The organism is Terrihabitans aquatilis (assembly GCF_052542005.1).
In genome coordinates this window covers 166,862-222,129 of record NZ_JBOCUO010000001.1, presented here as the reverse complement: position 1 = coordinate 222,129, position 55,268 = coordinate 166,862, and the positions used below count along the sequence as shown (strand labels likewise).

Here is a 55,268-nt window from a genome sequence, read left to right as displayed (position 1 = left end):
GATCCTGTGAAGATCGAAGTCGCCAAGCCGTCGACCACGTCGGCGACGATTACTCAGAATCTGATTGCCACGTCCTCCGAGGCTTCGGAAAAGCGCAAGACGCTGCGCAACAGCATTCGCTCGGAAGCAGCCTTCAAGAACGCCATCGTGTTCTGCAACCGGAAGCGCGACATCTCGGTTCTTCACCGCTCCCTGCAAAAGCACGGCTTCAAAGCCGTCGCCCTGCATGGTGACATGGACCAGCGTGCCCGCATGCAGGCACTCGACCAGTTCAAGAGCGGCGAGGCGGAATTGCTTGTCGCCAGCGATGTCGCGGCGCGCGGGCTCGACATTCCGGCCGTGAGCCACGTCTTCAATTACGACGTTCCAATTCACGCGGAAGATTACGTGCACCGCATCGGCCGCACGGGCCGTGCGGGTCTCAAAGGCACGGCCATGACCCTGGTCGCTCCCTCCGACCGCCGCTATCTGGCCGCCATCGAGAAAAGCACGGCTCAAGACATCCAATGGGTGGGCGAGCCCCTTGCCGATGATGCCGTGGACGAGGCGCCCGCGCGTTCGCGGGGAGGCAGGAAGGACCGCGGCGGTAAATCCGCAAAATCCGACAAGCCGGAGAAAGCGCCACGCAAACGCGAGGATCGCGACGAGCCGAAGCGCCCGAAGGATGACGAACGCGCCGCCCGCCGGCCCAGTCCTTCAGAAGCGGAAGCACGTCCTCCCCGGCCCAAGTCGGAGCCTGTTCGCGCCGCGCGACCGAAGGACGACCGCCGTGGCCGACGTTCCGATGATCGGGAGGATGGACCGCCCGTCGTCGGTCTTGGCGATCATGTCCCGCAATTTCTGCTGCGTCCGGTGCGTATAAAATAAGGATGGATCAGATTTTTTCTTGCCACACGGCAAGGTTGCGCGATTACTTTAACCGCCGCTTAAATAGTCGAAATCCAGAGTCCTGTATGCCACGTCGCAACGCGGCGTCTGGGGACTTCGATGCCGCCAAAATCCGAGATCGAGCGCTCGCTGGGGTTCGCCGAGGCTGCCCTCAGCGTCCTGCGCCGTAATGGCGAGCTGGCCAGTCCGCGCAATTTTTCGGTTTGGTATCACTACACCGCAGGCACCTACCCTGAGCTGGTAATTGCCGTCGATAATCTGCTGGCGCGCCGCGGACATCTCTCCGAAGCCGATCACGAAGCCCTCCACCTCGCCCATATCATGACGCCGGGTTCGGGCTTCGAGGCTGTCGGAAGCAGCATCTACGAAGAGGCCGACCAGATCATCGCCATGATCGTCGCGGCTCGCAGCGCGGTCGCCGCCTATGCGGAAACGTTCGCCCGTCTCCAAAGGGGCGAAACCGGCCATTCCAGTCCGGAAGGCATGATCTCCGCAGCTCAGGAGCTCGACCAGATCCACGGCGCCATCGAACGGCGGCTGCGGGATTCCCGGATAAAGATCCTGCGCCTGCAGGAGGAGTGCGAAAGCCTCCGTCACGAAGCCCTGGTTGATCGGCAAACGCTGCTCTCGAGCCGTGGCTTCTTCGAAGCGGCCTTGTCCCGGATGATGGCGGAGGGGCGGCAGCTCGCTTTGCTCGTCACCGACATCGATCATTTCAAGAGTTTCAACGATCGTTACGGTCATCTCACCGGCGACGAAGTCCTGAAGCTTGTCGCCAGCACGGTGAAGAAAGCCGTACGCGACAGCGACATCGCGGCCCGGTATGGCGGAGAGGAGTTCGCGATCATCATGCCGGGCATCGCGCTCGACACTGCCGTGGAGATTGCCGACCGGTTGCGGCGGCTTGTCATGGAACGCGAGCTCATCGAACGGACCACGGGCAACAATCTCGGCCGTGTCACGATCTCAGTCGGGGTCGCCACCTTCCAGAGCGGCGACGATATGGCCAGCCTGGTCGAGCGGGCGGACAAATGCCTCTATGGCGCCAAGCACGCAGGCCGCAATCGGGTGGTCGGCGAAAACGACAAGGAAGCCCGCCGCGTGACGAGTCCGGCCGGCTAGAGGTCAGGCGGACGCCCGAGCCTCGGGCTTGGCAGGAACGATTTCGACAGATTCACCGCATCCGCAGGCCGATACCTGGTTCGGATTGTTGAACACGAAGCGCGAAGCCATCTTCTCGGTCACGTAATCCATTTCGGTGCCGAGGAGGAACAGCACGGCCTTTGGATCGATCAGAACGCGAACGCCCTTGTCCTCCACCACCTCATCGGCGGGTCCGGCGCTTGCGGCATAGTCCATCGTGTATTCCATGCCGGCGCAGCCGCCCTTTTTCACGCCCAGACGGAGGCCGGCGACGGGCGTTGGCGATCGTTCGATGATGCTGCGCACACGATTGGCGGCTCGGTCCGTCAGGCGCATGATCGGGAATGCCATCTGTCTTGTCCTCATCCTCTCGACCGGTTCAAGGCCGGCGGCGGGCATGGCATGTCGGCCCGCCGGCTGAATATGGGGACAAATCGTTGCCGTGCAAAGGCACCCTGATCAAAGGGAAGCCGCCTTACCCGGCACCAAGGGCACAAAACGTACGGGAATCAGGTCTGTCCGCACCATTCCGTGGCCGCTTTTCTCCACGCGCACCAATTTCTGGTCCTCCGGTGGCCCCACCGGCGCAAGCAGGATTCCGCCCTCTGCCAATTGCCCCAGCAAAGCTGGCGGAACGTCATGCCCGGCGGCCGTCACGATAATGCGGTCGAAGGGCGCCTGGTTCGGCCAGCCCGTCATGCCATCGGCGGCCATGGCGGTGACGTTGGCGATTCCGAGAGCCGCGAACCGCTGTTCGGCGGCAGCGACCAGGGTTCGATAGCGATCGATGGTGAAGACCCGCCTCGTCAAATGGGCGAGCACCGCAGTCTGGTAGCCGGACCCGGTTCCGATCTCCAGAACCTTGTGCCGCTCGGCCACTTCCAGATGCAGGGTCATGTAGGCGACGAGAAAAGGCTGATTGATCGTCTGCCCGCACTCGATCGGCAGCGTGCGATCGGCATAGGCATGTTCCTGCGCGTGGTCCGGCACAAACATTCGCCGGGGAACCGCCTCCATCGCACGGACGACGCGAGGGTCCCGGATTCCCGTCTGCCGCATCCGCAGGATCAGGCGAGCCCGGTCGCGGGCGCCCTCTTCCTCGTCCTGCGGGTCCACATCCGCCATGTCAGCCTCCGCTCATTCCCATCTTCCCGCCAGGCGATCCAGCATGGAATGATCGGTCATGTCGATCTTCAAAGGCGTAACGGAAATGCAGCGATCGGCAATGGCCCTGAGATCGGTGTCAGGTCCCGGGTCGCCGATCTCGTGGCCATAGACGATCCAGAAATAAGGGTTATGGCGGCCATCGAGGCGCCCCTCGACCTGGGCCTGCCATTGCGGGCGCTGCCCTTGGCGGGTTGCACGCACGCCCTCCACCTCGTCGGGACCGCAATTGGGAAAGTTGATGTTGACCAGCCCGCCCCTGGGAAGGCCCGCTTCGAGGATATCGGCAATCACGCGCGCGCCGTGCGCTTCGGCCGTGGCATAGCTCACGCGATCTCGATAGCCGGGTGGATAGGCCTGAGACAACGCAATGGCCGGCACGCCCAGAAGCGCGCCCTCTATGGCGCCGGCGACGGTTCCCGAATAGGTCACGTCCTCGCCGAGATTGTGCCCGCGATTGATCCCAGACAGCAGAAGATCAGGCGGATTACCGTCCAGCACGTGCCGCACGCCGAGAATCACGCAATCGGTCGGCGTGCCTTTCACCGCGAAGCGCTGCTCCCCCACCCGTCGCAGGCGCAAGGGATCGTTCAATGAGAGCGAATGAGCGACACCCGATTGATCATATTCCGGCGCCACGACCCACACATCATCGGAGAGCTGACGCGCGATATCCACCAGCGAATCGAGGCCCGGAGAATGGATTCCGTCGTCATTGGTGATCAGGATTCGCATCCCGCCTCTCCTCGAATGTCATGGGCTGGAGGTCAGGCCGGTTCGCCGATGCGCTCCAGCCCGGCCATGTAGGGCCGCAGGACCGCCGGCACGCTGATCGAACCGTCCTCGTTCTGGTAGTTTTCGAGCACCGCGACCAAAGCACGTCCAACCGCGACACCCGACCCGTTCAGCGTGTGAACAAAGCGCGTACCCTTCTCGCCCGCCGCACGATAGCGCGCGCTCATACGGCGCGCCTGGAAATCACCGCAGGTTGAACAGGACGAGATTTCCCGGAAGCTGCCCTGCCCCGGCAGCCAGACCTCTATGTCGTAGGTCTTCTGCGAGGCAAAACCCATGTCGCCCGTGCACAGCGTCATGACACGATAATGCAGATCGAGCGACTTAAGCACGGCCTCGGCGGCCGCAAGCATACGGGCATGCTCGTCAGCGGATTGTTCGGGCGTCGTGATGGAGACAAGCTCCACCTTGTTGAATTGATGCTGGCGAATGAGACCGCGCGTATCCCGGCCCGCTGCTCCCGCCTCCGCACGGAAACACGGTGTCAGCGCAGTGAACCGAAGCGGCAATTCGTCTTCGGAAAGAATGCTCTCGCGAACGAGATTTGTCAGCGGCACTTCGGCGGTGGGAATGAGCCAGCGTCCATCCACGATGGCTTCGGGCGCAGAGGAGCCGGCGGACGGCGCTAGGCTGCCGGTCCGGAACTGATCGTCCCGGAACTTCGGCAATTGCGCCGTTCCGAACATTACCTCGTCGCGCACCATCAGCGGCGGCTGCACTTCGGTATAGCCGTGCTCATTGGTGTGAATGTCGAGCATGAACTGACCGAGGGCGCGCTCAAGCCGGGCGATCTGGCCTTTGAGCACGACGAAACGTGCACCGGACAGCCGCGACGCCGTTTCGAAGTCCATGCCCGGAAGAGCGCCCTCGATCTCGAAATGCTGGCGCGGCGTGAAGCCCAGGCTCGGCGCGTCACCCTGCCGGCTGAACTCGACATTGTCGTGCTCGTCGGCGCCGACCGGGACATCCATCAAAGGAAGACTGGGGATCTCGGCCAACGCACGATCGAGATCGGCATCCAGACCTCGCAAACGCTCTTCGCCTTCGGAAAGGCCGTCCTTGAGTGCCGCAACCTCGTCAATCAAGGCCTGCGCCCTAGTCTCGTCCTTTGCCGCCTTGGCCTTGCCCACCTCCTTGGACGCAGCGTTCCGCCGTTCCTGCAGCGCCTGAAGTTCGCCGATCACGGCGCGGCGGGTTTCGTCCTGGGCAATCAGTTCAGAAACCAGACCCGCGACGTCGCCTTCCAGCATGCCGCGCGCCAGAAGGCGTTCGGAAAAGGCATCGGGATTATCGCGGATCCATCTGATGTCGTGCATGGCGAAGGAACGGCCCCGGCAAGAATGCGCGATCAGACCGGTGTGGATGCGCTCTCGGCGTTGCGCTTCTTCTCGACCATCTGAACCACAAGGATGGAGGCTTCGTAGAGCAGCAAAGTGGGCACCGCAAGCGCGATCTGGCTGATGACGTCGGGAGGCGTGAGGACGGCGGCTACGGCAAACACGATGACGATGGCGTATCTGCGCTTGTCGCGCAGCCATGCCGCATCGATGAATCCCGCACGCGCCAAAAGCGTAAGGATTACAGGCGTCTGGAAGCAAATCCCAAAAGCCAGAATCAAGGTCATGATGAGGGCTAGATACTCGCTCGTCCTGGGCAGCAGGCTGATCGCAGCATGACCGTCGCCGCCCCCCTGCTCCATGGACAGGAAGAACTTCATCGCGAGCGGCATCGCCGCGAAATAAACGAAACACGCACCCAGCAGGAACAGGATCGGCGTTGCGAAAAGGTAGGGATAAAAAGCCTGCCGTTCATTCTTGTACAGGCCGGGCGCTACGAACTTGTAGACCTGCACGGCAATGACTGGGAATGCGATGAACACCGCGCCAAACAAAGCGAGTTTGATCTGCGTGATCAGATACTCCTGGGGCGCTGTGTAAATTAGCTGAAGGCTCTTCGACGAACCTGCCGCCAATTCATACGGCCACAGCAGGATGTTGAAGATCTGATCGGCGAACGCGAAACAGATCACGAAGGCCAGGGTGATTGCGATAAGGGCGCGGATCAGGCGGGATCTGAGTTCGATCAGATGATCCATAAGAGGAGCACGCGAGGCGTCGACCTCATCTTCAAGCTCGGGAGCGCTCACGCCTTGTTCTCCAGAACCGCGTCAGAGGATGAGGTGGCCCTCTCATTGGTCGCCTTTGCAGGAGCCGGCTCAGGATCGAAGTGGATCTCGGCGGCGGGCGTGGACGGCACCGGCAAATCGGCTGGCCGAGGAGCCGCTACCTCAAGATCGTCCGCCGTGGCAGTAACGGCCTTATTCCGAGATGGCGGCGGTTCGTTGCCGCCTTCATGCGTCGGCGCGATGGCCGGTTGCGACGGCACCTCACCGCTCAGCGGGCCAGCGGTCGCCATGCCGGCGGCAGCTGTCGTGACATCTGCTTTCGGCTTGCCCTCGATCGCAGTGCGCATCTCGTCACGGATGGAATGAACGGGATTGCTGAAGCCACGCGCCGTGCGCTTCAGGTCGTTCAACTCCTGACGCAGCTCATCGAGCTCCGCCTCCTTCATGGCCTCGTTGACATGGCCCTGAAACTCGCTCGCCATGCGGCGAACCGCGCCCATCCACTTGCCTGCCTGCCGCAAGGCCGCAGGCAGGTCCTTCGGTCCGATGACAACGATCGCCACCACCGCGACCAGAAGCATCTCCGACCAGCCGATTTCGAACATAGGTGATACGCCTCAGCGGCCCGAAGGCCGGTCTGCCTTACGAATTGACTTCGGCGCGCTTCACGTTCGTCGGGGTGGGTTCGCCCGCGACCGGCTGATGCTCGATCGTACGGGTGGGCTGAGCCGGCGGAACCGGAGCGACGGCCACGTCCGTCTTGGCATCCTCGTCCTCGGCCATACCCTTCTTGAAGCTCTTGATGCCCTTCGCAACGTCGCCCATCAGATCCGAGATCTTGCCGCGTCCGAACAGCAGGATCACGAGCAGGGCAACCACCAGCCAGTGTGTGAGACTCATAACCGGATCCTCGCAAAGATGTTTCGGCGGCACCGTCAGCCGCGCTTTCTCGCGCTGAAACTAGGTTTGGCGAGACGGAAACACAAGCACTGCCGCAGGTCACTCCTACGTCAATTGCCTCATGGATCTATCCGTTTTTGTCCGTAATTGCCTCGTCGAGGGGGGTAAGGAAATCGAGAGCGTCGGGTTCAATCGGCTCTTCGTCCTCCTGCAACGCGGAATCGTCGGAAGGCGCGGGCACGTCAAAACCGTCTTTCACCCGGGCATCGAGCAGTCCCGCCGCCTTCAGCTCTTCCATTCCCGGGAGGTCGGAGATCATTTCCAGGCCAAAATGATCGAGGAATTCGGGTGTGGTTCCGAAGGTAACGGGCCGCCCCGGAGATTTGCGGCGGCCGCGCAGACGAATCCAGCCCGCCTCCAGCAGCACGTCCAGCGTGCCCTTGGCCACCGAAACACCCCGAACGGCCTCAATCTCCGAACGGGTGACCGGCTGATGATAGGCGATGATCGCTAATGTCTCCAACGCCGCACGGGAAAGCTTCCGCGTTTCGGCGGCATCCCGGCTCAGAAGCGGTGCCAGGTCCGCAGCGGTGCGGAAGGCGTAGCGCCCGTCTCGTATCACCAGGTTCACGCCGCGAACCGCATAGTGCTGGCCCAGCGCCGTCAACACGGCCGGGACGTCCGCGCCTTCGGGAAGCCGGTCCCTGATCGTCGGGACATCGAGCGGCTCGGCAGCTGCAAAAAGCAGGGCCTCGGCCATGCGCACGTGCTCGAAATTCACGGCGTCCGAGGCGGTTGCGCCCCTGAGGGTGTGAAGCCCGATCTCGGCCATCATGAGGTCTCGCGCGCACGGAGAAACAATCGTCCGAAAGGCTTTTCCTGCCGCAACGTGACCTGCCCTTCCTTGGCCAATTCCAGGCTGGCGCTGAAGCTTGATGCCAGCACGGTGCGCTTCTCTTCCGGCCGGTCGAGATAATAGGTCAGTAGCGCATCCAGCGCCGTCCAGTCCGCGATACCGCCGACCAGACGCTCCAGCGCGGCACGGGCTTCGGCAAGCGGCCAGACGGGTTGCCGGCGTATGATCACATGGCTCAGGGCCGCATTCGTGCGCTGCTGGGCGTAGGCGCTGAGCAAATCGTAGAGCGACGCCTCCCACAGTGTCTTGCGCGTCATCCGCACGCCTTCGGGCGCACCTCTGGCGAGGACATCACGGCCCAGGCGGTTCAACGCCTCCAGACCATTGGCGGCGGTGCGCATCGCTTCGAGCCGTCGAAGCCGGTGTGCCAAGGCGGCGGCCATGTCCTCCCCGCTCGGCTCGTCGGCCTTCGGAGAATCCGGCAGCAGCAACCGCGATTTCAGATAAGTAAGCCACGCCGCCATCACGAGGTAATCACCGGCGAGTTCAAGCCGGTAGCGGCGTGCCTCCTCGATGAAGGCGAGATATTGCTCTGCCAGGCGCGCGATGGAAATGCGCGCCAGATCCACCTTCTCGCGGCGCGCCAGATCCAACAGGAGATCGAGGGGTCCCTCGAAGGCGTCGAGGTCGACCACAAAGGCTGGCTCATCCCGTTCGGTCCGGCCGGCTTGGTCCCCCTGCTCGAAGTCCGTGCTGTCGGCCATGCCGCCGCTCCAATTTAGGCGGCATTCTAGCATTTATCGCCAGGTGTCGAAGCCTATCCTCAAGCCAGATGCGTCAGGCCAAGGTCGCCGGCAGCAGGCTGCGCACCATCGCGCGGGCCTCTTCAATATCGAACGCCTTCGGCTCTGCTATCCGCGCCATGGCCGCATCGCAGCGGCGCAGCGCACCGCCCGCGAGGATGGGCGATGACCCGGCCACGGCTTCCATTTCCGCCATCTCCCCATTGCAATGCAGCGCCAGGTCACAGCCGGCCGCGAAGCTGTCCTCGGTCCGGGAGGCCATCGTACCGCTCAACGCCTTCATCGACAGATCATCGCTCATCAGCGCGCCGTCAAAACCGATGAACCCTCGAATGACCTCATCCACGATACGCGGCGACAGCGTGGCCGGGCGGTCCTCGTCGAAAGCGGTGTAGAGGACGTGGGCGGTCATGGCCAACGGCATGTCATTGAGTGCACGAAACGGCTGAAAGTCGGATGCTTTCAGCTCTTCTGCAGACACGTCGACTCGTGGTAGCTCCTCGTGGCTGTCGGCCATCGCACGGCCATGGCCGGGAATGTGCTTTACGACGGGCAGGACGCCCCCCGCCAACAGACCCTCGCACACCGCGCGCCCGAGCTCGGCGACGTCGTCGGGCGCAGCGCCGTAGGAACGATCCCCGACAATCTGATGAGCGCCCTCGAAGCGCAGATCGAGAAGAGGCAGACAATCGCAGGTGAGACCAAGCAGGCGAAGCTCATGGGCGATCAGGCGCGCGCCCATCCGCGCCGCTTCGACGCCAGATACCGCGTCTTTCCGATATAGCTCCGCGTAGGAACCCGGCGGCGGATGACGCTCGGCCATGGGTGGACGAATGCGCTGCACACGTCCGCCCTCCTGATCGACGAGCACGAGAAGATCGCGTCCCACGGCATCTCGTGCGTCCGATGTCAGCCTGCGCACCTGTTCCGCATCGACGATGTTGCGGGAAAAGAGAATGATCCCCCACGGATCGGAATCCGCGAGGAAACGACGCTCATCTTCGTCGAGAGCTGGTCCGGCAAGACCGCAAATGAAGGCACGCTGGGTCATGTATTGCCTTAGAGCTGCGTCAAACGAGATTCAGCGCGACCTGGTCGGAACGCGCATTCCCGATCCAGGCAATTGCATTCAGTTCCGCTGGACGAGGCAGTCTCCACCGGCTGCTTTCAGATTATTGCAGAGATTGGCAGCATCGACCTGGCTCTGCGCTGCGATCCGCACCCGGTAGAACGTGCCGCGATCGGGCAGGTTCACGGCCGAGATGTTCGGCTGACGACCGCCCAGAATCGACGGGTAACGCCGCTGCATATTGGCGAACTCACGTTGCGCCATGGCCTCGGATGCCTGCGAGGTCAGCTGGACGCTAAACCCACCGGCGGATGCGGCCGGTGCCGACGAGGGCGCAAGGGAGGAGCGACGCTCCGTTGGGCGCTGCTGCGACGCAGGTATCGGAGGCGGCTGGAGGGCGCGCTTGCGGGTCGTCTTCTGGTTGGCCGGAATGGCAACACCACTTCCGGCGGAGGGCGCCGGCGCCGCAGCGGCCGGTGCTGCAGCAACCGGTGCCGCAGACGGCGCGATGGAGCTCGGCGCATTCTCATTTATCGCGGCCGGCGTGGCTACCCGGGCAAGATTGCCGGGACGCGCCATCGGCATGGGCACCAGCGCCGCATCACTCGGCGAAGCAGCGTTGTTCGCGCCCTCACTGGCCATGATGCCGAATTCAGACCCACGCTCCATGGACATACCGCCGGCGACCGGCCCTGTTCCCACGATCGGACCCGTATCTTCCGGCTCAGCGGCCGCTGCGGCAACTTCATCAGCTGGCGGCGCGGGATTGGCGACCGATCCATCCGGCCGGATCGCGATTGTACGCACCCGACGTGGCCCTGCCCCATTATCGATTGGCAGGGTTTCAGGACCGGACGGCGCATTCATCGCGTTATCGTCCGCGGATGGACCCGTGCTGAGAGGACGCTCGCCCGGCTCCTCGGCTCCGCCGACGACGTTACCGGACGCGTTAGGTTCAGTTCCAACCCGGTCATAGATCAGCTTGTTCTGCTGCGCCGTGTCGGACGCCCCTTCAGGCGTCGTCTTGTCGGGCTCGGAACGCGCTTCGATCATCGGGGGCGTACCCCCCGAGTCCGCGGCGTCGTTACCGCCTCCCAAGAACGTGTAGCCCAGAGCGCCGACACCGCCTAGCGCGACAAGACCCAACACGGCCATCAACGTCACGGTGCCGCCCCGACGGCGGCTGGGCAGATCTTCGGCATCTTCCGCCGGATAGTCATAACCATCCTGCGCGGCATACTGGCCGTACTGATTCACCCGTGCGTAATATTCCTCATCCGTTTCCGGCGTCTCGAACTCGTCGGCCTGAGAATAATTACGCGTGTCTGCCTGGCCGAAGAAATCCGCTTCGTCTTCCGCGTAATGATGCGGTTGATCGCGGCGCTCGGCATCATGATGCCCCGATCCATGCGAGATCCTCGGCTCCGGCCCCCGGCCGTGCTGAGGCTCATCGCCTTCCGAGACAAGGCGCGCGAGCTCAGCCAGCGGATCATCCTCGCTGGCCGGCTGTCGGCGGCCCGCCGAAATATTACGGAGGCTCTCGTAGTCAGAGCCGTAACGGCGCTGGTCGTTCATTCTCGTTCCCCGGAGCCAATCCTGCTAATGAAGAAACGCGGGCAGAATGTGGCAAATACAGGAGCCGCAGACGCGCCCGGTTTCAGCGCATTTCTTCGGGAGCCGAGACACCAAGAAGGTCCAGCCCCACGGAGAGCACCAGTGCCAGCGCCTGAACGAGCGCGAGCCTAGCGTTAGTCAATCCTGAATCATCAGGAATAATGAAACGTAAATGTGGGGAATCGTTGCCGCGGTTCCAGTGGCTGTGAAACTCCGACGCAAGATCGTGAAGGTAGAAGGCGATCCGATGGGGCTCATGCACGTGAGCCGCCGCTTCGATCATGCGGGGAAATTCGGCGATACGGCGGATCAACGCCAATTCACCGACATCCGTAAGGAGCGCGAGGTCTCCGCCCTGCCCATCGAAACCCGCCTCGGCCGCGTTGCGCAGCACGGAATGGGTCCGGGCGTGGGCGTATTGCACGTAGAATACCGGGTTTTCGCGCGATTGCTCCACGACCTTTGCAAAGTCGAAATCGAGCACCGCATCGTTCTTGCGAAACAGCATCATGAAACGCACCGCGTCCCGGCCCACTTCGTCGACCACATCGCGCAAAGTAACGAAATCGCCTGAACGCTTGGACATGCGCACCGGCTCGCCGGCCCGGAACAACCGCACCAATTGAACGAGCTTCACGTCCACATGCGCCGTTCCGCCTGAAAGCGCCGCACCGACGGCTTCCAGCCGCTTCACGTAGCCGCCGTGATCGGCGCCCAGCACATAGATCAGATCCTTGAAGCCGCGCTCCAGCTTGTCGCGCATATAGGCCACGTCCGACGCGAAATAGGTGAAGCTACCATCCGACTTCACAAGCGGCCGGTCGGTGTCGTCACCATGGTCGAGGGTGCGGAAAAGAGTCTGCTCGCGATCCTCCCAATCCTCAGGAAGCTGCCCCTTCGGCGGCGGCAGGCGGCCCTCGTAAACGAGGTCGCGCTCGCGCAGACTGGCCAGGGTGGAGGACACCTTGTCCTCGGGCACAGTCAGAGAGCGCTCGGAGAAGAACACGTCGTGACGAATGTTGAGCGCTTCGAGGTCTTCCCGGATCATCTCCAGCATGGATTCGATCGCGGCGGCGCGCACCAGCGGAAGCCATTCATCCTCCGATAGCTTCGCCAGCGCATCGCCATGGAGGTCGGCAAGCCCTTGTCCAACCGGCTTCAGATAATCGCCCGGATAAAGCCCCTCCGGAATGGTGCCGATCTCTTCGCCCAGCGCTTCGCGGTAACGCAGAAAAGCCGAACGGGCCAGAACGTCGACCTGCGCACCGGCATCGTTGACGTAATATTCCCGAACCACTTCGTGCCCAGCAAAGGCCAGAAGGTTCGACAGGGCGTCGCCGAAAACCGCGCCCCGGCAATGACCGACATGCATCGGACCGGTCGGATTAGCGGAAACATATTCCACGTTCACACTGCGGCCTGCACCGAGCGACGAAGCGCCATAACGCTTCCCTGCCTCAAGAGCACCGGCCAGAAGACGTGGCCATACTGCATTCGCAAGCCGCAGATTGATGAAGCCGGGACCTGCGATCTCAACGGATGCCACATCCGTATCGGCGCGCAGATGCTTCGCGATCTTCTCTGCCAGGTCACGCGGCTTCTGGCCGAGGTCCTTCGCAAGCACCAAAGCGGCATTCGTGGCGAGGTCACCGTGAGCGGGATCACGGGTTGGCTCGACTACGACCCGGGACAGGTCGGGTGCTTGGCCAACAACAGCTTCGACAGCCCCGCGCACACGTTCGGAAAAGACAGTAAAAATGTTCATGAACTGGCCCCGGAATTATTGCGCGCCTAACGCAAATCGGGGGTGGCGTCAAACAGTCGGCGGTGCTCTTGGATCGCGTAGCGGTCGGTCATGCCGGCTATGAAATCAGCCACCACACGGCTTTCATTGGTGCCGGCTATTCGCCATTCCTGCGGCATTTCGTGCGGATCAGCGCAATATCGGCCATGCAGGTCGCGCACGATGGCCTGTGCATCCGCCATCACCCGCTCCACGCGCGAGTGACGGTACATATGGGCGAACAGAAACGTCTTGATGTCCAGGTCCGCCGCAGAGATAGCCGGTGAAAACGCGATCATGGGCTCGGAAGCTGCGCGGACGGCCTGAGCACTCTTGGGCGCGTGGTGCCGTAGGCGGCGCGCGCCCTCATTGATCGCATCTTCTACGAAGCGTGTGATTACCCGACGGACAAGTTCATGGATCGTGCGCGACTCATCCAGGTGCGGCCAGAGGCAAGCGATCTCGTCCAGCAAGTCGCCCAGAAATGCCACACCACGGAGATCGTCCACTTTGAAGAGCCCGGCCCGCAGGCCATCATCCAAGTCGTGCGCATCGTAGGCGATATCGTCGGCGATGGCGGCCGCCTGAGCCTCCGCAGACGGCTGGCTCCACAGTTCAAGGTCCTGCTGCTCGGCATATATCTTGATGGCCGCGGGCAACTGCTCCGCATTTAGCGGAATGCCTTGGCGATCGGTCAAAGGTCCATTGTGCTTGACCAGACCTTCGAGCGTTTCCCAAGTCAGATTCAGTCCATCGAAAGCGGCGTATCGGCGCTCGAGACGTGTAACGATGCGGAGCGTCTGGGCATTGTGGTCGAACCCGCCCTCGCCTTCCATACAGGCATGGAGCGCGCGCTCTCCGGCGTGACCGAAGGGCGTGTGCCCCAGATCGTGCGCCAATGCCAAGGTCTCCGCGAGGTCCTCATCGAGCCCCAGGGAGCGCGCGATGGAGCGCGCGATCTGCGACACCTCCAGGGTGTGTGTGAGCCGTGTCCGATAGTGATCGCCCTCATGGTAGACGAAGACCTGGGTCTTATGTTTCAGGCGACGAAACGCCGACGAGTGCAAGATACGGTCACGGTCACGCTGGTAGTCGGTGCGGGTCGGACTTCCTGCTTCTGACAACAGGCGCCCGCGACTTAGTGCTGGATCAACGGCATAAGGTGCGCGAGGACGCAGCAAAAATTTGGGGTCCGGAATCACATCAATCTCCAGATTCTCCGGACAGGAAGGCCGCACGTCCTTTGTGGTCAAGCGCAAATTCTGTCATCCGGCGGCGTAGCGTCGCTGCCCGGACATGGCAGCAGGACTGTCCTCGCTCTTGTGTTCCGTACCATCGAACAGCACATAATCGACAAAACCGCAGGCTCCGCACGCCCGCGAGAGGTCAAACTGATGTCGGATATAACTAGTCTCAACCCCGTGAACGTTACTGATGGTGCTGCCCGCAGGATCGCCGAGATCCTGGAAAATGAACCGGCAGGAGCCATGCTGCGCGTAAGCGTGGAAGGGGGTGGCTGTTCGGGTTTTCGCTATGAGTTCGCCGTGGAACGCGTCAGACAGAACGAGGATCTCGCCATTCAGCGCGGCGGCATCATGGTTCTCATCGATGAGGTTTCTCTTGAATACCTCAAGGGATCGGAGATCGATTTTGTCGACGATCTGATCGGCGCCAGCTTCCAGATCCGGAACCCGAACGCCAGCTCGGGCTGTGGCTGCGGCACAAGCTTCGCTCTTTAGGGCGGGTTCTACCGAGAATTGCTCAAGGCGCCTTCCCCGTATTCGATGGCTTGTTTTCCAGCCGTGCGACCGGGGGGCGCCGACGCGATGGCATATACGGCAAGGACAATGAAGCTGACCGATGCAACGTGGAGCAAGTAACGCATTGCCGATTCTCCGGCGCCATCATTGATGAGAGCTCTATGTGCAGGGCCAAGATGGTTTCCGCACGGCCGGAAAATGGTTTTGCCACGGCAAGATATTGCCGTTTGTTAAGAAAAGGTCAGCGATCCATAGCCGCAAGCCAGGGATCGCTAACCGATTGCAGGAAATTAGTTTCAGTTGGTAACGTAGGGTCGGTGCAGTTGGACCTCCGGATTGAGGCGCACGCCGAAGCCAGGCTTGTCCAGCGCGCTTGCTTTCATGCGGCCGTCCACCGGAACAGGCTCATCCAGCAAAAGTGGCGTGAACATCGGCACGACCTGGTCAGGAACGGGATGCATCATCAAGAACTCGGCAAAGGGTGAGTTCTGCCGTGTAATGACAAAATGATAGCTATAAACCGATGAGCCGTGCGGCACGACCAGCGTGGAATGCGCGTCCGCAAGAGCCGAGATCTTTATGAGTTCGGTGACACCACCACACCAGCCTACATCCGGCTGGATAATGTCGCAGCAGCCCATCTCGAGCAGCAATTTAAAGCCCCAGCGAGTCGCCTCATGCTCACCTGTGGTGACAAGCATTCCCCTTGGGACGTTCTTGCGGAGCTCCGCATAGCCCCAATAATCGTCGGGCGAAAGACACTCCTCGATCCATTTCAGGCCATATTCATTGGCCGCATGGGCGAGCTTCGTAGCGTAGTTCAAGTCAAGGCTCATCCAGCAGTCGAACATCAGCCAGAAATCGTCACCGCAGCGCTCTCGCATGGTGGCAAGTTCCTCGATGTTCTTGCGAAATCCTTCTTCACCCTCTGCCGGCACATGATGCAAAGGCATCTTGCCACCGATAAATCCCATCTGCTTGGCGAGGTCAGGGCGTGCGCCGGTTGCGTAGAACTGAAGCTCGTCGCGTACCGGGCCTCCCAACAGGGCGTGCACGGGCTCTTTGCGCACCTTAGCAAGCAGGTCCCACAATGCCAAATCGACGCCCGAGATTGTGTTCAGCACCACGCCTTTGCGACCATAATATTGGGTGGCGAAATACATCTGGTCCCAGATCTTCTCAATCTCGGTGACCTTGCGCCCAATCAGGAAACGCGACAGGTGCTTCTCAACGATGAAGGCACCGATGTCGCCTGCCGTGGTGACAGCGAAACCTACCGTCCCGTCATCGGCCTCAATCTCAACGACGAGTGTTCCGAGTACGTTGATACCGAAGCTTTGGCGACTCTGCCGGTATTCTGGATATTTTCCCATCGGCGTGCCGATGTGATCGTCGATCCAATGACCCTTTCCCTGGTCGTGATAGTCCGCGCCGCCGCCGCGCACGGTAAAGGCACGAACGGCCTTGATCGTCGGCATGGTCATGTGAAGCTCCTGAAAAAGGTCTCCGCGGCCGCTCTTGCCGCGGAGAAGAGGTTTCAGCGTGTGCTCATGGCGGAGACTTCACCGCGCTTCTCTCGGCCGACGCCAGCGCCAAGCGCTAGAACCAGCAAGGCGCCAATGAACGTGGTACCCGCGAGCACATAGAGGCCGGCGGCCGGAGAGGCGAACGCGGTTTCCGCCCACGTCTTGACATTGGGAGCAATGAACCCGCCCACATTGCCCAGCGAGTTGATCAGCGCGATTCCGCCAGCTGCAGCCACTCCGCCCAGATAGCCCGTCGGCAATGTCCAGAAGATCGGCTGCACCGAGATGAAACCCGCAGCAGCAAAGCAAAGTGCGATCATCGACAGGAACGGCGACGTGGAGGCCACCGACGCGGCAATGCCGATGGCGCAGACAACGAGGATGCCTGCTGCGAACAGCCGCCGCTCCCCGGTACGATCCGACCAGCGCGGCAGGTAGTAGGTCGCCGCCATGGCGCAGAGCCACGGTATCGCCGTCACGAGGCCGACGGTGAAGCCGACATTTGTGCCCATCAATCCGGCGACCTGCGTCGGCAGATAGAACACCACGCCATACACGCTCATCTGGATGATCAGATAAATCAGCGAGAAATAGAGCACGCGAGGGTTCTTCATCACCGCCCAAGTGCTGTGTGGACCGTGCGCCTGCTTGGCCGCATCCTCAGCCTTCAGCGCCTGGTCAAGCGCCCCTTTCTCTTCCTGAGAGAGCCATTTGGCATCGGAAGGCTTGTTGTCGAGGTAGAAATAGGCCCAGACGCCCACGATCGAAGCCAGCAGCCCTTCAATCAGGAACATCCACTGCCAACCATGCAACTCGCCGAACCCGTCGAACTCAAGCAGCAATCCGGATAGCGGCGAGCCGAAAATAAAGGCAAGCGGCGCCCCGAAATAGAACAAACCCATGGCGCGGCCGCGGGCAAAAGACGGGAACCAATAGGTCAGGTACAAGATCACGCCTGGGAAAAATCCCGCCTCGGCGACACCCAGCAGAAAGCGCAGGACGTAAAAAGTCATCTCGTCGTGCGCGAACATCATGCCGGCGGATATCAATCCCCACGTCACCATGATGCGGGCCATCCAGATCTTGGCGCCGACCCGGTGCATGATCAGATTCGAGGGCACCTCGAAAAATGCATAACCAATGAAGAACACGCTGGCGCCAAAGGCGAACGCCGCGTTCGATATGCCCGTGTCTGCCTGAAAGGCAGCCTTGGCAAAGCCGACATTGGCCCGGTCGAGAAATGCCAGGACGTACATTAGAAGCAGGAACGGCAACAGCCGTCGCGTGACTTTGTCGATTGTCGATAAAAGTGTCGGTGTCTGCGCGACCATACTGGCGCCCTCCCAGGGGTTGATGGACATACGCCGCCGTTCGCCCGAGAAAGCCCGGGCGCGATCGGTCTTGGTTCTTGTTGGAGGTGTCGCCGGCGCGCCGGCGGCGCCTCAATAGACGGCCCGTCCGCCCGAAATGTCGAACACTGCGCCAGTCGAGAACGCGCAGTCCTCTGATGACAGCCACGCAATCAAAGCTGCGGCTTCATCGACCTGCAGGAAGCGGCTCATTGGGATCTTCGACAGCATGAAGTCGATATGCTCCTGCTTCATCTGATCGAAGATCTCGGTTTTCGCGGCCGCAGGGGTGATGCAGTTCACCAGAATGCCCGCTGTCGCGAGTTCCTTACCCAAGGACTTCGTTAGCCCGATCAGCCCGGCTTTCGATGCCGAATAATGCGAGGCATTTGGATTGCCCTCCTTGCCGGCGATAGACGCGACGTTGACGATGCGCCCCCATCCGTTCTTCAACAGCTCAGGAACGACGGCTTTGCAGGTAAGGAAGGGACCGATCAAATTAACGTCGATCACTCGACGCCAATTCTCTGCGTCAAGCTCCCAGAGCTTGCCGTTGCCACCTGTAATCCCGGCATTGTTCACGAGGATATCGATCTTGCCGTGCGCCTTCACGGCACCGGCCGTAGCTGCGACAACAGCCGCCTCATCGGTCAGCTCTACCACGTGGGTCGAAACCTGGCCCAAGCTCTGGAGTGCCGCCTTCGCCTCATCAAGCCGTGCGCCATCTACGTCCCACAGCGCGACCTTCGCACCGGACTTCAACATCCGCTCCGCCGCCGCGTAGCCGATGCCCCGGGCACCGCCTGTTATGATCGCAACACGACCGTTCAGATCGAGGTTGTTCACTACGGGATCCTCCTGTCAGGCCGCTGCGACGGTCTTTTGCTGCTGTTCGCCGAGCCCGGAAATCGCGAGGCGCATCGTCTGGCCGGCGGCAAGGTAGACCGGCGGTTTCTGGCCCAGGCCTACGCCTGGCGGCGTTCCGGTGGTGATGATGTCGCCGGGCTGGAGGCTCATGAACTGGCTGACGTAGCTGACGATGGTCGGCACGTCGAAGATCATGGTGCGGGTGCTGCCCTGCTGATAGCGCTTGCCATCCACGTCGAGCCACATATCAAGATTGTGCGGATCGGTGATCTCATCGGTCGTCACAAGCCAGGGGCCGATGGGGCCGAAGGTGTCGCAGCCTTTCCCCTTGTCCCATTGGCCACCGCGTTCCAACTGAAATCCGCGCTCGGAGACGTCGTTCACCACGCAATATCCGGCGACATGCTCATAGGCATTCTCCACCGTCACGTACTTGGCGGTCTTGCCGATCACGATGCCGAGTTCGACCTCCCAATCGGTCTTCTCCGAACCACGCGGAATTTCGACATCGTCGTAGGGACCGACAATGCAGCTGGTGGGCTTCATGAACAGAACCGGCTCATGGGGGATCGGCATTCCCGATTCTTCCGCATGATCGGTGTAGTTCAGTCCTACGCAAACGAACTTGCCGACCCCGCCGACGCAGGCGCCGATCCGTGGAGAACCTTCGACCACCGAGAGAGTGGCCGGGTCAGCCGCGCGGATACGCGCCAGTCCTTCCGGTGTCAGCGCCTCACCTGCGATGTCCGTAACGATGGACGAAAGATCCCGCATGATGCCGTGCGCATCGATCAATGCCGGCCGTTCACGGCCGATCTCGCCATAGCGAACCAGTTTCATCGAAAGATCGTGCTCCTCACCCGTGCTGATTTTTTCTTTCCCAAAGGCGTAGCTGGCCGCTCAATAACTGAGTAATGAAAACTTCTTCAATTGCCATTCCAAACCGTTATCGATTTCATGACACCTTCACCGTCCCTCACATTGCTCGTCGGTCGGTTACGGCTCAGGCATCTTCGACTGATCGAGGCGGTATCAAGGACCGGAAACCTTCACCGGGTGGCAATGGAGCTGAACATCACGCAGCCGGCAGCTACGAAGATCCTCCAAGACGCCGAGGCGATTTTAGGTGTGAGGTTGTTCGAGCGTCATCCAAGAGGAATGACCGCAAGTGACATAGGCGCGTTCGCAGCCGATTACGCCGCGCGGATCCTGCGTGAGACGGATAGCTTTGCTGAGAGCCTCGATAATCTGAAGGCGGGCGGATATGGGGCGCTTTCAATTGGTGCAATCATGGCGACCACCCCCGGCCTGCTGCCGCGCGCGATAGCCGAATTGAAGCGGAGGCGGCCGCTCATGACGATCCGGTTGCTCGCAGCCACCAGCGACATCCTTCTCGATGCCCTGGGGCGCAACGAAATCGCCTTGGCGATCGGCCGCTTCACGGATGCGCGCAACGCTGTCGCATTTGAAATAGAGCCACTGGCCGACGAAGAACTTTGTGTCTTCACTTCGAACGAGCACCCGCTGTCCCAGCACCGCACATTCGACCTGACGGATGTTGCCAGTCAGCAATGGGTGCTTCAGCCAAAAGGCAGTCCCATGCGCGATCTGATCGACCGGACCTTTGCGGAGCAGGGAATCGGCACGCTCAACAATCTGGTCGAAACCACCTCGATCTTTGCCACACTGCATCTCGTGCGCGACGCGGGGATGATTTCGTGCCTTCCGAAATCGATCCTGGACGAGAGCATGGCCCGAGGCGCGTTTCGACGGCTACCTATACAACTCAGCGGTCAACTCGGTCCTCTGGGAATCATCACACGGCGTGGCGAAAAACCAACCGCAACGATGAGCGACTTCATCGAGGTCCTTCGGTCGATCAGTGTTCGCAATGGCGCCGAGTCCCCAACCTCCCCTCTCGAACGCTAACAGCCTTGTCCGCACTTGCCGCCAACGAACGGACGGGTCACAAGATCAGCATGCGCATTGCCACTTGGAACATCAATTCGGTTCGTCTTCGTGTCGACAATCTCGTGCGGTGGCTCAACGAGGCGAAGCCCGATGTGGTCTGCCTTCAAGAGATCAAATGCCAGAACGAGCAGTTTCCTCGAGGCGCAATCGAGGACGCCGGCTATAATTGCGTCGTCCACGGGCAGAAATCCTGGAATGGCGTCGCCATTCTCTCGCGCCTGCCGATCGAGGACACCCATGTCGCTCTGCCAGGAGATTCCATCGATGAGCAATCGCGCTACATCGAAGCGGTGGTTTCCGTCGCAGGTGGCGTGGTTCGCGTCGCCTCCATCTATCTGCCGAACGGCAATCCTGTAGATACGGCGAAATATCCCTACAAGCTGGCTTGGATGGATCGCCTCATACGGCATGCCCGCAACCGGCTGCGGCTTGAGGAACCCCTCATTCTTGCCGGTGACTACAACGTTATTCCGGCGGCCGAAGACGTCCACAATCCAGCTTCATGGACAGAGGATGCTCTCTTTCGGCGGGAGACACGAGACAAGTTCAACGAGTTGCTCAATCTGGGCCTGACCGACGCCTTAAGAGCAACCACAGATGCGCCGGGCCTCTATTCATTCTGGGATTACCAAGCCGGTGCGTGGCAGCGCAATCTGGGCCTTCGCATCGACCATTTCCTGTTGTCGCCTCAGGCGACTGACAGGCTGGCGTCTGTTCAGATCGACAAAGCACCGCGGGGGTGGGAAAAACCGTCCGATCACACCCCGGTCATCGCCGACTTCTCATTTACTTCACCCTGATATTACCGCTCGTAAATCTACCTCTTGTTCTGTGTCTTTCTCGCCCCAAGTTGACGCGGCCGCTTTGCTTGCGGTTCTTCATGGAGAGAGACGATGGATTACCTGGCCAGTCTGGCCGCCGACCCGACCGCGTGGCTCGCGCTGGTCACCCTGATTGCGATGGAGCTTGTGCTCGGCATCGACAATCTGATCTTTATTTCCATCCTCACAAATAAATTGCCTGTCGAGCAAAGACAGAAGGCACGCCGCCTGGGCATCGGCATGGCGGTCATCATGCGGCTTGGCCTGCTCGCCACTATCGCTTTCATCGTGGGCTTGACTGCACCGGTTTTCACCATTTTCGGCCACGGCTTTTCGTGGCGCGACATGATCCTGATCGCCGGCGGCCTGTTTCTGGTGTGGAAGGCCACCAAGGAGATCCACCACCACGTTGATCCCAACAGGACGGAAGCGACGCCGACGGGTTCGCCAGCCGTTGGCCTCGGCATGACGGCGGCGATTGGTCAGATCCTGATCTTGGACCTCGTGTTTTCCATCGACAGCATCATCACGGCTGTTGGCATGACCGAGCACATTCCGATCATGATCGTGGCTGTTCTGGTGACTGTCACAGCGATGCTGCTGGCCGCAGATCCTCTGGCGAACTTCATCGGCCGCAATCCAACAGTTGTGATGCTGGCATTAGGCTTTTTGCTGCTGATCGGAACGACATTGATTGCGGAAGGCTTCGGCGCGCACGTTCCGAAGGGGTACATCTATACAGCAATGGCGTTTTCAGCAGGTGTCGAACTGCTGAACATATTCGCCCGGCGCAAGACGGGACCCGCATCACACTAGGCACGGAAATCGTTTTGGGCGGATTTCGGTCCGCCCAAAGCTTAATTGGATCGCGCCTTCAGCCATCCGTCGAGGAAACTCGTGGCGCTTCGGCGCTCTTCCTCGGAAGCCTCCTGCAGGGCCTTTTCGTGCAGATCGATCATCCACCGAGCATCGGACGAGCCGGATTGCTCTGCCGATTGCCGCGCCAGCATCATCAGCATCAATCCTCGCGCCGGCTGGCGTTTGACCACTTCACCCTTGAACATCATGTGGCCCAGCAGCGCGCGAGATGGCCCATGGTTTTTCTGAGCCGCCAAATTGAGCCAGCGCACGGCCTGAGCCGCATCACGCTTTACACCATTTCCATCGAGATAAATCCGCGCGAGATTATACTGCGCGTTGGGATCGCCGTAGTTCGAGGCAGCGTCCGTGAAAAGGCGGATCGCGACCTGCGGACTTGGCTTGATGGCCGTGCCCGGGATGCCTTCAAGATAGTATGATCCCAACCATACCAAGGCATTAGAAACATAGGGCGCATTCCCACGATCTTCGAAGCTTTCGTCACCATCGCCGACGCTGGCGCGGTGCACCAGCTCGCGAAAATAGTCGAAAGCCTTCATGTCGTCGTGACTTACACCATCACCTTCGGCGTACATGCGACCTAGCATCCAGGTCGCACCAGCATGCCCCTGCCCGGCTGCGAACTGAAGCGCGGTGAGCGCACGCTCCTTGTCTCCAGACCGATAAGCGTTTCGCGCAAAATCGAACGCTTCCAGCGGGCTATTCGGCAACGTGCCGTTTACGTCCGACGGATGGCCGCCATCGAACATGCCGGCTGTCGGATTACCCCCTATGCCGAGGCCCACAGAATCGTCGCTCAGCCCGGGAACCGACGCGCCTGTTTCACCATCGAAGGCACGTGCCGGCACCGTCCAAGACGCGCAGATCATAAGAGAGACGGCGAGCCAGTTAGATGTCCGCATAACAATGGGTCTCATACTTGCCGCCCGGGTGGGTCACGGCACCATTGCGTGCTGACCCGACACCTTGCGCAAATTTCCAGATGGCGCCCGAACGGATTTTCTCCGCCGGCGGCGTCCACTCCGAACGCCGCGCCTCGAGTTCCTCGTCGCTGAGACGAACGTTGAGCGTTCCCACCACAGCGTCGATCTCGATGATATCTCCGTCGCGCAGCAACGCGATCGGGCCGCCGACCGCAGCTTCCGGCCCGACATGGCCAATGCAGAACCCGCGGGTCGCACCGGAAAAACGGCCATCCGTGATGAGGGCCACCTTGTCACCCATGCCCTGACCATAGAGAGCTGCCGTGGTCTGCAACATCTCGCGCATTCCCGGTCCGCCCTTCGGACCCTCGTAGCGAATGACCAAGACGTCGCCTTCCTGATAGGTACGATTGGACACTGCTTCAAAGCAAGCTTCCTCACTCTCGAAGCAGCGAGCCGGGCCCGTAAATGTGAGGTTGCTGAGGCCAGCAACTTTCACAATCGCCCCGTCGGAGGCAAGATTGCCGGACAGACCAACGACGCCACCCGTCGGAGTGATCGGATCGTTTGCCGGCCGTACGACATCTTGATGCGGGTTCCACTTCACCGAAGCGAGATTCTCGGCAATTGTCCGTCCCGTCACGGTCAGGCAATCGCCGTGTAGAAAGCCGTGCTCGAGCAACGTTTTCATCAGCAGCGGGATTCCACCCACTTCGAAAAGATCTTTCGCGACATAGCGCCCGCCCGGCTTCAAGTCGGCGATATAAGGGGTGCGCTTGAAGATCTCGGCGACGTCGAAGAGGTCAAAGTCGATGCCGACTTCATGCGCGATGGCCGGCAAGTGAAGGCCTGCATTTGTGGAGCCGCCGGAAGCTGCCACCACCGTTGCTGCATTTTCCAGCGCCTTACGAGTGACGATGTCGCGCGGACGAATGTTTCTGGCGATGAGTTCCATGATCTGCTCGCCCGCAGCCATGCAGAATTTGTCGCGGATTTCGTAGGGAGCCGGAGCGCCTGCCGAATACGGCAAAGCAAGTCCAATCGCTTCAGAGACCGTTGCCATCGTATTGGCGGTAAACTGCGCGCCACAAGCGCCGGCTGAGGGGCAAGCAACCTGCTCCAACTCGTCCAGATCTTCGGTCGACATGGCACCGACCGAATGCTTGCCGACCGCCTCGAACAGATCCTGGACAGTCACAGGCTGGCCACGGAACGAGCCCGGAAGAATTGAGCCGCCATAGATGAAGATCGACGGCACGTTCAGGCGCACCATTGCCATCATCATGCCAGGCAGAGACTTGTCACAACCTGCCAGTCCCACCAGCGCATCATAAGAGTGACCACGGATGGTCAGTTCCACAGAGTCGGCAATCACTTCGCGCGATGCGAGCGAGGACTTCATACCTTCATGACCCATCGCGATGCCGTCGGTCACGGTGATAGTGCAGAATTCACGTGGGGTGCCGCTCGCAGCAGAAACGCCTTTTTTTACGGCCTGCGCCTGACGCATAAGCGAGATGTTGCAGGGAGCCGCCTCGTTCCAGCAGCTTGCGACACCGACGAGGGGCTGGTGAATCTGCTCCTTGGTGAGGCCCATCGCGTAGAGATACGAGCGATGCGGGGCACGGGAGGCGCCTTCCGTTACATGGCGGCTGGGAAGGTTCGACTTCTGAAAAACCTTGGAGTCCATAATCGTCCTTGGCCTGCTCGTTCTAGCGCACCAGCACTGCGGATTTGCCCGCCAGATCCCTGCTCGCTCACGTTGTGAACCAGCCCTCTTTGATGTTCTGAATTGGAGCTTTGTCTATGGCGCAATTGGGGCGATTTGACTCAGTTGACGCCACGCCGCTGCAATCCGGCGACACCGTTGCCCAGCTACAACACTCGTCTGATCCTGAAGATGTCTGTTATCTGGTTGAGGGTACATGGCCAGATAACGAAAAGCCTCCGACGCTGGTGCGACGGAGGCTGATGTACCGGGCGATAAAGACGAAATTAGGCGGATGCGCCGCTTAATTGCTCAAGCGCTTCTGCAATCCTGCTGCGCCGAACTTGCGCTTCCTCGCGCCGTTCCCGCTGCTCCTCGATAACTTCTTCTTTGGCACGCGAGAGAAAATCGGCATTGCCAAGCTTGCGGTCGATCTTTTCGATTTCGCCGTCGAGCTTGGCGAGTTCCTTGCTCAATCGCGCACGCTCCGCGCCAAGGTCGATCACATCAGCGATCGGCAGCGCAATCGTGCTTCCACCCGCGAGAATCTGGACGGACCCCTGCGGTGCGCCATCGGCAGAGCCAACGGACGACAATCTTGCCAGCCGCCGCAAGGCGTCGCCGTAATGTTCGGCCCAAACCTTCATGTCGTCCGAGGGCGCGATCAGAAGCAAAGGAATCTGGCTGCTGCCAGGAACGTTCATCTCGGTCCTCACCGATCTAACGCTCGAAATCACATCGATCAGCCAGCCGATTTCAGTGGCGGCGTTCGAGACGTCCGCCGCAACAGGCTGCGGCCATGGGGCCAAAGCCAGGACGTTCGCCCTGCCCTCACTTGGCGCCGTCAGACGCCACAATTCTTCGGTGATGAACGGCATGAACGGATGCAGCAGCTTGATCGCCTGGTCTAGCACCCACGAAACGGTGGCTCTGGTTTCCAAACGCTCCGCGCTGTCGATTTCCGCCTGCAGCACCGGCTTGGCCAGTTCGAGATACCAGTCGCAGAAAACGCTCCAGACAAACCGGTACACTGCGCTCGCGGCATCGTTGAACCGGAACGCCTCAATGGCGTCGCCGGTCTCTCTGATCGCGGTGTTGGTTTCCGAAACGATCCAGCGATTGAGCGTCGACTTGACCGTCGAGGGATCGAAGTCCGGGTCCACGGCGCATTCATTCATCTCGGCAAAGCGAGTGGCGTTCCACAGCTTGGTCGCGAAATTCCGATAGCCCTCAATACGTTGGCGGGCGAGCTTGATGTCCCGTCCCTGCGCAGCCATGGCTGCCAAGGTAAAGCGCACCGCATCCGCTCCAAACTCATCCATGAGGTCCAGCGGATCGATGACATTGCCCTTGGACTTGGACATCTTCGCACCGCGCTCATCACGCACGAGCGCGTGCATGTAGATATCGCGGAACGGCACCTCTCCCATGAAGTGCAGCCCCATCATCATCATCCGGGCCACCCAGAAGAAGATGATGTCGAACCCGGTCACCAGAACCGTGGTTGGGTAATAGCGCTTTAGTTCCGAGGTTTCGTCGGGCCAGCCAAGGGTAGAGAACGGCCAAAGGGCCGATGAGAACCAGGTGTCGAGCACGTCTTCATCGCGGCGCAGATAGAGATGCTGCTCCTTGCCCTCGATGATGTTCTTCGCGACCTCGTCGCTGAAGGTGCCATTGGCAACGTAATGGGCAAGCGCCTTGGCCAGGGCCTCGTCTTCCGTTTCCTCGACGAACACCGTGCCATCCGGCCCATACCAGGCCGGAATCTGATGGCCCCACCAGAGCTGGCGCGAGATGCACCAGGGCTGGATGTTGTTCAGCCACTCGAAATAGGTCTTTTCCCAGTTCTTCGGGATGAACGCCGTGCGGCCATCCTGCACCGCGGCAAGCGCCGGCTTCGCGAGAGTTGCCGCGTCGACATACCATTGATCGGTGAGATAGGGTTCGATCACCACGTTCGAACGGTCGCCATGGGGAACCATGTGGACGTTGGGCTCGATCCGTTCGACCAATTCGCGCTCTTCCAGCAGAGCCAGAATGGCCTTGCGCGCTGCGAAACGCTCGACACCATGGAGCCCCAACACCTCAGGAAGTGGATCGGCCGCAGCAAGGAAATCGTCATTGCCCGACAGCGCGAGCCGTGCTTCCGGGTCAAAGATGTTGATCAGCGGCAGGTCGTGCCGGCGACCGACTTCAAAATCGTTGAAATCATGGGCGGGCGTGATCTTGACCGCACCTGACCCCTTCTCGGGATCGGAATAGTCATCAGCCACGATCGGGATGCGTCGTCCCACCAGAGGCAGGATAACGTTCTTGCCAACGAGGTGCTTGTAGCGCTCGTCGTCGGGATGAACCGCAACCGCGCTGTCGCCGAGCATGGTCTCAGGCCGGGTCGTCGCCACCACGATCACCTCGTCGCTTCCCTCGATCGGGTAGCGCAGGTGCCAGAGATTGCCTTTGACCTCGACTTGCTGGACCTCGATATCCGAGATCGCCGTCAGGAATTTCGGGTCCCAATTAACGAGCCGCTTGTCCTTATAGATCAGGCCTTGCCGATAGAGCTCGACGAAGACTTTCCGGACGGCGCACGACAGGCCTTCGTCCATCGTAAAGCGTTCACGGGAAAAATCGCATGAGGCGCCAAGCCGCCTCAGCTGGCGCATGATGGTGCCGCCGGATTCTTCTTTCCAGGCCCAGACCCGATTCAAGAACTCCTGACGGCCGAGTTCCCGCCGCGAAGGCTCCTGCCGCTCCGCAAGCTGGCGCTCCACCACCATCTGGGTTGCGATGCCGGCATGGTCCGTACCCGGCTGCCACAGCACGTCCTTCCCCCGCATGCGCTCGAACCGGCAAAGCACGTCCTGAAGCGTGTTGTTCAGCGCGTGCCCCATGTGGAGCGATCCCGTCACGTTGGGTGGCGGGATGACGAGCGAATAAGTCTCCGCTTGCTGGCGCTCGGGCCGGCCGGCTTTGAAAGCTTCCGCACTTTCCCAAGCGGCAAGAATGCGGGGCTCGATGGCGGACGGCTGATAAGTTTTTTCGATAGCCATAATTTGCGGACGTCAGCACCGTGGGATGAGGAAGGATGGCCCGTTAGAGCCGCACCCGACGATGCGTGTCAACGCATAGCAGCCTACGCGTGGAGCACCCAATCGGGCTCGAAGCAGAAAATCCTTCAAGGGCACCCGGATTGGCAGTCTGACGAAGCCTTTACTTGATCGTCCGCGCGGCCGGTTGGATCAGCGACGGCCTCCGCGCGACACTCGCTCAATCTCGGCTTTTACCACGCGCTCCACAAGGCTCGGCAAATTATCATCGAGCCAGTCTTTCAGCATAGGCCGCAGCATATCCTGGACAAGATCCTCAATGGTGCGAGGAGCCGCTCCATGCTTCTGCATCGTGTTTGTCAAAGATCCGAAAGCTGATGCAACCGCGTTGCTGGTTTCGGGGGCGATCAGGCTACCCATCGCGGCCGACGACAACAAAGTGGCGCTTGCTGCCTGCTCCTCATACTGAGGCACCATAGCAGGCTTTGAAGGTATTTCGGGGGCCTGGGCCGCGCTTGGCTGAGCTTGACGAGGTTCTGAGCCGGTAACCGAGGCGCTGGAAACGTGATGAGCCACTGGACGGCCAAGATCCAGAATATCTTCCAAATCCCCGTGCTCGAAATTCTCGGAAGTTTCGGCCTCCATTTCGGCTGCCGGATTCTCATTTTGCTGCGGATGAGGCACAGCCCGAAGCGCCGGCCGAGGTTGAACGGCCTCATCATCCGCGATGATGCGACGAATGGAGGCCAGAATTTCCTCCATCGTGGGTTCCTGAGCTTTCGCCGTGCTGTTCATCCGACCGCCTTGACCAACGCTACTAAGAATCAGACGATTCTCTTGCCAGGCAGTATCGCCCGCCCCCTTTGCGAGACAAGGTTCAACGATATTTATCCAATGCGTCGGTCAGCGCCCATCAGGCGTGCGGAGTCCAAACCAGCGATCGCGCACTTGGTCATAATGGACCTTCGCATCATAAGTTGGCACCTTGAGTGCGAGTTGCTTCACGTTGAGCCGTCCGACGGCTTGAAGCAGCGCATAGGACGCGACAACACGATCTCTCTGCGCCGTGATCAAGCTTACACGCGCGTCGAGCTGTTCCTGCTGGAAGTTAAGGACGTCGAGCGTGGTGCGCTGCCCGACCCGGTATTCCTCACGCACGCCGTTCAATGCGATCTGGGAAGCCTCGACCTGGGCCTGCGCCGCCACGATCTGAGCCTTTGCGCCCTCCAGGGCGCCCCACGCCGACACTACGGCTGCGCGAACCTGATCACGTATCACATCTGCTTCCAGACGACGCTGACCGAGGATTTCCTTGGCTTCTCGAACGCGGGAATATTCCTGCCCGCCCTGATAGATCGGTACGGACAGCACGCCCAGGACACTGCCGTTCACCGTGCGATTGGTCCCGGAAGGCGATGTCAGGCTTTCAGGATCGTAATTGTTATCGTCGACCTGGGCGCTGACATTGCCCTGAATGGAGAAGCTCGGCGCGAGCTCGCCCTGGATTACGCGAACCTGCATCTGCGCAGCGTCATATGCATGCAAAGCCGCAAGGCTAGCCGGATGCTCCGAGTGCCCCACGTCGATGGCCTGGGCGAGTGTGCGCGGCAACAAGCGATCGATGGGACGACCCGGCGACAATCTGGTGGGATCAGATCCGATGACCTGCCGATAAATGGCCCTGCTGGCTTTCAGGTTCGCTTCGGCAACGCTGAGTTCTGATCGCGAGCCTGCAACACGTGATTCGGCGAGTGCGGTGTCGGTCCGCGTGACCTCGCCCACATCAAAGCGCTCGCGCGTGGCGCGAAGCTCTTCATTCAATAGATCCACATTGTTTCGGCGCAGATCAAAAATCGCGAAATCGCGCAGGACATTCATATACGCCTCGACGGCGTCGAACAGAACGTTCTGCTCAGCGTTCAACAGCGTCTCTCGCGCGGCCAGCACGCCGCTCTCGGCCTGTCGAACGGAATTGCGGGTGCGAAATCCATTGAAAATCGGCTGCTCGACAGTGACGCCGGCGCTGGCGGTTTTCGTCCCGACCTCAGTCGTACCGCGTCCGGGAGAACGGCTGCGTGATGCGGAATAGCCAAAATCACCCGAGCCTGCGACCTGGGGACGGTATCCCGACAGCGCCTGCGGAACACTTTCGTCCGTCGCGCGGGTTGCGGCCCTTTGCGCGTTCAGCGTTGGATTAGCAACATAGGCTTGGGATAAGGCTTCGGTCAGTGTCTCGGCAGAAGCACCGGAAACGAGAAGCGCTGCCAATGCCGTTTGAGCCAGCATAAGACGCACGAGCCGGGCCGTGCCCCAAACCTTCGGGTTCGTCGTCGGCATCATGTCAGCTTAACTCCACAGGGCTCAACGCGGCCTGATCATTTCTAATCAGCCGACGCCAATTTAACCTCACACCGGCTCCGGCAAAACCCGACTGACGGCTCAGATCGCCGGAATAGCCAGTCACTGGCACAAATATATCACACGCTAAAATACGAAAGCCGGCCCCCTGCTAAAGCCGGGAAGGGTCTGTGCCGCAGCGCTGAAAAGAGGAAAGCTGCTGAGCTGATCACTGCCTGAACGACGAAAAATCGTGCCCTCTCCACTGCGTCCGGTTCCGACGACCGTAATAAGTCGCCCGTCGTCCTTAAGCTGCGGAATGAACGAATCCGGGAGCACTTCAACAGAACCCTCAATCAGAATGACGTCATAAGGACCTGCTGCCGGATGACCGTCGGCCAATTGCCCGCTTACTGTCGCAACATTTTCCACACCGAAAGACGACAAACGCTTCGAGGCAAGCTGCGCCAGAGGCTCCTCATCAAGGGCGACAACGGAATTTGCCAGACTGGCGATCAACGCTGCGCTGTAACCGTTGCCGGCTCCCACGATCAGAACGAAGTCTTGAGGCTGTATATCGGCGGCTCTCAGAAGCTTACCCAACACCATGGGCGTCAGCATCTTTCGGTTACTATCTGCTTGTTCGGGACCACCGACAGGAATTTCATGCTCGGAATACGCCAATGTACGCCAAGAGTCCGGAACAAAATGCTCGCGCGGCACCGAACTCATCGCCGCAACGATTCGACCATCCGTCACGTCATTGGTGCGAATTTGCCCTTCGATCATGAACCGGCGGGCTTGCGAAAAATCGAACATAGACGGCCAGAGCCCCTCTTACGTATTCCCAGCAGATAGCGGCCAAGCAGGGGCAAACGCAAGCGCTGGATAGCCCCAGCGGTCGGCCGATCTGCTGTTGAACTTTGGGCGGCGGCGGGTTATGGCCTTGCTCCCGCCAAACGATACGACGTTTGACAGAGGCCACGTGGCGGAGTGGTTACGCAGAGGACTGCAAATCCTTGCACCCCGGTTCGATTCCGGGCGTGGCCTCCATCATTTTATATTGATATTTCAGGTACTTACTGCAGATCAGGGGACGGATGCTCCTCGCAGCATGTCGCATTCTTGTTGCAAGCTGATTCCTTGCATTTTCAAGGGTTTCCGCTGGCCCTCCTCTGCTCCATGCGACATGGAATGCAACATGTCGCCGGCGAGTCGGCGCAGAGAGAGTAGCGCCGATGTGGGACTTCATCAGCAGCAACTGGCTGGGCTTCTGGGGCGCCGCAGTCTCGACCTTCTTGGCAGTCCTGCGGATCTGGGAATTCTTTTTTAGGGACCGCATTCGACTTGCAACCACCTACTCGTTCGACAGCCGGCCAGAGGTAGGCGAAGAGGTCACGATCGCGAATCTTTCTGCGGATGCAGTGCAAATCGCCTACTGGACGATCGGCTGGGAGCCGCGCTGGTGGCGCCCAGCGATCAAACCGGTCGATTGTACACCTTACGAGGGTGGCTACGCTTTTCGTATCGGTGGACGAGATTCGCACACCATGCGGTTCGCGGCGCCCGACAATCTGCGCTGGAACAAGCCAGGCTGCAGGCTCATCCTGAAATTGCACCTATTCGGCCGGCGACGTGCTCGACGGGTGATAATCAAGAAGGCGGACTAGAACGACAGCTTCTCTCTTCGCAGAAAGTCGTTGAAGCCAAGATGCTCCACCCCTTCAACTGCGCAAATATTCGGAATCCGGCGCTTCTTCGTTCCTGGATCTTCGGGGACGTGGCGCTCCATGCTCACGACGGGCAGCGCCAATGTTTTGGCCAGCGCGATGATGGTCAGATCGTTGAGGCAGATCGTCTTAGACGATCCACCCGTAAACTCTGAGATAAATCCAGCATGATCTACCTGCATTTGTTGCGTGTGGCCAATGTAGGTCTCCCAGTCCCACTCCGGCTCGCCCAGCTCGAGGACAATTTCCGCTTTACTTACGAGTAGGGAGCCACCCACCGCTCCGGGAATGTGGCACATCTCCTCGTAAATCTCTGTCGTTGCGGCTATCTTCCCGCCCTCCACCAAGTTGCAGAATCCTGCCCACATAGTCTTGTGAATGTCCTCTGGCATCGTCTCCAGAGGGTTCGAGATCCCTGAGGTGTCGAAGCAGTACCTTTTCATGGCACCCCGAAATTGTCGCGGATGTCATAGAGGTGCTGGAGATTCTTTATCCCCATGTACTCGGCGGCATTGTGGTTCGTTATCCGCCCACTAGACCACGCTTCGATCACGAGACCAGTGTAGAGATCTCCCATCGTGTTTTTGTAACGTGTGCCGTAATAGGGTGCCCGGCCAAATGCTTTATAGGATCGCTCATCTTCATCGAATTGTGGCTTCTTCACCAGCCAGTAATAGCGACGATCCACGTAGCCTAGATGAACCATCCGTATAAGCATCGCGTGAGGGCTGACGCGCAGGGAAGACGCCAGCTCACTCACAAGCTCGTCCGGGATGCTGAGTGGCATGCGCTCGGGCGGGGGCCCAAGACGAGAGGCGACTATCTCCCGTGGCATCAGAAAGGACGCAGCAAACTGATCGCACCAAGCTTCCGAATGAGTGCTGCCCGTTTCGTTTGCGTGTGAGAGGGGTGCAATTATCCCGCTCTGCCTCAATATAACGTGACCCAGCTCGTGGATCAGCGTGAAGGCCTGCGCGCTTGGCGCCTCATTGCCGAAAACAATCGTGGGGAGCGGGAAATCTATCAAGCAGATCCCCCGCACGCCCAGGTCGCCTATCGCGGTACTCTTAAGTGTCAGGATCCCGATCTGCTCCAGTCGGTGCCGCAGAATGTTGGGCAGCTGGATTCGCTCCTTGGCTCGCAGCGCGAGCTGAGCCTCAATCGTGAAGTTCATCGCCTTCCGAGCCGCGGAAGCCGCCTCTTCGACCGCTGTCTTAACGGTTGCAAATAGATGCTCGGGAAAAGCTGGGGGCTCATCTGCGAGCTCCTGAAGAAGATCCAGAGCATTTGCTCGCTGCGCTTCCGCCCAACCCTGGACATCCCTTAGACGGCGATTCTCGGGATCTACTTCAGCGCCGCGGTGGCTTCTAAAGTCGGGGACGATGTGCGGCTCTTGGATCTGCGGTGGTTCGCGCAGGAAGAACTCGATGAAGGAACGATCATAGATTTCGGCAAGGGCGCGCGCTTGCCGGACGGTCGGAACTTCTCTCGCCTCTTCCCAGGCAGCAATCCGCTCGGGCTTCTGATTGAGTCGATGAGCGACCTCCTCAATCGATTTGCCGCGCCTCTCCCGCGCCCAGCGAAAAATCACTGGATTGTAGGTCGGCCGATCTCGTTTTGCTGTCGCTGCCATCCGGTGCCAAAGCTACCTTGCGGCCCCAAAGCCAGAAAGAGCATTCTTTGCACGTGACGCTCTAACGTCAGGTTTATCTCTGATCCTAGGCCATTCAGTGGCCATTCCGATTGGCCGCGCAATACTGGCTGCGACCGTCTTGAGAAGAACTAAGCCTCCACCGCCAGACGATGGAGCGGGTGGTTGGGGAGCGCCGGACGCACTCCCCAACTTGGTCTCGCCACCTTGACCCTTCTTCTCAGACTGCCCGCTTGGGCTTGGCCTGGGGCACCAGGGAGGTGACTTTGCGTTATCGGCCGGACCGTATCGGCCTCATAGGAAGGTGCCCTGAAGAACTCAGGCCGCGGCGATCCTCAGCAGCCGAACTGCCTTTGGATCGCGCACACCGCCGCCGACCCGCTTCCTTGCATAGAAATTCACGAACGGCTTGTTCGTGTACGGATCGCGCAAAATGCTGGTGCCGAGTCGATCGTTGATGACATAGCCCCGGCTGAAGTCGCCGAAGGCGATGGGCAGCGCGCCTGCGACGACGCTCGGCATGTTCTCGTCGATCTCGACAGGATAGCCGAGCAGCGTGGCCGGCTGGCCTGCCACAAGCGTCTCACGCCAGAGATAATCGCCATCGCCACTCTTGAACTTCATCACGGTTGCGGCCGTCATGGAGTTCACGAGCCACCGGGCGTTCTGACGGTACGGCGCCGGCAGCCCATAGACGAAATCCACGAGAGTGTCGGCGTCGCCGAGGCTGTCCGCCTTGCCGCTGGGCACCACCGCAAGAGCGCCGCCGGGATGGATCGGGTTTGCCGTATCCGTATAGGTCAGCAACCCCTGTGGCTTGTTCACGCCGTTGCCCACCAAGAAGGCGAGCGATTCCTGCTTGGTGAACTCTCCGCCGATCTCGTCCGCGATCCAGTTCTCGAGGTTGAAGTCCGCGTCATCGAGCAGAAGCTGCGTGACGGCAGGGTTGGCGTAGACCTCGCCATGGGCGAACTCGATGGAGCTGAGATTGGGGCTGGTAGTTTCGGGGCGCGCCGCCGTCTCGCCAATCCAGCCGGAGCCCCAACCGCCATTGTTCCAGACAGTGGTGTAGCCTCGCGTGGAGGTGGTCTGAACATCGGCGATCCGTCGCATCGGGCTGAGGGATTCCAGCGCCTTCAGCACCATGCGATCCCATTCCATGGGCGCAAGATATCCGCCGGCCGATGCCGGGTTCGTCATCATCGATGCCTGGATAGCCGCACGCTCGCCCTTGGCGTTCGCCAGCTTGACCGCATGCTCATCCATGCCGTCACGCATCCACGACGCATAGATGCGATTGTATTCGGGATCGATCGCAGCCATCGAGGCAATGCTCGTGCTGGCACCGCCGCCAACTTTGAGGGCAGCAACGTCGGCCATCAACTTATCGACAGCCGCTTGCGTCTTGGTGGCGTCGTTCTCATGGCGCTCTTTGAACTCGCTCCAAGCGGCGTTCAGCTTGGCGAGTATGTAAGCGGGCGAATTCTCGGCATTGGCGTGCACAGCGAGGATGGCGCGGGACACGGGACGGGCCGAGCAAGAAAGGTTGCTCATGGTCACACCTGAATTGGAATTGAACGGATCTGTGGCGTCGTCGGGCGCGCTTGCGGCGCGGCCTAGCTTCGCTCTCGACCTGATCGACTCGCTGCTACGGCTCGCCTCGATCAGTCTTCCGGGTTTCGGCAGAGTCCGTCATGCCGAAGCAGAGAGCAGCGTCCTGCATGCTCAGTGCGACCGTTGAGGATTCGGGTTATGTTCTCGCGCGCCGTCAAGTCGTTCTGCGCGAATGCTCGCGGCGATATCCTCCAGAAGCTCCGCGACGTTCGCCGGATCTCCCAGCGTCAACATCATGCCGACACCCTGGTTCAGGTGCGCAAGCGCAAGCTCCGCATGTGGCAGATTGCGGTCGAACCACACTTTAGAAGAACGCTGGACGTAGCGAGCGGCAAAGTCCTGCATGGGCTCTCCATCGGGACGCTCGAAACTGTTCTCGCTCATGGTGAAATGCTTCCTTCGTGCAGATCATCCCCAAAGGGGATGGGGTGAACTTTTTAGTTTGGCGCAGCTTCCAGTGCGAACGCAGGACCCCGACTGGTCGGAGCCCCAGGCGGCCTAGACTTTCGACCGCCCCCCGGTAGGCTCGTCGGACCACCTACGGAGCCCTCCATGCCCATCAGCAGTGACGCACTGAACGTTCTTCGATCCATGGACTGGCGCAGTCGCGAAAGCTTCTTCCGAGCCGACGCCGTGCAGAACTCGCTGAACATGCTCGGGGTATCGGTTGACGCTGTCGCGGGCTTCCGCGAGTTGGCCAGCATGGGCTTGGTCACGGATGAGGGCGGCGGATTGTTCCAGATCACCGCCGCTGGTCGTGCGGAGTGTCGAAGTCTCTGGGGCCGATAGAATATTTGTATCTACAATGTGCTTGACCGCATCGCATTCCGTAGATACAAATAACTCATGATCATCGTTTGGGACGAACCGAAGCGCCTCGCCAATCTCGACAAGCACGGGATTGATCTCGCGGACGCCTATGATTTCGAGTGGGCTTCGGCCCTCATCGTCCCTGCCCACACCGGCCGCATGAAGGCGATCGGCACGCTGCGCGACGGCACGGTTGTCGTGGTGTTCGCGCTCCTCGGCACAGAAGCCGTCTCGGTGATCAGCATGCGTGCTGCCAGCCAGAACGAACGGAGGATGTTCCATGACCAAGCATAAGGGCTTCACCCAGGCCGACATGGACGCCGTGAGCGACAATCCGGAAATCACGCCAGAGGAATTCGCCCAGGCCAAGCCGGCCCGCGACGTGCTGCCGGCCGCGTTCCTCGATGCGGTGGCCAAGCGCCGGCGTGGCCCGCAGAAGGTGCGGCCGACCAAGCAGCTCCTGTCCCTGCGCCTCGACCCCGATGTGATCGAGCGGTGGAAGGCGAGCGGCCCCGGCTGGCAATCGCGGATCAACGAGGCGCTGCGCCAGGCCGCTCCGAAGTAGCCGACCGCTTTGCTTCGCGGCGGAGCGATGGCCGGCAGGGTTTTGCGGAAAGGTCGCGAAACTCGCAGGGGGATCATGCTGCGCCCCCTGCCCCGTAGCCGAGGTGCGACAGCCGGATCATCTCGCCTTCGACGGCCAGCCAGAAGATGCCGAGTTGTTCGTCCTGCTGCGGCTCCGACAGGCCGAGATGGTCGAGGTGCTTCAGGACGCTGTCAGTGACCTGCCTACGATAATGGGCGGCGGCTCGATCCGTCGGCTTGTCCAGCATCTTGCAGGCCACGTCACGGATACGGCCGACACGCTTCTCCATCGGGAACAGGATCACCCGAACGGGCGGTTGCCAAGCGAACAGCGGAAGGTCGCGATCACCTGCCACGGCTGGCCTCGCTCTCGCTGTTGGTATGGTAGATTAAGGATGTCTTAGTTTTTGAGACGAGACCGGCCCTGTTTCTGGTTTGTTCGTCTTCATTTTTGAGACAGGCCGTCTCAATTCTGAGACAGGACGGGCCTTCTTCGTCTTAAATTCTGAGACGGTCCTGTCTTCATTTTTGAGACGGGTTTTTGTTTCTCCGTTGAAGCCAAGCGGGTTGTTTGCGCTGGCTGAAGGGACTGGAAAGTCGTTGCCGGGCGTCCATTCTCGGTAGAGCTTCCGGCCTTCATGGGTCTCGTTTCCGGGCATAGCTAGCTCCGTAACCTCATAGGCGGGTGCTCGGGCTTCGCCTTCGACCCCGAGGCATGCGTGTTCGGTCTGAACGAGAAAGCCCTTGCGCTGAAGGTCACGGAAGCCCTCGGCCGCCGTGTTGTTGGCGATGCCCACGCGCTGGGCCGCTTGCCGCACGCTGAGCCGCAGCTTGCCGTTGTTGTTGGCCTGCGCCCCACGCCACTCAAACTTGACCCAAGGGTAGATCGCCTGTGCAGCCAGCGAGAGAGCCCGCCATGCCGGCTCTTCCATCGTCTTGCGGAGCATCTTCGTAAAGTGCTCGGGCGTCGCGGAGCGTCCGGTCTTATTAGGCCGGCGCGGCTTCATATAGCGGCCCTCCAGGGATCCGGCGGCTCCGGCGCAGACTTCCGCATAAGCCATTCGACGGCGACTACCTGCCAGAGGATCACGGCCAGCAGCGCACGTGCTGCGAGGATGCCGGCGTGCTTCACGCCTCATCCTCCGCTGACCAGATGCCGAAGCGAACGGCAGCCGGCTTGAACGGTAGGCTCTCTGCCGCGGCAAGCGAGCGGATCACCGCGTCAGCTTCGTCCAGAGACCATAGCGTCGTGCTGCGATTGTCCCAGGTCTGATCGGCATAGACCTCAACGACACGGAAGCGGTCGCCGCTCTTTCGATCTGCGGCTTCGAATCGGGCGATAATCAGGTGGTGTTCGCGAGGAAAGGCGATGATGTTAGTCATGGCCTTTCCTCGAATGCTGCGCGACGCTCCGCTTGTTTCGCCTCCTCGTGCGCGAGTGCTGCGGCGCCCGATATGGAGCAGATCCGCGCGATGCTATCGCCGCAGTCGGCCTCGTAAGCCAGAACGGTCCAGAACCTATCTTCGACCTCGCGCAGATCTTGAGGCTTGGCCTCATCCGCCACATTGGCGATGGCCTGCACCAGTGTCAGTAGCCAGTCGAGGATCTCGTCCAGCCGGTTGCCGGCGTGATTGTTGCGGTCTGTCGCGCTGTTCGTGAACCGCGGCTGATTAATCAGGCCTGACCCGACATCAACCAGAGTGTTCACGGCTGACGCCAATACCCGCAGCTCGGCCATCGAAATCGAAGCAAGTCCTTCCATGTCGATGGTGAGGTCGAGTTTCCCCACCGGCGCCAGCGGATGCCGCTGGGTGTCCACCACGCCGCTCAAGAGGCCAAGTTGTAGTCTTCACCACAACCTCCCTCGTCTTCGATCTGCAGCTCGTCATCCACGTTTTCTTCGCCCGTACAGAGATCGCCTGCGGCTGTGAGAGCGTAATCCCCTGCCCCCGTCTCCCAGGCCGTCCAGCCGAGATCAGGCTCGCGGTCCTCGGAGGCCGCATCGGCTATGTCGAGGATGGTGACGAGCGCATGAATCGCGCTTTCCAGCCGAAGCCGGGACTGCTCGCGAAGAGCAACCCCCACAGCTTCCTTGATGTCCAGCGCCTCGATGCGGTCGAGGATGGCTTCTACGCTTTCGAGCACCAGTGGAACGGTGGGTGTCTGTGTGATATGCTCCGGCATGTTCATGCCTTTCTTTGACGGGATGGGTTGGAACCACGGCTCGGAAGCGTTGGCGCGCTTTCCGGGCCATTCTTTTGCTCAATCGCGAGTGCCGCGACGGGGCCGGTCAGGGTCTTCTCTATCTTCGTCACCTTGCCGGCGAGCATCCTGACGATGCCGTAGGTGCGGGTGATCGCTTCGAGCAGTTCTTCGGAAATGCCGGCAGACGGCACGGCGGTCTGCTGCTCCATGTGAGCGCGCACGACTTCATTGCAGCGGACCGCGAATGCCGGATCAAGATAGCGGGCATAGCTCATAGCGATCTGCCAGTGGGCATACGTGGACGGCGACTTGCCTCCCCGCGTCACGCTGAAAATCTCATTCTCCGATTTTTGGAGGATCAGATCCGCGACGTGCGCCACGAACTCTTTCGTTGAAGGCAGTTCACGCCACTTCGCCGGCTGCTTGCTCGGATCCGAACCGGCCGCTTTCCAGAGACCAGTCAGGCTCACCATCTCACCCTTCAGCGGTACACGGCTGCCGTCGAGCACGATCAGTTGGTTCGCGCCGCTCAAGCTGCTTCGCCCATGAAGAAGGCGATGAGCTTGCTACGCTCGGCCACCCAACGCCCGCCGACTTTGCGAGCGGGCAGCTGACCGTTGTTCAGCATATGAAACACCTGCCGATCCGTTCGGCCGATCAGCCTTGCGATGGCACTGACACCCCAAATCAATTCGATGTCGACTGTCATTCATCCTCTCCTGCCTTAAAGACGTAACTGGCTGTTAGCCATGCCTACTGATGGCTGATAGCCATCTCTTGCGTCAAGCAGAAAATCGTGGCTGTTAGCCATCATGTCCAAAAATGTCATTCAGCCCCAAGACAAGTACGTCCTCCGCCTGCCGGACGGCATGCGCGACCATCTGAAAGAGGCAGCCGCAGAGAACGGCCGTTCGATGAACGCTGAGATCATCGCTAGGCTAGAGGACTATGAAGACCTGAAGGAGCAAGCCTTCGAACTCGGCAAGATCCTGGGAGCAGGCAGAGCGCTCGCGTCACTCGGTGCTGACGAGAAGGCCGGGGTTCTTGCTATGCAGATGCAGGAGAACCTTGCCCTGCGGAAACACGTCAGAGACCTAGAATTCGATCTGAACAAAGCGAGAGCCGAGCGCGACAGCCTGCTTGAAGATCAAGAGAACCTGAGTATTCCTGACGACCATACTCTCTACGTGTTGCTGGATGCGGACGGCATGCCAATCTCATGGCAGGAGATATTCCACCACCTTGGTGAACTCAGGCGCGCGGGCGGCTTCAACATCGATAGGATCGAAGCAAGGATCTTCGACGCGAAGCATGTCGGCAACCGCGACCGCGAGGATGAGTTCTTCGAAATCTTCCAGCGCTACCGCAAACTGCGCAAGCAAAGGACGTCGACAAAGCCGGCGGCCGAGGACAACTGAGTGTCCGTCCGCAAGCGCACCTGGACCACACCGAAGGGCGAGACGAAAACCGCCTGGGCGGTCGATTACCGGGACATGGCTGGCACGCGCCGCTTGAAGACCTTCACCCGCAAGAAGGAAGCCGACGCCTTCGCTGCCACCGCCTCGGTCGAGGTCCGCGAGGGCGTGCATGTAGCCGACAGCGCCAGCATCACCGTCGAGAAGGCCGGCAAGCTATGGGTCTCATCCGGCGAAGCCGCGGGACTTGAACGCTCCACGATCAATCAGCGCAAGAGCCACCTCGAGCACCACATCGTGCCATTCATCGGCCAAGTGCTGCTATCCCGCCTCACTGTTCCCGCTGTCCGCGATTGCGAGGAACGGCTTCGGCAGGACGGCCGCTCGCCAGCCATGATCAAGAAGGTGATCACCTCTCTTGGCTCGATCTCCGCCGACGCCTGCGAGCGCGGCCTCGCCATGCGCAATCCGGTCCGTGACATCCGATCCAGCCGCAAAGGCCGCGAAAGACGCCTGGAGAGGCGCCAGAAGGGCCGCATTGAGGTCGGGGTGGATGTTCCCACCCGCGAGGAGATCAAGGCCTTTGTAGGCGTCCTGAGCGATCACTGGCGCCCCCTGCTCGTCACTGCCGTGTTTACCGGCATGCGCTCATCGGAGCTGCGCGGCCTTCGCTGGCAGGACGTCGATCTGAAGCGCGGAGAGATCCGCGTCAGTCAGCGCGCCGACCAGTACAGGGAGATCGGGCCGACCAAGACGGACGCCGGCAACCGGATCATCCCCGTTCCTCCGACCGTGACCAATGCGCTGAAGGAACTGCATCTGAGACAGGCGAATGATGCGCGGCTGGTGTTCGGAAACCCCGATGGCGCGCCACGCTCGCACACGAACATCGTCAACAAGGGGCTCATTCCAGCGATGATCGCGGCCGGCGTGACCACGACCGATGGCAAGCGCGTTGTCGCGAAGTACTCCGGGCTTCACGCGCTGCGCCACTTCTATGCCTCATGGTGCATCAACCGACGCGAGGACGGCGGGCTCGGGCTGCCGGCGAAAATGGTCCAAGAGCGGCTTGGCCACGCCTCGATCGTGATGACGATGGATGTCTACGGACACCTATTCCCGCGATCCGATGACGGCACGGAATTAGCACAAGCCGCGAACATCCTGCTCGGCTAGATGCAACATGGATACGACATGCGGGTAAAAAGCTGAGCGTTATCAACGCGCGGCGAAAGACTGCAAATCCTTGCACCCCGGTTCGATTCCGGGCGTGGCCTCCATCAATCCGCGGCGCTTTTTTAAATCGCCGACCAAAATCACACCCGTAAGCAAAGCCACGCAACACCGAAGCCTCGTGTGATCGATGACGTACGTCTGGAAGGATGGCGGGTGATCTTGGAAGACGTCTCGAAAACAAAAAAGGGGTGCCCGGAGGCACCCCTTATGAAACTGGCTCCCTGAGCAGGACTCGAACCTGCGACCATCCGATTAACAGTCGAACGCTCTACCAACTGAGCTATCAGGGAATGTGCGCGTTGCGGCGCTGATGGCGATGCATATAGCAGACTTCTCGCGCATGCCAAGGCGTGGTTGTCAGGAAATTGACCGGGACGGTGGAAAACGCAGATCGGTCTTTCGACGCATCACGGAGTTCGCGGGTCGACTTCGCTGGATGCGAGCTGCGTCGAAAGGCCGGGGGCCCGGTGCACGGGTGCAACACCCCCGACTGGTTTTGCATCGGCCTCGATATCGTGGCTGTTCAGCCACCCCGTTCTCCGTCAAAAGAGCCGCGTCGACGCTGGATCATCCGGCATCGTCACCTGGCGTTAAGACCAACCAACCATAGTACGAGCGGCCGAATTACCGCCGCTTCGGAGGAAGCAGACTTGGACCCTATGCCGCTCCATCTTTCGATTGCCTTCTTCGGCATCCAAGTCGCCGCGTGGGTTGGTCTCGGTATCTACCTCTACGCAACTCGCCAGCGCCGCTCCGAGGCGAAGTTCTCGCAGATGCTGACCGACGCCACGTCCAATCCCGACGGACTGGCCCAGGCCTGAACCTGTCTTACGCGGTTTGCGGACGGTGCCGGGATCTCCCCTCGGTCCGCAACGCGTTCTCTTCACGGAAGCGCTGAACGTTCATGACCGCGTGGGCCACCACACCCAGCGCGCCGAACTGATGCGCGAGCGCCAATCCGATCGGAACGACGTAGATCAACGTCAGGATACCGAGAGCCGCCTGTACAAGGACCGCGACGGCAAGAGCGCGCGTTGAGCGGACCGCCGACGTCCCCCATGCCTGGTAGACGTGAACGAGAGCCAGAACGAAGATCGCATAGGCGATCATGCGGTGGAGAAACTGGGCGGTCATCGGATTCTCGAAGACGTTGCGCCACAGAGGCTCCAGCGGTGTGAGGCTGGCGAAGGCGGGAACGACAGCGCCATCCATCAATGGCCACGTGGTGAAGCTCATGCCCGCGTCGAGACCTGCGACGATGCCGCCAACAAACACCTGCACGAACACGAGCAGGAGAATCGCCCACGACATTCGCTTGATGCCTGTCGTCACACCGAGAGGTCGCGGCTTCAGCGAGGAGGCGACGGCGAGGATCAGGGCGAAGATCACGAACGCCAGAGTGAGGTGGACGGCCAGGCGATAGGGCGCGACCGAGGTGCGGTAGGCCAGGCCGGAAGTGACCATCCACCAGCCGATGGCGCCTTGCAGACCACCGAGAAAGAGCAGCACAGCCAGTTTGGGCGCAAGAGTGCGGTCCAGCATCCCGCGCCACCAGAAGAAAAGCAGAGGTATCGCGAAGACGAGCCCGATGAGGCGCCCAAGAAGGCGGTGCGCCCATTCCCAGTAATAAATGTACTTGAACTCAGACAGGGCCATGCCCTGGTTGATTTCCTTGTACTGGGGGATCTGCTGATATTTGGAGAATTCTTCCTGCCAGGCACTCTCGCTCAGAGGTGGAAGGGTCCCCGTCACCACGCGCCATTCGGTGATGGAGAGCCCTGATTCCGTCAGACGCGTGCCGCCGCCGACCAGCACCATGGCGGCGACCATGGCGGCGACGACCCACAGCCATATGCGGATCGGGCGGTATTTATCGGCAGCGGACATGCTTGCAATCCTGAGAACTTCGCTGGAGACATACGCCCCGGCGTCACAGGGGGCAACGCGACCGGACGCCCCGATTTGGAGGGCGATTTGTCGATCCGTGTTCGGAAGTTCGTGGGGACCGTCCTGATGATCGTCCTGGTCATTGGGTGGGCGCTGCTGTTCATGGCGCTGGCGCAAGGCCGCATCGCCGAAGCCGGGCGCTTCTGGCACTTCGTGTATTACGTCGTGGCGGGGCTGGGCTGGACCATTCCGGCGGCTTTCCTGATCCGCTGGATGCAAAGGCCCGCAGCCTAGGCGACGTCGAGCTTCCGGAAGCGGTTTCGCAGGGCGAACGGCGCGCCCGAGAGGAACATCTCGACGTAGTCCTCCCTCTGATAATGGCCGTTCAGGGACACGCGGGGCAAAGCCGTGCAATGGCCGGAATGGGCCGGGAAAAGCGTGCCGAGACGGGTTGTCCAGGCGCTGGCGAGGCCCGATTCGGCGGCGATCCTGAACTCTCGGGGACCGGCTGAGGTCGGATCGCCGACCGGATAGGCAAAATGGCGGGGCACGATTCCCAGTTCCTGCTGGATGCGCTCCTGCCCGATTCGGATCTCTTCGCGCACCCCCGCCTCGTCGAGTTTTGCGAGGCGGTAATGTGTGCAGGTGTGACTGCCGATGGTGTGCCGATGATCGGCACTCAACTCGCGCAGTTCATCCCAGTTCATGCACAGGGAGGATGTGAGGCCATCCCATTTCGTGCCGGCATTTCGCTCCATCTCGTCGATGCAGCGCCGCATGGACATCTCGTCCATGTCGCGTAGCCGCCAATAGACCTGTTCCCAAGCGGCGTATTTTTCCGGCGTGTTCGACGCGCGGAACTCCTCGGGTCCCTTGCCGAAATCCGCCTTCACGACATCGGCAGCCGCAATCGCGCGCTCCAGGCGGAGCCACCATAGGTCGCCCGTGCCGTCGGCGAAGGAGGAGGTGATGAAATGGGTTGAGGGAGCATCATGCCGGCGCAGCACGGGGACAGCGTGATCGCGGACGTCGCGATAGCCGTCATCGAAGGTGAAGGCCGCGAAGCGACGACCGCCTTTTTCCAAACGGATCAGGGCTTCGTCCAGCGTGACGATATCGATGCGCTCCCGCCGCAACAGGAGAATCACCCTCTCAAGGAAATCCGGGCTGATCTCCAACAGGTAATTGGGCGCGAAATCATTAGGTTGCGAGGGGCGGACATGATGAAGGGTGAAGACGATCCCCTGCCCCCGGGTCCACCGCCCGAAGAGGCGATGGAGGCGCAACAGGTGCATGGCTTCGAGAGTTTTTCGCAGCCTTTGGGTTCGTGCGTCTTCCATCATGCGCCGGTCGTGTTCCCGGGACGCATGACGGGATGGTTCTCGGCCACCAGCACTATGATGTCGCTCAGCCCCGCCGCCAGCAATTCGTTGTGAATGGCTGTTGTCGCCGTGTCGCCAGCATCCCGCGCCACCAGAATGGCGGCGCCCGTATGCTTTGCGAGAGCCTTCATGCGGTCGTTTCGTTCGGCGGAAGGGCCGACGACGATAACGAAATCATAGGTCAGGCCCAGCGCATCGAAGATCAGTCCGATGCGGGAAATGTTCGCCGAATCGAGGGGATCGGCTTTCCCGCGGGCGATGAGATGAACCGAGGACGCCTTGTCGCGCTGGATGGCCTGGGAGAATGAGGCGTCACCGGCCGCGAGCTCTCCGAGCCCGGAAACGGCCGCCATGCCCAAAGCCTCCCCGAAGCGCTCACTCTCCCCGCCCGCGTCGACCACGATGGGCTTGCGCCCGCCATTGGCGAGGGAGCGAGCCAGCGACAGAGCGATGCCCCCGACATCGAGCTTGGATGATGCGGCGATGGCCAGAATGTTGAGAGCACCCTCGCCCTTCGGCGTTGCCGCCAGATGGGCCGCAAGCTCGGACAGCATGCGCATGTCGGCCGCCTCGATCTCCATATCGGGACTTCCGGTCAGCGCGCTGACGCGCGGCTGCCCGGCATTGCCCGTGTTCTGCGGGTCGACAGGGGCGGCACCGGCCGAATCGGCATTGAGCCTTTTTCGCGAGCGTCCGGCAGGTTCGGGATGCATGGGCGATGTCGACATGGATTGGGACAGGAACTCGATGAGCGCCACGACGATGACCGCAAGCAGCAGCATGGCGATGCTGCTGAAGGCGATGATCGCCAGAGGCTGGGGCGTGTAAGGGGTGACGGCCGGGGCGGCGCGCGAAATGATTCGGGCATCGGCCGGCGTGGATTCGAGCTGCTGGCGGGCGGTGGCATCCCGGTAGCGGGTCAGGAATTGCTCCAGAAGGTCACGCTGCGCGCGCGCTTCGCGCTCCAGGGCGCGCAATTGCACTTCCTGCTCGCTTGCTGCGCCGGCGGCCGTTTTCTGGGTGTCGAGCGTCGCGCGTATATTGGCGACGCGGCCCTCGGCCAGCTTCGCCTCGTTCTCGAAGGCGCGTGCGAGCTTGCCGCCCTCGTCCCGAATCTGGGCATCGATGGAGGCCAGCTGCGCATTCAATTGCTGCATGCGGGGGTGGCCCGGAAGGAAGGTGCGGGCCTCGCGGGCCATGGCCGCTGCGAGGCTTCCGCGCTGGTCCGCCAGACGGCGAATCTGTTCCGAATTGACGAGATCGAGCGATTCCGCCGGCCGGCCCGAAGTGATCGCGCGCCGCACGGCGGCAGCCTTGGCCTCGGCTTCGGATTGCTGACCCAGCGCCTGCGTCAGCGCGCTGTTCAGATCGTTCAATTGCTGCGCGGGCAGCGTGGAATTGTTGGCGCCCGTGAAGAGATTGTTGTCCGCGCGGTATTTCTCGACCCGCGCCTCGGCCTCCGCGACGCGCCGGCTCATATCGCCGATCTGGTCGTTGAGCCAGGTGGAGGCACGCTGCGTGGCGGCCTGCTTCGCGCTTTGCTGCATCTGCAGATAGCGCTCGGCGATGGCGTTGGTGGCCTCGGCCGCGAGGTTTGGGTCTTCGGAGGCGAATTCCACCGAGATAACGCGCGAGACGGGAACTGCCGACACCGTGAGGTTGCGGATGTAGCTCTGAAGCGCCTTCTCCTCGCGGCTCGCCAGATCGTCCCGGCTGCCGATGCCGAGCAGAGTGAGCAATCCCGCAATGCCGGACGGCCCCTCCTCCTCCACGAATTCCGGCTTGTCGGCGAGCCCGAGGTCGCGCACCACGCTGACCGCAAGATCGCGCGACAGCAGAAGCTGAACCTGGCTTTGCACGGCCAGCTCATCGGCTGCGGCACCGCCGCTTTGCCCGCCGTCTGCCGGGCGAGTGTAGGGCGTCTCTCCTGCCTCGACGAGGATGAGCGCCTGAGACTTGAACTTCGGAACGATTTGGCCGGAGACGAATGCTGCCGCGACGGCAGCCAGCAAGGTGGGGACGACGACCCAGCCCTTGCGACGCCAAAGCGCCCGGCCCACACGGCCGAGATCGATCTCGCCATCGGACGCGGCACGGCTCTGTGTCTGTCCAATGGTCGGCGCAGCCGGCATGCTGATCGGTTCCCTCGCTTTTCGAGAGATTACGCAGGCTCAGGTTTCACGCGCGTTAACCCTGCAACCAAGGTTTTGTTAACCATAATAACGTATCCGGGAGGTGTCGCTCTCGACGCCTTAAGGACTGCCATGCCTCGCTTTTCTCCATGGCTCTTGCTGCTGCCCCTGATGGCCGCGCCGCTTGCCGCCTGCACGCCGCCGGCGGAACAGGGCACGATGGCCGCGCCACTGCGCGAGGCGCCCTACACGCTGGGAAGCGGGGACCGACTTCGCATCACCGTGTTCGACCAGGCGAATCTCTCCGGCAGCTACAATGTTGATGCGGCCGGCATGGTGACGATGCCTCTGGTGGGCGCACTGCCGGTCAACGGACGCACACCGCAGAACGTGAAGGCGACGATCGAGGCGCGCTTGCGCAAGGAATTCCTGCGTGAGCCGAACGTCTCGGTGGAGATCGAGGCCTACCGCCCGTTCTTCATCTTCGGCGAGGTGACGCAGTCCGGCCAATACCCTTACGTGGCGGGCATGACGGCCGAGCAGGCGATCGCCATTGCCGGCGGATATACGCCGCGCGGCCGCAAGGGCGCCGTGATGCTGGCGCGCCGCGACGGCGACGCCGTGGTGCGAATCGAGGTGCCGCTGACCACCCTGGTGAAACCGGGCGACACGATCTACGTGAAAGAGCGCTGGTTCTGATGGACGGGCGGCCGCTGCGGATATTGCAGGTCTTCCGGGCCCCGCTCGGCGGCCTGTTCCGGCATGTGATCGATCTGACCCGGGGCCAGATCGCGCTCGGGCATCAGGTCGGCATATTGTGTGCGTCGAACTCCGGAAACGCGCGTGACGCGGAGGTTCTGCGCCGGCTGGAACCCGACCTCGCTCTCGGCCTGCGCCGCATTCCCATGGCGCGGCAGATCGGATGGTCGGACGCCGCGGCCGTGCGCACGATGATGCGGCTGCGCGCGGACACGAAGCCGGACATCATTCACGGACACGGCTCCAAGGGCGGCGCCTATTCCCGCCTGCCCGCTCTGTTCGACCGCAGCTGGCCGACTACGTGCTACACGCCGCACGGTGGCAGCTTCCATTACGTGCCCGGCACGCGTGTCTATCGGGTCTATTCCTCCGCGGAACGCCTGCTGGCGCGGCACACCGATCTTTTTCTGAACGAGAGCGAATACATCGCGGCCAAGGTGCGCGCTATGCTCGGCGCCCGCGCGCAGCTCGTCCGCGTGGTTCACAACGGCGTGGCGGACAGCGAATTCGCGCCGATCCAGAAGAACGCGACCGTGGCCGACCTGCTCTATATCGGGGAGCTGCGGTTCCTGAAGGGCATCGACATCCTGCTGGAGGCCGTGGCGCAGCTGAGGACCGGCGGCCTTGCCCCCACGCTGCGCATCCAGGGCTCGGGACCGGACGCGTCGGCAATCCGTGAGAGAACGTCGGAGCTCGGCCTGGACGATCTCGTGACATTCGCGCCGCCCGGCCCCATCCGCGAGGCGCTGGCCGCCAGCCGCATCATGGTGGTGCCATCGCGCAATGAATCGTTGCCCTATGTGGTGCTGGAGGCGGCGGCCGCACGCCAGCCCCTGGTGGCGACGCGCGTCGGCGGCATTCCGGAAATCTTCGGACCGTTCGCCGGCCGGCTGGTCGAGCCCGAATCCGCCGATCACATGGCGATGGCGCTGCGCACCGCGCTGACCGCCTCCCCGCAAGAACTTGTGGCGCAGGCCGATGAACTTTCCGAGCGTATCGCAAAGCTTTTCTCGCTCGAAACCATGGTTTCCGGCATCATGGCCGCCTACCGGGATGCTCTTTCCGGTAGATAGTGGCGTTTACTGCGGTCGCGGTTAAGGCTTCCGTGACCGATCGGGTTCATGCATAGGACCTCTGCACCACGATCAGGCCGCCGGAAATCGCTGATGAGCCTCGACAATCTTGTCTCTCCCAATCCTGACCGCAACGACACGCGGCCAACGGGAGGATTGTCGCCGACGGCCCGGGCAGTGGCGGCCGAGCCTGTAAGACCGACCTATTCGCCCATCGTGGTCGCCGGACTGGTGCGGATCTGGGAGGCAGCCGCCCTGCTCATCGCCGGGATCACGGCGCGGCTGGCGCTCGGCACCTCGCAATCGGACGGATTGTGGCCGGAGATCCTTCTGGTGGCGGCCAACGCCATCGGCGCCGTCATCGTGTTCGAGGCGGCACAGCTTTATTCCATGCCGATGTTCCGCAGCCGGGTGCCGCAAGCGCTGCGCCTCGCCATTGCCTGGACCGGCCTGATGGCCGTGCTGCTGCTGGGCCTCGTCGTGCTGGGCTGGCGTGCCCCCATCCTTCCCTGGCTCGCGGGGTGGTGGTCGATCGGCCTGGTGGTGCTCGGCCTGGGGCGGCTCGTGCTGCACGGGCTCGTGACGTATTGGACGGCTAAAGGGCGATTGTCGCGGCGCACCGCCATCGTGGGTGGCGGAAGCCTCGGCGAGGGGCTGATCCGGGAAATCCAGAACGATCCGAAGAGCGACGTGGAATTGTGCGGCGTGTTCGACGACCGCACCGACGAGCGCTCGCCCGACGTGGTGGCGGGGCTGCCGAAGCTCGGCACCGTGGGCGATCTCGTCGAATTCGCGCGGCGCACGCGGCTCGACCTCATTATCTTCTCGCTGCCGATCTCGGCCGAGGGACGCATCCTTGAAATGCTGCGGAAGCTGCAGGTGCTGCCCATCGACATCCGGCTGGCGGCGCACACCAACAAGCTTCAGTTCCGGCCCCGCTCCTATTCCTATCTGGGATCGGTGCCTGTCATCGACATCTTCGACAAGCCCATCGCGGATTGGGATGTCGTGCTGAAATGGCTGTTCGACCGCATCGTCGGCGGCGTGCTTCTCGTCGCGCTGGCACCTTTGATGGTGGCGGTGGCGATTGCCATCAAGATGGATTCGCCGGGGCCCGTGCTGTTTCGCCAGAAGCGCTACGGCTTCAACAACGAGCTGATCGAGGTCTTCAAGTTCCGCTCGATGTATGTGGACCAGAGCGACGCGACCGCGGCAAAGCTCGTGACCAAGGGCGATCCACGCGTGACGCGGGTTGGACGCTTCATCCGCAAGAGCAGCCTCGATGAACTGCCGCAGCTGTTCAACGTGGTCCTGAAGGGCAATCTCTCGCTGGTCGGTCCGCGCCCGCATGCGGTGCACGCCAAGGCGCAGAACCAGCTCTACGACCAGGTCGTCGACGGCTATTTCGCGCGTCACCGCGTGAAGCCCGGCATTACCGGCTGGGCGCAGATCAATGGCTGGCGTGGCGAGACCGACACCGAGGAGAAGATCCAGCAGCGCGTGGCGCACGATTTGTTCTACATCGAGAACTGGTCGGTGATGTTCGACCTGAAGATCCTCGCCATGACGCCTGTCTCGCTGCTCAAGACCGAACATGCGTATTGAACTGGCGCGCGCGCTCGGACCGCTCGGCCGGCGGATCGATGCCGGGCTTCTGAAGGCCGCCATCGCGACGTCCGGCATGAAGGTGGTGTCAGCGGCGCTGAATTACGCAATGCTGATCGTGCTGGCGCGGCTGATGAGCGTGGACGGCTTCGGCCTCTACGGCATGATCTTCTCGGCCTTTACGCTGGCCGCCGCCTTCCTGACCCTCGGCCAGCCGGTGCTGGTGCTGAAAAGCATCCCCGAATACACGGCAACGGACGACCCGGCGCGCAAGAAAGGCATCATCTTCTTCGGCATCGCCGTGATCGCCGGCGCGTCTGCATTGTTCCTCGTGCTGCTCGCCCTTGCGCATGCGGCCGGCCTGCTGCCGGCCTTCCTTCGGAACAATGCGCTCCTCATCGCCTTCGGCGGGCTGACCATCGTCTACGCGGCGTCCGATTACACCTGCAATCTGCTGCGCGCACTGGGGCACCCTTATCAGGGGCTCGCGCCGCGCGACATCCTGTGGCGGCTTCTGACGATCGCAGGGGCTCTGGCGCTGTCCCGCTCGGGCCTGGTCGAGCCTTTCGAGATCCTGCTCGTTCTGGGTCTCGGCCTTTCGGTGCTGGTGGGCTGGCAGTTCTGGCGCGTCTGGCAAATCGTTCGCCGCACCCTGCCCGACCGGCCGCGCTACGAGCCACGAACCTGGCGGGTGTCATCGGTGTGGATGGCCATAGGCTCGATGCTGTTCGTGGCCTCGCTGACCGTGGACACCGTGATCGTCGGCGCTTTTCTCGGCGCGCAGGACGCAGCCGTCTATTTTTCCGCGGCCCGTACGGCCGCGATCTCCTCACTGCTTCTCGTCGGATTGCGGCTGATCGCGGCCCCGGTCTTCGCGCAGCTCCATTATGGAGCGCGACCGGCGGAATTGCGCAGCCGGATCGAGATGGTCTACGGGCTGTCGGCCGCGACCGCCGCCCTCTTCGGACTATTGGGCTATATCTTCGCGCCGCAGATCATGCAGATGTTCGGCGCTGATTACGCCGACGGCGTCGTCCCCTTCCGTATCCTTCTGATCGGTCTGGCGCTGGCCAATGCGGGCGGCATGTCGTCGTCCATCCTCGAATCCACCGGCGGCGAACGACTGAACGCGATGATCCTGCTTTCCACCCAATCCGTGACGGCCATCGCGATCGCCGTGGCGGCGTCGAAATTCGGCCTGCATGGGGCGGCACTGGCGAAGGCGGCAGGGGTGGCCATCGAGGCCATGCTGCTGACCGTGTGCGTGTTCACCCGCCTGCCGTCATCCTCTCCCCAGCGCGCGGGTGCGGCATGAGGACGTCCGACATCGCCGTGCTGATGCCGGCCTACAATCCCGAGCCAAAGCTGCTTGCCGAGGCGGTGGATGCGCTGCTCGCGCAATCGCGCCCCGTCGATATCATTGTCGTCGACGATGGCTCGCAGGTGGCGGTACGCACGCTGCTGGCGGAGCATGAACGGCTGACGGTGCTGCGGCTGCCGCAGAATGTGGGCGTGACGCGGGCCCGGAACGCGGGCCTGAAATTCATCCTCGACCAGGGCTATTCCTACATCGCCTGCAACGATTGCGACGACATCTCCCTGCCCGACCGATTCGAACTGCAGATGGCTCGCTTCGAGACGGATGGGCGGCTCGACCTGCTCGGCGGAATGTCGCCGACCTATGACGATACGGGCAAGTTCCTGTTCACCCGAGGCACCACAGGCGGTCCGGACTGCATCCGCAAGCGCGTCCGCTACAATCTGCCGTTCGCGCATTCGACGTTCTGCTTCCGGGCCTCGGTGGTCCGGACGTTCGGCGATTACTCGGTCGATTACCCGGCGGGCGAGGATTACGAATTCCTCTATCGCATCATCGCGCGCGGCGGGCAGGTGGATTGCCTGGAAGCGCCGCTTGCGACCTATCTGCTGAACCCGGGCGGAATCACCTACAACAATTGGCGAGCGCAGATTTCGACCCGCCTGAAGACGCAGCTGCATTATTTCGAGCCGCGCGCCTTCGAAAGCTATGTGGGCGTTGCACGCTCCCTGCTGACGCTCGTGGTGCCGCAGGGCCTGTGGCGACCGCTGAAAGTGGTGGTCCGCACCATCGGCCAGCGCCTGCCGGGCTGAGACCCGCGACGCCCGGGGTTCAGACCGCGTGTGCGAGCCGCTCTCGCGAGCGCAGGCGGAGCGCGGCAATGGACAGGCCCCAGACCAGGCCGACCAGCAGAAAATAATGCCGCCAATGATCGGTATCGATGATGAAACCCTCCAGCACCACGCCGAAGAACGTGCCATAGGCGGCAATCAATGCCGGCTGCCAGGGTGAGCGCACCATGATGCCGACAAGGCCGATGATGAGCGTGGTGAGGACGATGCCGTAGTAGGCGAAACCACCGACCCAACCATAGGCATAGAGCGCCGCCAGATAGACATTGTGCGGGTCCATGCCGAACACCTGCGTGAACTGGCCGGGGCCGAGCCCGTTCGGGAACTCGAAGATGCGCAACAGGCCGGCCTGCTGGCTGCCGAACCGTCCATATTCACCGGCATCGTAATAGTTCAGCAGATTGGCGCGCTCGGCGAACATGGCACGAATGGAATCAACCGACAAAAGCCCCGCGACGAGGACGGCCAGCAGGACAACCGCGATGGCGGACAGAACGATGAGGCGCAGGCGAAACCTCGGATCGGTGCTGGTGAGGAACATGAGAACGAGCATGATTCCGGCGGAAGCGGCGAAATGGCCCCACGCGCCGCGCGAGAAGCTGAAGAACAGGCCCAGCATGATGACGAGCAGAGCCAGAAAGCTGAACAGCCGAAAGCCGCGGTAAAGAAGCGCCTGGACCAGATAAAGCAGCGGAAGAATGAGAAAGGGCCCGAACACGTTGGGGTCCTTGAAGCCGCCGCTGGCCCGCCCGTTCAGCACGAACAGATCCTCGGCGCCCGGGAACAGCCGCAGATAACCGGCGGTGCCGAGCAGCGAGGCGATGACCGCCGCGACGACATAGAATTTCAGGAGAACGTCCAGCCGCCGCTCGGTGTTGCGCAGAAGAGCGCAGGCGAAGATCAGGGAGCTGAAGGCCATGTAGAGCGTGATGGCCAGATAGATGACGGCATCGACATCATAAGCCACGCGAATGACGGCGAAGCTGGAGGCAATCGCCCAGATGCCGATGAGCACGATGAGCGGGCTGAGGATGACATCCATCGAGAGCCCTGCCAGAAGCAGCGCACCGAGCAGAAGCATCATGCAGGCTTCATAGGGAGCCGGCTCGACGATGACGAACCAGCTGACCAACATGACGAGCGCAAGCGCACCGAGCACGAGCGATTCGGCACGGACAATTATCCTCGTCGGCTGGGCGGTGGTTGTGGCCAGTGTTCCAGATCCTCTGCGCGGAGCCGTCCGGATTATGGCACGGGGTGTTTAACGGACCCCTTGCCCGAGCCCACGACGGATGAGCAGCCAGCCCAGCCCGAGCACCGCCGCATAGCCGAGCAAGGCCGCCGCGAGCCGCGCCGACACCGGCAGCAATTCCCCCAGTTCGGGAACGAGGCCACGCAAGGGCGCCATGTGGGGCTCCAGCACGGTGAGGATCGCCGCCATGGCGAACGCACCCGCAAGGCCGAGGACAAACATCCGCATGAGCCGGCGATCCGGGCGGAACATGCCGCCTCGCATCAGCAGAACCACGAGGATGAGCGCGTTGACGCACGCCCCGATGGCCGTGGCGAGCGCAAGGCCCGCATGGGCCAGAGGACCTATGAGCGCGATCTTCAAGGCGATGTTGACGAGGATCGACACCGCCAGCGCCTTGACGGGCGTGGCCGTGTCGCCCCGCGCATGGAAGGCCGGCGTCAGCGCGCGCAGGGCGACGACGGCCGTGAGCCCGATGCCATAGGCTTCCAGCGCACGGGCGGAGCCGGCAATGGCCGTCTGATCGAAAGCGCCGCGCCCGAACAACACCGCCAGCACGGGCTCCGACGCCAGCATGAACACCACGACGCAGGGCAGCGTGAGCAGCGCGATGCCTTCGAGCGCGCGATTCAGGCGCTCGCCCGCGCCGACATCATCGCCCGCCGCGACCTTCTTCGACAGGTCGGGCAGCAGGACCACGCCAATGGCGATGCCGATGACCGCGAGCGGCAGCTGATAGAGCCTGTCCGCATAATAGAGAAAGGACACCGAGCCCGACGGGAGGAAGCTCGCAATGATGGTATCGGCGAACATCGCGAGCTGGACACCGGTGGACCCCAGGACGGCCGGGCCGAAGGCGCGCAGGAATTTGCGGAGATCCGGGCTAAGCCGCGGACGCCGGAAGACGAGCGGACCCCAGGTCCGGCGCAGATCAGCATAGACGAATGCCAATTGCGCGAAGCCCGAGACCAGCACGCCCCAGGCCAGAGCATGCGCCGCGCTGGGAAAGGCAAACGCGGCGAACAGCACGCCGATCATCGCGATGTTGAGCAGGATGGGAGCCGCCGCCGCCGCCGCGAACCGTCCATGTGCATTGAGAATGCCCGAGATCAAGGTGACCACGGCGATCAGACCGAGATAGGGAAAGGTGATCCGCGTCAGGTCGACCGTGAGGGCAAACTGGGCCGGGTCGTCGGTGAAGCCGGGGGCCAGAAGGCGCACCAGAACGGGCGTTGCCACCAGTGCGAGCGCAAGCAGGATGAGTTGGACGACGATGACGAGCGACAGGATGGCACCGGCGAACGAGCGCGCTGCATCCTTCCCGTCCTGCGTCAGAACCGCCGAGTAACGCGGCACGAAGGCAGAGTTGAAGGCGCCTTCCGCGAAGATGGCACGGAAATGGTTGGGCAGCCGAAACGCCACCATGAAGGCGTC

Annotated in this window: 58 protein-coding genes and 3 tRNA genes (2 of these 61 running past the window's edge); 21 read left to right on the top strand and 40 right to left on the bottom strand. The window is 61.5% G+C overall.

Annotated elements, in window-relative coordinates; all coding sequences use genetic code 11:
• On the top strand, positions 1-867 hold the 3' portion of the coding sequence (locus tag ACQ6S1_RS01140; RefSeq protein ID WP_445039335.1) for a DEAD/DEAH box helicase. Its footprint begins 600 nt before the window's first position; 867 of the gene's 1,467 nt are visible here — the last part of the coding sequence; its start codon lies off the left edge, out of view; the stop codon is at positions 865-867.
• A 120-nt stretch (positions 868-987) separates the two neighbouring features.
• A complete protein-coding gene (locus ACQ6S1_RS01135) occupies positions 988-2,010 on the top strand; it encodes a GGDEF domain-containing protein (RefSeq protein ID WP_445039334.1) in 1,023 nt (340 codons plus the stop codon).
• A gap of 3 nt (positions 2,011-2,013) precedes the next feature.
• Here ACQ6S1_RS01135 and ACQ6S1_RS01130 read toward each other — a convergent pair whose 3' ends face one another.
• The 13 genes from ACQ6S1_RS01130 to ACQ6S1_RS01070 all read right to left on the bottom strand — a co-directional run bounded on the left by ACQ6S1_RS01130 (position 2,014) and on the right by ACQ6S1_RS01070 (position 14,318).
• Positions 2,014-2,382, bottom strand: a complete 369-nt coding sequence (locus ACQ6S1_RS01130; protein WP_445039333.1) for a HesB/IscA family protein — start codon at positions 2,380-2,382, stop codon at positions 2,014-2,016.
• 108 nt (positions 2,383-2,490) lie between these two features.
• Complete coding sequence (locus ACQ6S1_RS01125) at positions 2,491-3,156, bottom strand: protein-L-isoaspartate(D-aspartate) O-methyltransferase (RefSeq protein WP_445039332.1); 666 nt, start codon at positions 3,154-3,156, stop codon at positions 2,491-2,493.
• Positions 3,157-3,168: 12 nt separating this feature from the next.
• On the bottom strand, positions 3,169-3,930 hold the full coding sequence (gene surE / locus ACQ6S1_RS01120; protein WP_445039331.1) for a 5'/3'-nucleotidase SurE: 762 nt from the start codon (positions 3,928-3,930) through the stop codon (positions 3,169-3,171).
• Positions 3,931-3,962: 32 nt separating this feature from the next.
• Positions 3,963-5,306: a serine--tRNA ligase gene (gene serS / locus ACQ6S1_RS01115; RefSeq protein ID WP_445039330.1), complete on the bottom strand. Its 1,344-nt coding sequence runs from the start codon at positions 5,304-5,306 to the stop codon at positions 3,963-3,965.
• A 32-nt stretch (positions 5,307-5,338) separates the two neighbouring features.
• Entirely contained in the window at positions 5,339-6,085 is a 747-nt protein-coding gene (tatC, locus tag ACQ6S1_RS01110) for a twin-arginine translocase subunit TatC (protein ID WP_445040227.1), read from the bottom strand.
• A gap of 47 nt (positions 6,086-6,132) precedes the next feature.
• Complete coding sequence (gene tatB / locus ACQ6S1_RS01105) at positions 6,133-6,720, bottom strand: Sec-independent protein translocase protein TatB (RefSeq protein WP_445039329.1); 588 nt, start codon at positions 6,718-6,720, stop codon at positions 6,133-6,135.
• Positions 6,721-6,757: 37 nt separating this feature from the next.
• Positions 6,758-7,015, bottom strand: a complete 258-nt coding sequence (locus tag ACQ6S1_RS01100) for a twin-arginine translocase TatA/TatE family subunit (protein ID WP_445039328.1) — start codon at positions 7,013-7,015, stop codon at positions 6,758-6,760.
• Between the two features lie 127 nt (positions 7,016-7,142).
• Positions 7,143-7,847: an SMC-Scp complex subunit ScpB gene (gene scpB, locus ACQ6S1_RS01095; protein ID WP_445040226.1), complete on the bottom strand. Its 705-nt coding sequence runs from the start codon at positions 7,845-7,847 to the stop codon at positions 7,143-7,145.
• Positions 7,847-8,635 (bottom strand): segregation and condensation protein A, encoded by a 789-nt coding sequence (locus tag ACQ6S1_RS01090; protein ID WP_445039327.1) that lies wholly within the window; start codon positions 8,633-8,635, stop codon positions 7,847-7,849. Before ACQ6S1_RS01090 ends, scpB begins: the two co-directional genes overlap by 1 nt.
• Positions 8,636-8,708: 73 nt before the next feature.
• Entirely contained in the window at positions 8,709-9,725 is a 1,017-nt protein-coding gene (gene nagZ, locus ACQ6S1_RS01085) for a beta-N-acetylhexosaminidase (RefSeq protein WP_445039326.1), read from the bottom strand.
• Positions 9,726-9,803: 78 nt separating this feature from the next.
• Positions 9,804-11,318, bottom strand: a complete 1,515-nt coding sequence (locus ACQ6S1_RS01080; RefSeq protein ID WP_445039325.1) for an SPOR domain-containing protein — start codon at positions 11,316-11,318, stop codon at positions 9,804-9,806.
• A gap of 82 nt (positions 11,319-11,400) precedes the next feature.
• Positions 11,401-13,122, bottom strand: a complete 1,722-nt coding sequence (gene argS / locus ACQ6S1_RS01075) for an arginine--tRNA ligase (RefSeq protein WP_445039324.1) — start codon at positions 13,120-13,122, stop codon at positions 11,401-11,403.
• Between the two features lie 26 nt (positions 13,123-13,148).
• The gene (locus ACQ6S1_RS01070) at positions 13,149-14,318 is read right to left on the bottom strand and encodes a deoxyguanosinetriphosphate triphosphohydrolase (RefSeq protein WP_445040225.1); all 1,170 of its coding nucleotides are present in this window, start codon (positions 14,316-14,318) and stop codon (positions 13,149-13,151) included.
• A gap of 216 nt (positions 14,319-14,534) precedes the next feature.
• Between ACQ6S1_RS01070 and erpA the strand changes: the two genes are divergently transcribed.
• Positions 14,535-14,879 carry an iron-sulfur cluster insertion protein ErpA gene (erpA, locus tag ACQ6S1_RS01065; RefSeq protein ID WP_445039323.1) on the top strand — a complete coding sequence of 115 codons (345 nt, stop codon included), beginning with the start codon at positions 14,535-14,537 and terminating at the stop codon, positions 14,877-14,879.
• A gap of 317 nt (positions 14,880-15,196) precedes the next feature.
• Here the strand turns inward: erpA and rhmD are convergent, their stop codons facing one another.
• The 4 genes from rhmD to ACQ6S1_RS01045 form a co-directional block, all read right to left on the bottom strand.
• Positions 15,197-16,384: an L-rhamnonate dehydratase gene (gene rhmD / locus ACQ6S1_RS01060; RefSeq protein ID WP_445039322.1), complete on the bottom strand. Its 1,188-nt coding sequence runs from the start codon at positions 16,382-16,384 to the stop codon at positions 15,197-15,199.
• Between the two features lie 53 nt (positions 16,385-16,437).
• The gene (locus ACQ6S1_RS01055) at positions 16,438-17,757 is read right to left on the bottom strand and encodes an MFS transporter (RefSeq protein ID WP_445039321.1); all 1,320 of its coding nucleotides are present in this window, start codon (positions 17,755-17,757) and stop codon (positions 16,438-16,440) included.
• A gap of 111 nt (positions 17,758-17,868) precedes the next feature.
• The gene (locus ACQ6S1_RS01050; protein ID WP_445039320.1) at positions 17,869-18,621 is read right to left on the bottom strand and encodes an SDR family NAD(P)-dependent oxidoreductase; all 753 of its coding nucleotides are present in this window, start codon (positions 18,619-18,621) and stop codon (positions 17,869-17,871) included.
• Positions 18,622-18,636: 15 nt separating this feature from the next.
• Positions 18,637-19,482, bottom strand: a complete 846-nt coding sequence (locus ACQ6S1_RS01045) for a fumarylacetoacetate hydrolase family protein (protein WP_445039319.1) — start codon at positions 19,480-19,482, stop codon at positions 18,637-18,639.
• Positions 19,483-19,599: 117 nt separating this feature from the next.
• On the opposite strand from ACQ6S1_RS01045, the gene ACQ6S1_RS01040 reads away from it, so the two are divergent.
• From ACQ6S1_RS01040 to ACQ6S1_RS01030, 3 genes are all read left to right on the top strand, one after another.
• On the top strand, positions 19,600-20,571 hold the full coding sequence (locus ACQ6S1_RS01040) for a LysR family transcriptional regulator (protein ID WP_445040224.1): 972 nt from the start codon (positions 19,600-19,602) through the stop codon (positions 20,569-20,571).
• A gap of 50 nt (positions 20,572-20,621) precedes the next feature.
• A complete protein-coding gene (xth, locus tag ACQ6S1_RS01035; RefSeq protein ID WP_445039318.1) occupies positions 20,622-21,413 on the top strand; it encodes an exodeoxyribonuclease III in 792 nt (263 codons plus the stop codon).
• A 93-nt stretch (positions 21,414-21,506) separates the two neighbouring features.
• Positions 21,507-22,250 (top strand): TerC family protein, encoded by a 744-nt coding sequence (locus tag ACQ6S1_RS01030; protein WP_445039317.1) that lies wholly within the window; start codon positions 21,507-21,509, stop codon positions 22,248-22,250.
• 41 nt (positions 22,251-22,291) lie between these two features.
• Here the strand turns inward: ACQ6S1_RS01030 and ACQ6S1_RS01025 are convergent, their stop codons facing one another.
• From ACQ6S1_RS01025 to ACQ6S1_RS01000, 6 genes are all read right to left on the bottom strand, one after another.
• A complete protein-coding gene (locus ACQ6S1_RS01025) occupies positions 22,292-23,062 on the bottom strand; it encodes a tetratricopeptide repeat protein (RefSeq protein ID WP_445039316.1) in 771 nt (256 codons plus the stop codon).
• 139 nt (positions 23,063-23,201) lie between these two features.
• Positions 23,202-24,926, bottom strand: a complete 1,725-nt coding sequence (ilvD, locus tag ACQ6S1_RS01020; protein WP_445039315.1) for a dihydroxy-acid dehydratase — start codon at positions 24,924-24,926, stop codon at positions 23,202-23,204.
• Between the two features lie 305 nt (positions 24,927-25,231).
• Positions 25,232-27,994: a valine--tRNA ligase gene (locus ACQ6S1_RS01015; RefSeq protein WP_445039314.1), complete on the bottom strand. Its 2,763-nt coding sequence runs from the start codon at positions 27,992-27,994 to the stop codon at positions 25,232-25,234.
• Positions 27,995-28,183: 189 nt separating this feature from the next.
• Positions 28,184-28,786, bottom strand: coding sequence for a DUF2497 domain-containing protein (locus ACQ6S1_RS01010; protein ID WP_445039313.1), 603 nt, complete (start codon positions 28,784-28,786; stop codon positions 28,184-28,186).
• Between the two features lie 108 nt (positions 28,787-28,894).
• Positions 28,895-30,331, bottom strand: a complete 1,437-nt coding sequence (locus ACQ6S1_RS01005) for a TolC family outer membrane protein (RefSeq protein ID WP_445039312.1) — start codon at positions 30,329-30,331, stop codon at positions 28,895-28,897.
• A gap of 144 nt (positions 30,332-30,475) precedes the next feature.
• The gene (locus ACQ6S1_RS01000; protein ID WP_445039311.1) at positions 30,476-31,147 is read right to left on the bottom strand and encodes a protein-L-isoaspartate O-methyltransferase family protein; all 672 of its coding nucleotides are present in this window, start codon (positions 31,145-31,147) and stop codon (positions 30,476-30,478) included.
• 160 nt (positions 31,148-31,307) lie between these two features.
• Between ACQ6S1_RS01000 and ACQ6S1_RS00995 the strand changes: the two genes are divergently transcribed.
• Both ACQ6S1_RS00995 and ACQ6S1_RS00990 read left to right on the top strand, forming a co-directional pair.
• Positions 31,308-31,381, top strand: a tRNA-Cys gene (locus ACQ6S1_RS00995).
• Positions 31,382-31,566: 185 nt separating this feature from the next.
• On the top strand, positions 31,567-31,998 hold the full coding sequence (locus ACQ6S1_RS00990) for a hypothetical protein (RefSeq protein ID WP_445039310.1): 432 nt from the start codon (positions 31,567-31,569) through the stop codon (positions 31,996-31,998).
• Here ACQ6S1_RS00990 and ACQ6S1_RS00985 read toward each other — a convergent pair.
• The 4 genes from ACQ6S1_RS00985 to ACQ6S1_RS00970 form a co-directional block, all read right to left on the bottom strand.
• The gene (locus tag ACQ6S1_RS00985) at positions 31,995-32,501 is read right to left on the bottom strand and encodes a DUF4411 family protein (protein ID WP_508162242.1); all 507 of its coding nucleotides are present in this window, start codon (positions 32,499-32,501) and stop codon (positions 31,995-31,997) included. The genes ACQ6S1_RS00990 and ACQ6S1_RS00985 overlap by 4 nt on opposite strands.
• Positions 32,498-33,691 (bottom strand): ImmA/IrrE family metallo-endopeptidase, encoded by a 1,194-nt coding sequence (locus ACQ6S1_RS00980; RefSeq protein ID WP_445039308.1) that lies wholly within the window; start codon positions 33,689-33,691, stop codon positions 32,498-32,500. Before ACQ6S1_RS00980 ends, ACQ6S1_RS00985 begins: the two co-directional genes overlap by 4 nt.
• A gap of 336 nt (positions 33,692-34,027) precedes the next feature.
• Positions 34,028-35,263 carry a phage major capsid protein gene (locus ACQ6S1_RS00975; protein ID WP_445039307.1) on the bottom strand — a complete coding sequence of 412 codons (1,236 nt, stop codon included), beginning with the start codon at positions 35,261-35,263 and terminating at the stop codon, positions 34,028-34,030.
• 171 nt (positions 35,264-35,434) lie between these two features.
• The gene (locus tag ACQ6S1_RS00970; protein WP_445039306.1) at positions 35,435-35,707 is read right to left on the bottom strand and encodes a hypothetical protein; all 273 of its coding nucleotides are present in this window, start codon (positions 35,705-35,707) and stop codon (positions 35,435-35,437) included.
• 168 nt (positions 35,708-35,875) lie between these two features.
• On the opposite strand from ACQ6S1_RS00970, the gene ACQ6S1_RS00965 reads away from it, so the two are divergent.
• From ACQ6S1_RS00965 to ACQ6S1_RS00955, 3 genes are read left to right on the top strand one after another with little or no spacing between them, the layout of a single operon-like run.
• The gene (locus ACQ6S1_RS00965; RefSeq protein WP_445039305.1) at positions 35,876-36,112 is read left to right on the top strand and encodes a hypothetical protein; all 237 of its coding nucleotides are present in this window, start codon (positions 35,876-35,878) and stop codon (positions 36,110-36,112) included.
• A gap of 57 nt (positions 36,113-36,169) precedes the next feature.
• A complete protein-coding gene (locus tag ACQ6S1_RS00960; RefSeq protein ID WP_445039304.1) occupies positions 36,170-36,427 on the top strand; it encodes a BrnT family toxin in 258 nt (85 codons plus the stop codon).
• Complete coding sequence (locus ACQ6S1_RS00955; RefSeq protein WP_445039303.1) at positions 36,414-36,698, top strand: BrnA antitoxin family protein; 285 nt, start codon at positions 36,414-36,416, stop codon at positions 36,696-36,698. Before ACQ6S1_RS00960 ends, ACQ6S1_RS00955 begins: the two co-directional genes overlap by 14 nt.
• 73 nt (positions 36,699-36,771) lie before the next feature.
• On the opposite strand, the gene ACQ6S1_RS00950 is transcribed toward ACQ6S1_RS00955, so the two are convergent.
• The 7 genes from ACQ6S1_RS00950 to ACQ6S1_RS00920 all read right to left on the bottom strand — a co-directional run bounded on the left by ACQ6S1_RS00950 (position 36,772) and on the right by ACQ6S1_RS00920 (position 39,633).
• Positions 36,772-37,074 carry a DUF6074 family protein gene (locus ACQ6S1_RS00950; RefSeq protein WP_445039302.1) on the bottom strand — a complete coding sequence of 101 codons (303 nt, stop codon included), beginning with the start codon at positions 37,072-37,074 and terminating at the stop codon, positions 36,772-36,774.
• A 33-nt stretch (positions 37,075-37,107) separates the two neighbouring features.
• Positions 37,108-37,779 (bottom strand): hypothetical protein, encoded by a 672-nt coding sequence (locus ACQ6S1_RS00945; protein WP_445039301.1) that lies wholly within the window; start codon positions 37,777-37,779, stop codon positions 37,108-37,110.
• 67 nt (positions 37,780-37,846) lie between these two features.
• Positions 37,847-38,101 carry a hypothetical protein gene (locus ACQ6S1_RS00940; protein WP_445039300.1) on the bottom strand — a complete coding sequence of 85 codons (255 nt, stop codon included), beginning with the start codon at positions 38,099-38,101 and terminating at the stop codon, positions 37,847-37,849.
• A complete protein-coding gene (locus ACQ6S1_RS00935) occupies positions 38,098-38,541 on the bottom strand; it encodes a hypothetical protein (RefSeq protein ID WP_445039299.1) in 444 nt (147 codons plus the stop codon). The genes ACQ6S1_RS00940 and ACQ6S1_RS00935 overlap by 4 nt, the downstream gene beginning before the upstream one ends.
• Positions 38,542-38,546: 5 nt before the next feature.
• Positions 38,547-38,909, bottom strand: coding sequence for a hypothetical protein (locus ACQ6S1_RS00930; protein WP_445039298.1), 363 nt, complete (start codon positions 38,907-38,909; stop codon positions 38,547-38,549).
• The gene (locus ACQ6S1_RS00925; RefSeq protein WP_445039297.1) at positions 38,906-39,457 is read right to left on the bottom strand and encodes a KilA-N domain-containing protein; all 552 of its coding nucleotides are present in this window, start codon (positions 39,455-39,457) and stop codon (positions 38,906-38,908) included. The genes ACQ6S1_RS00930 and ACQ6S1_RS00925 overlap by 4 nt, the downstream gene beginning before the upstream one ends.
• Entirely contained in the window at positions 39,454-39,633 is a 180-nt protein-coding gene (locus ACQ6S1_RS00920; protein ID WP_445039296.1) for a DNA-binding protein, read from the bottom strand. The genes ACQ6S1_RS00925 and ACQ6S1_RS00920 overlap by 4 nt, the downstream gene beginning before the upstream one ends.
• 103 nt (positions 39,634-39,736) lie before the next feature.
• Between ACQ6S1_RS00920 and ACQ6S1_RS00915 the strand changes: the two genes are divergently transcribed.
• From ACQ6S1_RS00915 to ACQ6S1_RS00905, 3 genes are all read left to right on the top strand, one after another.
• Positions 39,737-40,342: an Arc family DNA-binding protein gene (locus ACQ6S1_RS00915; RefSeq protein ID WP_445039295.1), complete on the top strand. Its 606-nt coding sequence runs from the start codon at positions 39,737-39,739 to the stop codon at positions 40,340-40,342.
• Positions 40,343-41,515, top strand: coding sequence for a tyrosine-type recombinase/integrase (locus ACQ6S1_RS00910; protein ID WP_445039294.1), 1,173 nt, complete (start codon positions 40,343-40,345; stop codon positions 41,513-41,515).
• Between the two features lie 30 nt (positions 41,516-41,545).
• Positions 41,546-41,619, top strand: a tRNA-Cys gene (locus ACQ6S1_RS00905).
• A 170-nt stretch (positions 41,620-41,789) separates the two neighbouring features.
• Here ACQ6S1_RS00905 and ACQ6S1_RS00900 read toward each other — a convergent pair.
• Positions 41,790-41,865 (bottom strand) — tRNA-Asn (locus ACQ6S1_RS00900).
• Positions 41,866-42,234: 369 nt separating this feature from the next.
• Here ACQ6S1_RS00900 and ACQ6S1_RS00895 point away from each other — a divergent pair.
• The gene (locus tag ACQ6S1_RS00895) at positions 42,235-42,396 is read left to right on the top strand and encodes a hypothetical protein (RefSeq protein WP_445039293.1); all 162 of its coding nucleotides are present in this window, start codon (positions 42,235-42,237) and stop codon (positions 42,394-42,396) included.
• A gap of 7 nt (positions 42,397-42,403) precedes the next feature.
• Here the strand turns inward: ACQ6S1_RS00895 and ACQ6S1_RS00890 are convergent, their stop codons facing one another.
• The gene (locus tag ACQ6S1_RS00890) at positions 42,404-43,462 is read right to left on the bottom strand and encodes a COX15/CtaA family protein (protein WP_445039292.1); all 1,059 of its coding nucleotides are present in this window, start codon (positions 43,460-43,462) and stop codon (positions 42,404-42,406) included.
• Positions 43,463-43,549: 87 nt separating this feature from the next.
• Here ACQ6S1_RS00890 and ACQ6S1_RS00885 point away from each other — a divergent pair, with 87 nt between their 5' ends.
• Positions 43,550-43,756, top strand: coding sequence for a DUF2842 domain-containing protein (locus tag ACQ6S1_RS00885; protein WP_445039291.1), 207 nt, complete (start codon positions 43,550-43,552; stop codon positions 43,754-43,756).
• Here the strand turns inward: ACQ6S1_RS00885 and ACQ6S1_RS00880 are convergent.
• Complete coding sequence (locus ACQ6S1_RS00880) at positions 43,753-44,757, bottom strand: polysaccharide deacetylase family protein (protein WP_445039290.1); 1,005 nt, start codon at positions 44,755-44,757, stop codon at positions 43,753-43,755. The genes ACQ6S1_RS00885 and ACQ6S1_RS00880 overlap by 4 nt on opposite strands.
• A gap of 44 nt (positions 44,758-44,801) precedes the next feature.
• Entirely contained in the window at positions 44,802-46,976 is a 2,175-nt protein-coding gene (locus tag ACQ6S1_RS00875) for a GumC family protein (RefSeq protein WP_445039289.1), read from the bottom strand.
• Between the two features lie 132 nt (positions 46,977-47,108).
• On the opposite strand from ACQ6S1_RS00875, the gene ACQ6S1_RS00870 reads away from it, so the two are divergent.
• The 5 genes from ACQ6S1_RS00870 (at position 47,109) to ACQ6S1_RS00850 (ending at position 52,543) form a co-directional block, all read left to right on the top strand.
• Positions 47,109-47,675: a polysaccharide biosynthesis/export family protein gene (locus ACQ6S1_RS00870; RefSeq protein WP_445039288.1), complete on the top strand. Its 567-nt coding sequence runs from the start codon at positions 47,109-47,111 to the stop codon at positions 47,673-47,675.
• Entirely contained in the window at positions 47,675-48,808 is a 1,134-nt protein-coding gene (locus ACQ6S1_RS00865) for a glycosyltransferase family 4 protein (RefSeq protein WP_445039287.1), read from the top strand. The genes ACQ6S1_RS00870 and ACQ6S1_RS00865 overlap by 1 nt, the downstream gene beginning before the upstream one ends.
• A gap of 93 nt (positions 48,809-48,901) precedes the next feature.
• Positions 48,902-50,413 carry an undecaprenyl-phosphate glucose phosphotransferase gene (locus tag ACQ6S1_RS00860; protein WP_445039286.1) on the top strand — a complete coding sequence of 504 codons (1,512 nt, stop codon included), beginning with the start codon at positions 48,902-48,904 and terminating at the stop codon, positions 50,411-50,413.
• Entirely contained in the window at positions 50,403-51,728 is a 1,326-nt protein-coding gene (locus ACQ6S1_RS00855) for a lipopolysaccharide biosynthesis protein (RefSeq protein ID WP_445039285.1), read from the top strand. The genes ACQ6S1_RS00860 and ACQ6S1_RS00855 overlap by 11 nt, the downstream gene beginning before the upstream one ends.
• Positions 51,725-52,543, top strand: coding sequence for a glycosyltransferase (locus tag ACQ6S1_RS00850; RefSeq protein ID WP_445039284.1), 819 nt, complete (start codon positions 51,725-51,727; stop codon positions 52,541-52,543). Before ACQ6S1_RS00855 ends, ACQ6S1_RS00850 begins: the two co-directional genes overlap by 4 nt.
• A 19-nt stretch (positions 52,544-52,562) precedes the next feature.
• Here ACQ6S1_RS00850 and ACQ6S1_RS00845 read toward each other — a convergent pair whose 3' ends face one another.
• Both ACQ6S1_RS00845 and murJ read right to left on the bottom strand, forming a co-directional pair.
• Complete coding sequence (locus tag ACQ6S1_RS00845) at positions 52,563-53,741, bottom strand: O-antigen ligase family protein (protein WP_445039283.1); 1,179 nt, start codon at positions 53,739-53,741, stop codon at positions 52,563-52,565.
• 102 nt (positions 53,742-53,843) lie between these two features.
• A protein-coding gene (murJ, locus tag ACQ6S1_RS00840; protein WP_445039282.1) for a murein biosynthesis integral membrane protein MurJ crosses the window boundary here: on the bottom strand, positions 53,844-55,268 show its 3' portion. 108 nt of this gene lie beyond the right edge of the window; only the last 1,425 of its 1,533 coding nucleotides appear in the window; its start codon lies beyond the right edge, outside the window — the gene reads right to left on this strand; it ends in the stop codon at positions 53,844-53,846.

Coding starts and splice junctions, on each gene's coding strand:
- ACQ6S1_RS00960 (WP_445039304.1), top strand. CDS start 36,170: ATGATCATCGTTTGGGACGAACCGAAGCGCCTCGCCAATCTCGACAAG.
- nagZ (WP_445039326.1), bottom strand. CDS start 9,725: ATGACCCAGCGTGCCTTCATTTGCGGTCTTGCCGGACCAGCTCTCGAC.
- ACQ6S1_RS00980 (WP_445039308.1), bottom strand. CDS start 33,691: ATGGCAGCGACAGCAAAACGAGATCGGCCGACCTACAATCCAGTGATT.
- ACQ6S1_RS01135 (WP_445039334.1), top strand. CDS start 988: ATGCCGCCAAAATCCGAGATCGAGCGCTCGCTGGGGTTCGCCGAGGCT.
- ACQ6S1_RS00965 (WP_445039305.1), top strand. CDS start 35,876: ATGCCCATCAGCAGTGACGCACTGAACGTTCTTCGATCCATGGACTGG.
- ACQ6S1_RS00860 (WP_445039286.1), top strand. CDS start 48,902: ATGAGCCTCGACAATCTTGTCTCTCCCAATCCTGACCGCAACGACACG.
- ACQ6S1_RS00930 (WP_445039298.1), bottom strand. CDS start 38,909: ATGAACATGCCGGAGCATATCACACAGACACCCACCGTTCCACTGGTG.
- scpB (WP_445040226.1), bottom strand. CDS start 7,847: ATGGCCGAGATCGGGCTTCACACCCTCAGGGGCGCAACCGCCTCGGAC.
- ACQ6S1_RS00920 (WP_445039296.1), bottom strand. CDS start 39,633: ATGACAGTCGACATCGAATTGATTTGGGGTGTCAGTGCCATCGCAAGG.
- ACQ6S1_RS00875 (WP_445039289.1), bottom strand. CDS start 46,976: ATGCCGGCTGCGCCGACCATTGGACAGACACAGAGCCGTGCCGCGTCC.
- ACQ6S1_RS01125 (WP_445039332.1), bottom strand. CDS start 3,156: ATGGCGGATGTGGACCCGCAGGACGAGGAAGAGGGCGCCCGCGACCGG.
- ACQ6S1_RS01015 (WP_445039314.1), bottom strand. CDS start 27,994: ATGGCTATCGAAAAAACTTATCAGCCGTCCGCCATCGAGCCCCGCATT.
- ACQ6S1_RS01130 (WP_445039333.1), bottom strand. CDS start 2,382: ATGGCATTCCCGATCATGCGCCTGACGGACCGAGCCGCCAATCGTGTG.
- ACQ6S1_RS00865 (WP_445039287.1), top strand. CDS start 47,675: ATGGACGGGCGGCCGCTGCGGATATTGCAGGTCTTCCGGGCCCCGCTC.
- erpA (WP_445039323.1), top strand. CDS start 14,535: ATGTCGGATATAACTAGTCTCAACCCCGTGAACGTTACTGATGGTGCT.
- ACQ6S1_RS00975 (WP_445039307.1), bottom strand. CDS start 35,263: ATGAGCAACCTTTCTTGCTCGGCCCGTCCCGTGTCCCGCGCCATCCTC.
- ACQ6S1_RS00990 (WP_445039310.1), top strand. CDS start 31,567: ATGTGGGACTTCATCAGCAGCAACTGGCTGGGCTTCTGGGGCGCCGCA.
- ACQ6S1_RS01080 (WP_445039325.1), bottom strand. CDS start 11,318: ATGAACGACCAGCGCCGTTACGGCTCTGACTACGAGAGCCTCCGTAAT.
- ACQ6S1_RS01045 (WP_445039319.1), bottom strand. CDS start 19,482: ATGAAACTGGTTCGCTATGGCGAGATCGGCCGTGAACGGCCGGCATTG.
- ACQ6S1_RS01025 (WP_445039316.1), bottom strand. CDS start 23,062: ATGTTCGATGGCGGCCATCCGTCGGACGTAAACGGCACGTTGCCGAAT.
- ACQ6S1_RS00870 (WP_445039288.1), top strand. CDS start 47,109: ATGCCTCGCTTTTCTCCATGGCTCTTGCTGCTGCCCCTGATGGCCGCG.
- ACQ6S1_RS01100 (WP_445039328.1), bottom strand. CDS start 7,015: ATGAGTCTCACACACTGGCTGGTGGTTGCCCTGCTCGTGATCCTGCTG.
- ACQ6S1_RS00850 (WP_445039284.1), top strand. CDS start 51,725: ATGAGGACGTCCGACATCGCCGTGCTGATGCCGGCCTACAATCCCGAG.
- ilvD (WP_445039315.1), bottom strand. CDS start 24,926: ATGGACTCCAAGGTTTTTCAGAAGTCGAACCTTCCCAGCCGCCATGTA.
- ACQ6S1_RS01010 (WP_445039313.1), bottom strand. CDS start 28,786: ATGAACAGCACGGCGAAAGCTCAGGAACCCACGATGGAGGAAATTCTG.
- rhmD (WP_445039322.1), bottom strand. CDS start 16,384: ATGACCATGCCGACGATCAAGGCCGTTCGTGCCTTTACCGTGCGCGGC.
- xth (WP_445039318.1), top strand. CDS start 20,622: ATGCGCATTGCCACTTGGAACATCAATTCGGTTCGTCTTCGTGTCGAC.
- serS (WP_445039330.1), bottom strand. CDS start 5,306: ATGCACGACATCAGATGGATCCGCGATAATCCCGATGCCTTTTCCGAA.
- ACQ6S1_RS00855 (WP_445039285.1), top strand. CDS start 50,403: ATGCGTATTGAACTGGCGCGCGCGCTCGGACCGCTCGGCCGGCGGATC.
- ACQ6S1_RS00895 (WP_445039293.1), top strand. CDS start 42,235: ATGCCGCTCCATCTTTCGATTGCCTTCTTCGGCATCCAAGTCGCCGCG.
- ACQ6S1_RS00940 (WP_445039300.1), bottom strand. CDS start 38,101: ATGACTAACATCATCGCCTTTCCTCGCGAACACCACCTGATTATCGCC.
- ACQ6S1_RS00955 (WP_445039303.1), top strand. CDS start 36,414: ATGACCAAGCATAAGGGCTTCACCCAGGCCGACATGGACGCCGTGAGC.
- ACQ6S1_RS01040 (WP_445040224.1), top strand. CDS start 19,600: ATGACACCTTCACCGTCCCTCACATTGCTCGTCGGTCGGTTACGGCTC.
- argS (WP_445039324.1), bottom strand. CDS start 13,122: ATGAACATTTTTACTGTCTTTTCCGAACGTGTGCGCGGGGCTGTCGAA.
- ACQ6S1_RS01000 (WP_445039311.1), bottom strand. CDS start 31,147: ATGTTCGATTTTTCGCAAGCCCGCCGGTTCATGATCGAAGGGCAAATT.
- tatC (WP_445040227.1), bottom strand. CDS start 6,085: ATGGATCATCTGATCGAACTCAGATCCCGCCTGATCCGCGCCCTTATC.
- ACQ6S1_RS00890 (WP_445039292.1), bottom strand. CDS start 43,462: ATGTCCGCTGCCGATAAATACCGCCCGATCCGCATATGGCTGTGGGTC.
- ACQ6S1_RS00985 (WP_508162242.1), bottom strand. CDS start 32,501: ATGAAAAGGTACTGCTTCGACACCTCAGGGATCTCGAACCCTCTGGAG.
- tatB (WP_445039329.1), bottom strand. CDS start 6,720: ATGTTCGAAATCGGCTGGTCGGAGATGCTTCTGGTCGCGGTGGTGGCG.
- ACQ6S1_RS00915 (WP_445039295.1), top strand. CDS start 39,737: ATGTCCAAAAATGTCATTCAGCCCCAAGACAAGTACGTCCTCCGCCTG.
- ACQ6S1_RS01090 (WP_445039327.1), bottom strand. CDS start 8,635: ATGGCCGACAGCACGGACTTCGAGCAGGGGGACCAAGCCGGCCGGACC.
- ACQ6S1_RS00970 (WP_445039306.1), bottom strand. CDS start 35,707: ATGAGCGAGAACAGTTTCGAGCGTCCCGATGGAGAGCCCATGCAGGAC.
- surE (WP_445039331.1), bottom strand. CDS start 3,930: ATGCGAATCCTGATCACCAATGACGACGGAATCCATTCTCCGGGCCTC.
- ACQ6S1_RS01005 (WP_445039312.1), bottom strand. CDS start 30,331: ATGATGCCGACGACGAACCCGAAGGTTTGGGGCACGGCCCGGCTCGTG.
- ACQ6S1_RS01055 (WP_445039321.1), bottom strand. CDS start 17,757: ATGGTCGCGCAGACACCGACACTTTTATCGACAATCGACAAAGTCACG.
- ACQ6S1_RS00880 (WP_445039290.1), bottom strand. CDS start 44,757: ATGCACCTGTTGCGCCTCCATCGCCTCTTCGGGCGGTGGACCCGGGGG.
- ACQ6S1_RS01030 (WP_445039317.1), top strand. CDS start 21,507: ATGGATTACCTGGCCAGTCTGGCCGCCGACCCGACCGCGTGGCTCGCG.
- ACQ6S1_RS00945 (WP_445039301.1), bottom strand. CDS start 37,779: ATGGCTTATGCGGAAGTCTGCGCCGGAGCCGCCGGATCCCTGGAGGGC.